Annotated in this window: 56 protein-coding genes, 2 tRNA genes and 1 pseudogene (1 of these 59 running past the window's edge); 28 read left to right on the plus strand and 31 right to left on the minus strand. The window is 66.9% G+C overall.

What is annotated here, in order from left to right; all coding sequences use genetic code 11:
* Together AB4Z46_RS16910 and serA are read right to left on the minus strand one after the other, a co-directional pair.
* Positions 1-1,814 (minus strand): annotated as a pseudogene (locus AB4Z46_RS16910) (hypothetical protein); the annotation flags it as partial.
* 587 nt (positions 1,815-2,401) lie between these two features.
* Positions 2,402-3,631 carry a phosphoglycerate dehydrogenase gene (gene serA, locus AB4Z46_RS16915; RefSeq protein ID WP_442284677.1) on the minus strand — a complete coding sequence of 410 codons (1,230 nt, stop codon included), beginning with the start codon at positions 3,629-3,631 and terminating at the stop codon, positions 2,402-2,404.
* Positions 3,632-3,818: 187 nt separating this feature from the next.
* On the opposite strand from serA, the gene ugpB reads away from it, so the two are divergent.
* The 6 genes from ugpB (at position 3,819) to AB4Z46_RS16945 (ending at position 11,504) form a co-directional block, all read left to right on the plus strand.
* Entirely contained in the window at positions 3,819-5,129 is a 1,311-nt protein-coding gene (ugpB, locus tag AB4Z46_RS16920) for a sn-glycerol-3-phosphate ABC transporter substrate-binding protein UgpB (protein ID WP_442284678.1), read from the plus strand.
* Between the two features lie 220 nt (positions 5,130-5,349).
* Positions 5,350-6,231, plus strand: a complete 882-nt coding sequence (gene ugpA / locus AB4Z46_RS16925; protein ID WP_442284679.1) for a sn-glycerol-3-phosphate ABC transporter permease UgpA — start codon at positions 5,350-5,352, stop codon at positions 6,229-6,231.
* Entirely contained in the window at positions 6,231-7,082 is an 852-nt protein-coding gene (gene ugpE, locus AB4Z46_RS16930; RefSeq protein WP_442284680.1) for a sn-glycerol-3-phosphate ABC transporter permease UgpE, read from the plus strand. The genes ugpA and ugpE overlap by 1 nt, the downstream gene beginning before the upstream one ends.
* A 149-nt stretch (positions 7,083-7,231) precedes the next feature.
* Positions 7,232-8,239 (plus strand): sn-glycerol-3-phosphate ABC transporter ATP-binding protein UgpC, encoded by a 1,008-nt coding sequence (gene ugpC / locus AB4Z46_RS16935; RefSeq protein WP_442284681.1) that lies wholly within the window; start codon positions 7,232-7,234, stop codon positions 8,237-8,239.
* On the plus strand, positions 8,236-8,985 hold the full coding sequence (gene ugpQ / locus AB4Z46_RS16940; protein ID WP_442284682.1) for a glycerophosphodiester phosphodiesterase: 750 nt from the start codon (positions 8,236-8,238) through the stop codon (positions 8,983-8,985). Before ugpC ends, ugpQ begins: the two co-directional genes overlap by 4 nt.
* A gap of 41 nt (positions 8,986-9,026) precedes the next feature.
* Positions 9,027-11,504 carry a DUF3772 domain-containing protein gene (locus AB4Z46_RS16945; RefSeq protein ID WP_442284683.1) on the plus strand — a complete coding sequence of 826 codons (2,478 nt, stop codon included), beginning with the start codon at positions 9,027-9,029 and terminating at the stop codon, positions 11,502-11,504.
* Positions 11,505-11,520: 16 nt separating this feature from the next.
* On the opposite strand, the gene AB4Z46_RS16950 is transcribed toward AB4Z46_RS16945, so the two are convergent.
* On the minus strand, positions 11,521-11,802 hold the full coding sequence (locus AB4Z46_RS16950; protein ID WP_442284684.1) for a hypothetical protein: 282 nt from the start codon (positions 11,800-11,802) through the stop codon (positions 11,521-11,523).
* 81 nt (positions 11,803-11,883) lie between these two features.
* On the opposite strand from AB4Z46_RS16950, the gene hemA reads away from it, so the two are divergent.
* From hemA to AB4Z46_RS16980, 6 genes are all read left to right on the plus strand, one after another.
* Positions 11,884-13,167 carry a glutamyl-tRNA reductase gene (gene hemA / locus AB4Z46_RS16955; protein WP_442284685.1) on the plus strand — a complete coding sequence of 428 codons (1,284 nt, stop codon included), beginning with the start codon at positions 11,884-11,886 and terminating at the stop codon, positions 13,165-13,167.
* Between the two features lie 90 nt (positions 13,168-13,257).
* Entirely contained in the window at positions 13,258-14,346 is a 1,089-nt protein-coding gene (gene prfA / locus AB4Z46_RS16960) for a peptide chain release factor 1 (protein WP_442284686.1), read from the plus strand.
* Positions 14,347-14,384: 38 nt separating this feature from the next.
* Positions 14,385-15,197, plus strand: coding sequence for a peptide chain release factor N(5)-glutamine methyltransferase (prmC, locus tag AB4Z46_RS16965; protein ID WP_442284816.1), 813 nt, complete (start codon positions 14,385-14,387; stop codon positions 15,195-15,197).
* A gap of 29 nt (positions 15,198-15,226) precedes the next feature.
* The gene (gene grxD / locus AB4Z46_RS16970; protein ID WP_286504878.1) at positions 15,227-15,553 is read left to right on the plus strand and encodes a Grx4 family monothiol glutaredoxin; all 327 of its coding nucleotides are present in this window, start codon (positions 15,227-15,229) and stop codon (positions 15,551-15,553) included.
* A 205-nt stretch (positions 15,554-15,758) separates the two neighbouring features.
* Entirely contained in the window at positions 15,759-16,754 is a 996-nt protein-coding gene (locus tag AB4Z46_RS16975) for an AAA family ATPase (protein WP_442284687.1), read from the plus strand.
* 49 nt (positions 16,755-16,803) lie between these two features.
* On the plus strand, positions 16,804-18,090 hold the full coding sequence (locus AB4Z46_RS16980) for a hemolysin family protein (RefSeq protein WP_442284688.1): 1,287 nt from the start codon (positions 16,804-16,806) through the stop codon (positions 18,088-18,090).
* Positions 18,091-18,328: 238 nt separating this feature from the next.
* On the opposite strand, the gene AB4Z46_RS16985 is transcribed toward AB4Z46_RS16980, so the two are convergent.
* On the minus strand, positions 18,329-18,943 hold the full coding sequence (locus AB4Z46_RS16985; RefSeq protein WP_442284817.1) for a lytic transglycosylase domain-containing protein: 615 nt from the start codon (positions 18,941-18,943) through the stop codon (positions 18,329-18,331).
* Between the two features lie 64 nt (positions 18,944-19,007).
* Positions 19,008-20,753: a proline--tRNA ligase gene (locus AB4Z46_RS16990; RefSeq protein WP_442284689.1), complete on the minus strand. Its 1,746-nt coding sequence runs from the start codon at positions 20,751-20,753 to the stop codon at positions 19,008-19,010.
* 125 nt (positions 20,754-20,878) lie between these two features.
* Here AB4Z46_RS16990 and AB4Z46_RS16995 point away from each other — a divergent pair, with 125 nt between their 5' ends.
* A complete protein-coding gene (locus AB4Z46_RS16995) occupies positions 20,879-21,535 on the plus strand; it encodes an RNA pyrophosphohydrolase (RefSeq protein ID WP_442284818.1) in 657 nt (218 codons plus the stop codon).
* The gene (locus tag AB4Z46_RS17000; protein ID WP_442284690.1) at positions 21,522-22,019 is read left to right on the plus strand and encodes a CNP1-like family protein; all 498 of its coding nucleotides are present in this window, start codon (positions 21,522-21,524) and stop codon (positions 22,017-22,019) included. Before AB4Z46_RS16995 ends, AB4Z46_RS17000 begins: the two co-directional genes overlap by 14 nt.
* 22 nt (positions 22,020-22,041) lie before the next feature.
* Here the strand turns inward: AB4Z46_RS17000 and proB are convergent, their stop codons facing one another.
* The 4 genes from proB to rplU all read right to left on the minus strand — a co-directional run bounded on the left by proB (position 22,042) and on the right by rplU (position 24,901).
* Complete coding sequence (gene proB / locus AB4Z46_RS17005; protein ID WP_442284691.1) at positions 22,042-23,181, minus strand: glutamate 5-kinase; 1,140 nt, start codon at positions 23,179-23,181, stop codon at positions 22,042-22,044.
* Positions 23,178-24,245, minus strand: a complete 1,068-nt coding sequence (cgtA, locus tag AB4Z46_RS17010; RefSeq protein ID WP_442284692.1) for an Obg family GTPase CgtA — start codon at positions 24,243-24,245, stop codon at positions 23,178-23,180. Before cgtA ends, proB begins: the two co-directional genes overlap by 4 nt.
* Before the next feature lie 74 nt (positions 24,246-24,319).
* Positions 24,320-24,577, minus strand: a complete 258-nt coding sequence (gene rpmA / locus AB4Z46_RS17015) for a 50S ribosomal protein L27 (protein WP_158722371.1) — start codon at positions 24,575-24,577, stop codon at positions 24,320-24,322.
* A gap of 12 nt (positions 24,578-24,589) precedes the next feature.
* On the minus strand, positions 24,590-24,901 hold the full coding sequence (gene rplU, locus AB4Z46_RS17020; RefSeq protein ID WP_286369298.1) for a 50S ribosomal protein L21: 312 nt from the start codon (positions 24,899-24,901) through the stop codon (positions 24,590-24,592).
* Between the two features lie 197 nt (positions 24,902-25,098).
* Between rplU and AB4Z46_RS17025 the strand changes: the two genes are divergently transcribed.
* From AB4Z46_RS17025 to AB4Z46_RS17070, 10 genes are all read left to right on the plus strand, one after another.
* On the plus strand, positions 25,099-26,091 hold the full coding sequence (locus AB4Z46_RS17025; RefSeq protein ID WP_442284693.1) for a polyprenyl synthetase family protein: 993 nt from the start codon (positions 25,099-25,101) through the stop codon (positions 26,089-26,091).
* A gap of 53 nt (positions 26,092-26,144) precedes the next feature.
* Positions 26,145-26,221 (plus strand) — tRNA-Pro (locus AB4Z46_RS17030).
* Between the two features lie 457 nt (positions 26,222-26,678).
* Positions 26,679-28,412, plus strand: a complete 1,734-nt coding sequence (gene pilB, locus AB4Z46_RS17035; RefSeq protein WP_442284694.1) for a type IV-A pilus assembly ATPase PilB — start codon at positions 26,679-26,681, stop codon at positions 28,410-28,412.
* 42 nt (positions 28,413-28,454) lie between these two features.
* A complete protein-coding gene (locus AB4Z46_RS17040) occupies positions 28,455-29,678 on the plus strand; it encodes a type II secretion system F family protein (protein ID WP_442284695.1) in 1,224 nt (407 codons plus the stop codon).
* The gene (locus tag AB4Z46_RS17045; protein ID WP_442284696.1) at positions 29,678-30,634 is read left to right on the plus strand and encodes a prepilin peptidase; all 957 of its coding nucleotides are present in this window, start codon (positions 29,678-29,680) and stop codon (positions 30,632-30,634) included. The genes AB4Z46_RS17040 and AB4Z46_RS17045 overlap by 1 nt, the downstream gene beginning before the upstream one ends.
* A gap of 8 nt (positions 30,635-30,642) precedes the next feature.
* A complete protein-coding gene (gene coaE / locus AB4Z46_RS17050; RefSeq protein WP_442284697.1) occupies positions 30,643-31,245 on the plus strand; it encodes a dephospho-CoA kinase in 603 nt (200 codons plus the stop codon).
* 79 nt (positions 31,246-31,324) lie between these two features.
* Positions 31,325-32,818 (plus strand): MBOAT family O-acyltransferase, encoded by a 1,494-nt coding sequence (locus AB4Z46_RS17055; protein ID WP_442284698.1) that lies wholly within the window; start codon positions 31,325-31,327, stop codon positions 32,816-32,818.
* Between the two features lie 89 nt (positions 32,819-32,907).
* A complete protein-coding gene (locus AB4Z46_RS17060) occupies positions 32,908-33,921 on the plus strand; it encodes a hypothetical protein (RefSeq protein ID WP_442284699.1) in 1,014 nt (337 codons plus the stop codon).
* A 31-nt stretch (positions 33,922-33,952) separates the two neighbouring features.
* A complete protein-coding gene (gene zapD, locus AB4Z46_RS17065; protein WP_442284700.1) occupies positions 33,953-34,708 on the plus strand; it encodes a cell division protein ZapD in 756 nt (251 codons plus the stop codon).
* On the plus strand, positions 34,705-34,914 hold the full coding sequence (locus AB4Z46_RS17070) for a DNA gyrase inhibitor YacG (RefSeq protein WP_442284701.1): 210 nt from the start codon (positions 34,705-34,707) through the stop codon (positions 34,912-34,914). The genes zapD and AB4Z46_RS17070 overlap by 4 nt, the downstream gene beginning before the upstream one ends.
* 2 nt (positions 34,915-34,916) lie before the next feature.
* On the opposite strand, the gene AB4Z46_RS17075 is transcribed toward AB4Z46_RS17070, so the two are convergent.
* The 4 genes from AB4Z46_RS17075 to secA are packed head-to-tail and all read right to left on the minus strand — an operon-like array spanning position 34,917 to position 40,248.
* On the minus strand, positions 34,917-35,345 hold the full coding sequence (locus AB4Z46_RS17075) for an NUDIX domain-containing protein (RefSeq protein ID WP_442284702.1): 429 nt from the start codon (positions 35,343-35,345) through the stop codon (positions 34,917-34,919).
* A gap of 7 nt (positions 35,346-35,352) precedes the next feature.
* A complete protein-coding gene (locus AB4Z46_RS17080; RefSeq protein WP_442284703.1) occupies positions 35,353-36,222 on the minus strand; it encodes an ATP-binding protein in 870 nt (289 codons plus the stop codon).
* Positions 36,219-37,448, minus strand: coding sequence for a bifunctional glutamate N-acetyltransferase/amino-acid acetyltransferase ArgJ (gene argJ, locus AB4Z46_RS17085; protein WP_442284704.1), 1,230 nt, complete (start codon positions 37,446-37,448; stop codon positions 36,219-36,221). Before argJ ends, AB4Z46_RS17080 begins: the two co-directional genes overlap by 4 nt.
* A gap of 22 nt (positions 37,449-37,470) precedes the next feature.
* The gene (gene secA / locus AB4Z46_RS17090; RefSeq protein ID WP_442284705.1) at positions 37,471-40,248 is read right to left on the minus strand and encodes a preprotein translocase subunit SecA; all 2,778 of its coding nucleotides are present in this window, start codon (positions 40,246-40,248) and stop codon (positions 37,471-37,473) included.
* Between the two features lie 179 nt (positions 40,249-40,427).
* Here secA and AB4Z46_RS17095 point away from each other — a divergent pair, with 179 nt between their 5' ends.
* Complete coding sequence (locus AB4Z46_RS17095; protein WP_442284706.1) at positions 40,428-40,733, plus strand: hypothetical protein; 306 nt, start codon at positions 40,428-40,430, stop codon at positions 40,731-40,733.
* A gap of 15 nt (positions 40,734-40,748) precedes the next feature.
* Here the strand turns inward: AB4Z46_RS17095 and AB4Z46_RS17100 are convergent, their stop codons facing one another.
* From AB4Z46_RS17100 to petA, 7 genes are all read right to left on the minus strand, one after another.
* Positions 40,749-41,429 carry a PepSY-associated TM helix domain-containing protein gene (locus AB4Z46_RS17100; RefSeq protein WP_442284707.1) on the minus strand — a complete coding sequence of 227 codons (681 nt, stop codon included), beginning with the start codon at positions 41,427-41,429 and terminating at the stop codon, positions 40,749-40,751.
* 36 nt (positions 41,430-41,465) lie between these two features.
* A tRNA-Thr gene (locus AB4Z46_RS17105) sits at positions 41,466-41,541 on the minus strand.
* A gap of 44 nt (positions 41,542-41,585) precedes the next feature.
* The gene (locus tag AB4Z46_RS17110) at positions 41,586-42,161 is read right to left on the minus strand and encodes a ClpXP protease specificity-enhancing factor (protein WP_442284708.1); all 576 of its coding nucleotides are present in this window, start codon (positions 42,159-42,161) and stop codon (positions 41,586-41,588) included.
* Positions 42,162-42,180: 19 nt separating this feature from the next.
* Complete coding sequence (locus AB4Z46_RS17115; RefSeq protein WP_442284709.1) at positions 42,181-42,792, minus strand: glutathione S-transferase N-terminal domain-containing protein; 612 nt, start codon at positions 42,790-42,792, stop codon at positions 42,181-42,183.
* Positions 42,793-42,883: 91 nt separating this feature from the next.
* Positions 42,884-43,639, minus strand: a complete 756-nt coding sequence (locus tag AB4Z46_RS17120; RefSeq protein ID WP_442284710.1) for a cytochrome c1 — start codon at positions 43,637-43,639, stop codon at positions 42,884-42,886.
* Between the two features lie 16 nt (positions 43,640-43,655).
* Positions 43,656-45,056: a cytochrome b gene (locus AB4Z46_RS17125; protein ID WP_442284711.1), complete on the minus strand. Its 1,401-nt coding sequence runs from the start codon at positions 45,054-45,056 to the stop codon at positions 43,656-43,658.
* A 10-nt stretch (positions 45,057-45,066) separates the two neighbouring features.
* Positions 45,067-45,690, minus strand: coding sequence for a ubiquinol-cytochrome c reductase iron-sulfur subunit (gene petA, locus AB4Z46_RS17130; RefSeq protein ID WP_442284712.1), 624 nt, complete (start codon positions 45,688-45,690; stop codon positions 45,067-45,069).
* Between the two features lie 177 nt (positions 45,691-45,867).
* Between petA and mscL the strand changes: the two genes are divergently transcribed.
* The gene (gene mscL, locus AB4Z46_RS17135; protein ID WP_442284713.1) at positions 45,868-46,290 is read left to right on the plus strand and encodes a large conductance mechanosensitive channel protein MscL; all 423 of its coding nucleotides are present in this window, start codon (positions 45,868-45,870) and stop codon (positions 46,288-46,290) included.
* 39 nt (positions 46,291-46,329) lie between these two features.
* On the opposite strand, the gene pdxA is transcribed toward mscL, so the two are convergent.
* Complete coding sequence (pdxA, locus tag AB4Z46_RS17140; protein WP_442284714.1) at positions 46,330-47,382, minus strand: 4-hydroxythreonine-4-phosphate dehydrogenase PdxA; 1,053 nt, start codon at positions 47,380-47,382, stop codon at positions 46,330-46,332.
* Positions 47,379-48,152, minus strand: coding sequence for a Nif3-like dinuclear metal center hexameric protein (locus tag AB4Z46_RS17145; RefSeq protein ID WP_442284715.1), 774 nt, complete (start codon positions 48,150-48,152; stop codon positions 47,379-47,381). Before AB4Z46_RS17145 ends, pdxA begins: the two co-directional genes overlap by 4 nt.
* 248 nt (positions 48,153-48,400) lie before the next feature.
* Here AB4Z46_RS17145 and AB4Z46_RS17150 point away from each other — a divergent pair, with 248 nt between their 5' ends.
* Positions 48,401-49,561 carry a trypsin-like peptidase domain-containing protein gene (locus AB4Z46_RS17150; RefSeq protein ID WP_442284716.1) on the plus strand — a complete coding sequence of 387 codons (1,161 nt, stop codon included), beginning with the start codon at positions 48,401-48,403 and terminating at the stop codon, positions 49,559-49,561.
* A gap of 25 nt (positions 49,562-49,586) precedes the next feature.
* Here AB4Z46_RS17150 and tatC read toward each other — a convergent pair whose 3' ends face one another.
* From tatC to AB4Z46_RS17195, 9 genes are all read right to left on the minus strand, one after another.
* Positions 49,587-50,387 (minus strand): twin-arginine translocase subunit TatC, encoded by an 801-nt coding sequence (gene tatC, locus AB4Z46_RS17155; RefSeq protein WP_442284717.1) that lies wholly within the window; start codon positions 50,385-50,387, stop codon positions 49,587-49,589.
* A 63-nt stretch (positions 50,388-50,450) separates the two neighbouring features.
* Entirely contained in the window at positions 50,451-50,909 is a 459-nt protein-coding gene (gene tatB, locus AB4Z46_RS17160; RefSeq protein WP_442284718.1) for a Sec-independent protein translocase protein TatB, read from the minus strand.
* 13 nt (positions 50,910-50,922) lie between these two features.
* Entirely contained in the window at positions 50,923-51,165 is a 243-nt protein-coding gene (tatA, locus tag AB4Z46_RS17165; protein ID WP_442284719.1) for a Sec-independent protein translocase subunit TatA, read from the minus strand.
* 65 nt (positions 51,166-51,230) lie between these two features.
* Positions 51,231-51,590, minus strand: coding sequence for a histidine triad nucleotide-binding protein (locus AB4Z46_RS17170; RefSeq protein WP_442284720.1), 360 nt, complete (start codon positions 51,588-51,590; stop codon positions 51,231-51,233).
* Positions 51,580-51,969, minus strand: a complete 390-nt coding sequence (locus AB4Z46_RS17175) for a DUF4870 family protein (RefSeq protein WP_442284721.1) — start codon at positions 51,967-51,969, stop codon at positions 51,580-51,582. The genes AB4Z46_RS17170 and AB4Z46_RS17175 overlap by 11 nt, the downstream gene beginning before the upstream one ends.
* A 14-nt stretch (positions 51,970-51,983) precedes the next feature.
* The gene (locus tag AB4Z46_RS17180; RefSeq protein WP_442284722.1) at positions 51,984-52,367 is read right to left on the minus strand and encodes a phosphoribosyl-ATP diphosphatase; all 384 of its coding nucleotides are present in this window, start codon (positions 52,365-52,367) and stop codon (positions 51,984-51,986) included.
* The gene (gene hisI / locus AB4Z46_RS17185; protein WP_442284723.1) at positions 52,364-52,765 is read right to left on the minus strand and encodes a phosphoribosyl-AMP cyclohydrolase; all 402 of its coding nucleotides are present in this window, start codon (positions 52,763-52,765) and stop codon (positions 52,364-52,366) included. Before hisI ends, AB4Z46_RS17180 begins: the two co-directional genes overlap by 4 nt.
* Positions 52,766-52,781: 16 nt before the next feature.
* Positions 52,782-53,561, minus strand: a complete 780-nt coding sequence (gene hisF / locus AB4Z46_RS17190; protein WP_442284724.1) for an imidazole glycerol phosphate synthase subunit HisF — start codon at positions 53,559-53,561, stop codon at positions 52,782-52,784.
* 21 nt (positions 53,562-53,582) lie between these two features.
* Positions 53,583-54,425, minus strand: coding sequence for a D-hexose-6-phosphate mutarotase (locus AB4Z46_RS17195; protein ID WP_442284725.1), 843 nt, complete (start codon positions 54,423-54,425; stop codon positions 53,583-53,585).
* 163 nt (positions 54,426-54,588) lie between these two features.
* On the opposite strand from AB4Z46_RS17195, the gene AB4Z46_RS17200 reads away from it, so the two are divergent.
* Positions 54,589-55,250: the 5' portion of a dicarboxylate/amino acid:cation symporter gene (locus tag AB4Z46_RS17200; protein ID WP_442284726.1), read on the plus strand. 646 nt of this gene lie beyond the right edge of the window; the window shows 662 of its 1,308 coding nt (coding positions 1-662); it begins with the start codon at positions 54,589-54,591; the stop codon falls past the right edge of the window.

Here is a 55,250-nt window from a genome sequence, read left to right on the forward strand (position 1 = left end):
CCCTTGAGGGCGGTCGTGTCCCAGACCGTGACCAGCGCGAATTCGCTGTTGTTGGTCACCGCGATGCCGGTCGGCACCTTGTTGGCCGGCAGTTTCACCGTGGTCTGGGTGCTCGAGGTGTTGGAGCCGGTGGTACCGATCAAACCGTTCTGGTAGACCACCAGGCTCTGGTTGCAGAAGCCCGAACGCCCGCTGCACCGACCGACCGCCACCGGATCCCCGTTGACGAGGCCGGCGGCCTTGTAGGCCTGCGCATTGATGCTGTCGATGTGGCCGCCCGCCGCCCCGCCGATCGTCCAGCTGATCTGGGGCGTCTGCGCGAAGACGTTGTACTGGTAGCCCGACACCTGGATGTCGGTGGCCCCCATGCGTTGCGTCGAATCGTCGGCGACGTACGCCAGGTTGGCCCAGTTCGTCGAATAGAGGCCGGCATCGGCTTGCGGCGGACCGGCGACCTGCCAGGTGCCCGCCAAAGCGCCGCGACCCGGGATGTTGAGCGGATTGGCCGCGTCTTTCGCGAACAGCGTCGGAATGCCCGAGTTGCCCACCCCGTAGGACGCGGCATCCGGACCGTAGCGATAGGCGAGACCGGCGTCCTTGCTCATTTGGGCCGCCATCGACCTGTAGGCGCTCGGGATCACTGTCAGCGAGCCGTCGACGATGTCGCCGCCCACAGGAGTGCCACCGCCACCGCCGGTGGGCGGCGGGGTTGTCGAGCCGCCACCGGTGTCGGCGCCGAGCGAATAGCAGGCCTTGGCGAAGTTCGGCAAGGGATCCGAGCCGAAGAACGCCACGCTGCAACTCGCCGAGCCATTCACGGATTTCTGCACCCAGCTGGAGTTGGCGCCGAACTGGACGATGGTCGGGCTAGCGACCGTGAAGCTCTCGAATTCGGCCGCAAGCTTGGTGCCGCTGGGCGGCGCCGTCGGCGTCGTGGGCGGCGTCGTGCTGCCGCCGTCCACGTAGCAGGCCTTCGCGACATTGGGCGCGGGATCCGAGCCGAAGTACACGTTATTGCAGGTCGCAGTACCGGTGACGGTCTTCTGCACCCAGCCCGTGCCGGCGCCGTACTTCACGACGGTCGGGCTCGTGACCGTGAAGCTCTCGAATTCGGCCGCAAGCTTGGTGCCGACGGCCGGCGTCGTCGGTGGCGTCGTTGTGCCGCCGCCGTCCACATAGCAGGCCTTCGCGACATTGGGCGCGGGATCCGAGCCGAAGTACACGTTGTTGCAGGCCGCCGTGCCGGTCACGGTTTTTTGCACCCAGCTCGTGCCGGCACCGTACTTCACCATGGTCGGACTCGTGACCGTGAAGCTCTCGAATTCGGCCGCAAGCTTGGTGCCGGAGGGCGGCGTCGTGGACGTCGTGTCGACCGAATAGCAGGCCTTCGCGACACTGGGCGCGGGATCCGAGCCGAAGTAGGCGTTGTTGCAGGCCGCGGTGCCGGTGACGGTCTTCTGCACCCAGTTGGCGCCGGCGCCGTACTTGACGACGGTGGCTGTGGCGACCGTGAACGAACCGCCTTCATTGGCCAGCAGCGTCCCGCCGGTCGTCGTGCCGGATTGGGCGTAGCAGCCCTTCACCACGTCGGGGGTGGGGTCACTGCCGAAGAAGGCGGTGCTGCACACGCCCGACCCGCTGACGGTCTTCTGGACGAATGTCGAACCTGAGCCGTACTGGACGACCGTGCCGCTGGGCACGTTGAACGACTGGTTTTCGGTCGCGATGCTGATCCAGCTCGCGTCCAGCTTCTGCGTCCCGGCGGCGTCCTTGCCGGTGCCCGAAAGCGCGACGAGCGCAGCGTCGGATGTCACTTCAGCGGATTTCGCGGTCGAGGTGCCGGCAGCGCCTGCACTTCCCAAACCACCGCCGGAACTCCCGCCGCCGCAACCTGCCACGATGGCTAGCGCCACGAGACAGGACAACTTTGATATTACTTTCACACTTGACTCCTTCAGTTGACATGATTTTTCCTACATATGCATGGCAACGCAATCAAGTGACAAAGGACTTTTCCTACATTTTGTTTTCCCGTATTCGCCAACTATTCGGCGACTTCTTCGCTCATTTCTCGCGTCAACGTTAGAAAGTTCCTGCAACGAGCCCGGCACGGAGAAGACGTGAAAGACCATGATGGCCTTACACGCATTCACAAAAAGCACGGGGGCGAACTGGAGATGCACCAGACCGGGGCGCACTTCGGAGCACCCGGTACGGCATGGACGGAGGGGTTTGACTGGTCCCGGCGAGCCGCGAAGCCGCCGCGGGGCCAGGGCCGATCAGCGTTGTCGGAGTCGCGAACGCAGCGGCGTCGCCCCCGCTTGCAGGGCCTCAGCCGCGCCGCGCGCGCGCCTTCCAGCCGGCCCCTTTGGCAGGCCTCCGGAAACAGCCCCGACAGTCCCTAGAACAGCACCCGGCTGCGGATCGTTCCCGGCACCCTGGCCAGCTTTTCGAGCGCAAGGTCGGATGAGGCGGCATCGATGTCGGTCACCACGTAGCCCACCTTCTCGTTGGTCTGCAGGAACTGCGAGGCGATGTTGATGCGGTTGTCCGAGAAGATCCTGTTGATCTCCGACAGCACGCCCGGGACATTGCGGTGGATGTGCAGCAGGCGATGCTTGCCCGGGTGCGCCGGCAGGGCCACCTCGGGGAAATTGACCGACGAGGTCGAGGTTCCGTTGTCGCTGTACTTCACCAGCTTCTCGGCCACCTCGAGACCGATGTTGGCCTGCGCCTCCATGGTGGAGCCGCCGATGTGCGGCGTCAGGATCACGTTGTCGAGTCCGCGCAGCGGCGACAGGAACTCGTCCTTGTTGCTGCGCGGCTCGACCGGGAAGACGTCGATCGCGGCGCCCAGCAGCTTCTTCGCCTTCAGCGCCTCGGCCAGCGGCTCGATCTCGACCACCGTGCCGCGCGAGGCGTTGATCAGGATCGCGCCCGGCTTCATGGCCGCGATCTCGGCGCTGCCGATCATCCACTGCGTGGCCTGCGTCTCGGGCACATGCAGGCTCACGATGTCGCTCTGCGCCAGCAGGTCGGGCAGGAGCCGCACCTGACGGGCGTTGCCCAGCGGCAGCTTGGTGACGACGTCGTAGAAGCAGACGTTCATGCCCAGCGCCTCGGCCAGCACCGAGAGCTGGGCGCCGATCGAGCCGTAGCCCACGATGCCGAGCGTCTTGCCGCGGATCTCGAAGGCGTTGTCGGCCGACTTGAGCCAGCCGCCGCGATGCGCGACCGCACTTTTCTCGGGCACGCCGCGCAGCAGCAGGATGGCTTCGGCCAGCACCAGTTCGGCCACCGAGCGGGTATTGGAGAAAGGCGCGTTGAAGACGGCCACGCCGTGCTCGCGCGCCGCATCGAGATCGACCTGATTGGTGCCGATGCAGAAGCAGCCCACGGCCACCAGCTTCTGCGCTTCGGCGAACACCTCGGCCGTGAGCTGCGTGCGCGAACGGATGCCGAGGAAGTGCACGTCGGCGATGCGGGCCCTGAGTTCGGCGTCAGGCAGCGCGCCGGAAAGCGACTCGATGTTCGTGTAGCCGGCCGCCTTCAACACCTCGATCGCCGAAGGATGGATGCCCTCGAGCAGGAGGAACTTGATCTTGCTTTTGTCGAGTGAAGTCTTGCTCATTCCGAGGCCAAAAAAAGCGAAGGACGATGCTAGCATGGTGCGCCGCAGCATGCAGTGCGCGCTGCGGCGCACCAAAAGGGTTTCCCCGATTGGTGGACGCTGCGCCGCGCGCAAAGAATATGTGACGCTGTCGTGTCATACGCGCGACCTAGCATCCGCGCTTTCATTTCCCCCCTCAGGAGTCTTCATGCGATTCAAAACGCTCGCCATGGCATCGGCGCTGGCCGCAACGCTTTCCACTTCCGCGTTGGCACAGACCGAGATCCAATGGTGGCATTCCATGACCGCCGTCAACAACGAATGGGTCAACGATCTGGCCAGGCAGTTCAACGAGAGCCAGAAGGACTACAAGATCGTGCCGACCTACAAGGGCCAGTACGACGAATCGATGACCGCCGCCATCGCCGCGTTCCGGGCCGGCAATGCACCGCACATCCTGCAGGTGTTCGAGGTGGGCACCGCGACGATGATGGCCAGCAAGGGCGCCATCGTGCCGGTCGGCCAGGTCATGAAGGACGCCGGCGAGAAGTTCGACCCCAGCGCCTACATCCCCGCCGTCGCCGGCTACTACACGGCGCCGAACGGCCAGATGCTGAGCTTCCCGTTCAACAGCTCGACGACCATCTTCTATTTCAACAAGGACGCCTTCAAGGCGGCCGGCCTGCCCACCGACAAGGCGCCGGCGACCTGGCCCGAAGTGGTCGCCGCCGCGGCCAAGCTCAAGGCCAGCGGCCACAAGTGCCCGTTCACGACCGCCTGGCAGAACTGGACCCAGCTCGAGAGCTTCTCGGCCTGGCACAACGTCGAGTTCGCCACCAAGAACAACGGCCTCTCGGGCCTGGACACCCGGCTGAAGGTCAATTCGCCGCTGCACGAGCGCCACATCGACAACCTCGCAAGCATGGCCAAGCAGGGCCTGTTCATCTACAAGGGCCGCTCCAATGTGCCCGAGGCTTCGTTCGTCTCGGGCGAGTGCGCCATGATCGCCACCTCGTCGGGCTTCTACGGCAACGTGGCGAAGAATGCCAAGTTCGCCTACGGCCTGACCGCACTGCCCTACTACCCCGACGTGCCGGGCGCGCCCCAGAACACGGTCATCGGCGGCGCGAGCCTGTGGGTGATGGCGGGCAAGAAGTCCGAGGAATACAAGGGCATCGCCAAGTTCTTCAGCTTCATCTCCACGCCTGAAGTGCAGTCCGCCAGCCACAAGCGCACGGGCTACCTGCCGGTCACCACGGCCGCCTACCAGCTCACCGACAAGTCCGGCTTCTACAAGCAGAACCCGGGCACCGACGTCGCCGTGACGCAGATGATCCGCAAGGTGACCGACAAGAGCCGCGGCATCCGCCTGGGCAACTACGTGCAGATCCGGGCGATCGAGGACGAAGAACTCGAGCAGGTCTGGAGCGGCAAGAAGACCGCCAAGGAAGCGCTCGATGCGATCGTGACGCGCGGCAACGAGCAGCTCGAACGCTTCCAGAAAGCTAATAAGGGCTGAAAGCCCTATTTAGCTTCGCTCCAACAGGGCACCCCTCCCTGCCCTCCCCGCCAAGCGGGCCTGACAAGGGCTCACGCCCTTGCAGCCCCTTGGGCACAACATGGCACCCCTCCCTGCCCTCCCCGCCAAGCGGGGAGGGTGCCTGCCACCCAAGCGGACGCAGTTAGACTCGCAGCCCCGTCGGGCCTAAGAACCGGCGGGGTTTCTTTTTGAGGGATTCATGGAAAAACGCGTCGTCTTTCGCTCGGGCTGGCTGCCGTGGGCGCTGCTCGCGCCGCAAATGGTCGTCATCGTCGTGTTCTTCTTCTGGCCGGCCAGCCAGGCGCTGTTGCAGTCGATGCAGATGCAGGACGCCTTCGGCACCTCGACCGAATGGGTGGGCCTCGACAACTTCAAGCAGCTGTTCGCCGACCCGAAGTACATCGAGTCCTTCGAGACCACGGCGCTGTTCTCGATCCTGGTCGCCTTCTTCGGCCTCACGATCTCGCTCGTGCTCGCCGTCTTCGCGGACCGCATCGTGCGCGGCGCGATGGTCTACAAGACACTCCTGATCCTGCCCTACGCGGTGGCGCCCGCGGTGGCCGCCGTGCTGTGGGTGTTCATGTTCTCGCCGTCGCTGGGCGTGGTCGCCTACGCGCTCGGCAAGGTCGGCATCAACTGGAACCACCTGCTCGATTCGACCCATGCCATGACGCTGATCGTGATGGCCGCGGTCTGGAAGCAGATCTCCTACAACTTCCTGTTCTTCCTGGCCGGCCTGCAGTCGATTCCGAAGTCGCTGATCGAAGCCGCCGCCATCGACGGCGCCAAGCCCTGGCGGCGCTTCTGGACGGTGCAATTCCCGCTGCTGTCGCCGACCACTTTCTTCCTGCTGGTGATCAACGTGGTCTACGCCTTCTTCGACACCTTCGCGATCGTCGATGCCGCGACCCAGGGCGGACCGGGCCGGGCGACCTCGATCCTGGTCTACAAGGTCTACTACGACGGCTTCAAGGCCATGGATCTCGGCGGCTCGGCCGCGCAGTCGGTGGTGCTGATGGCGATCGTGGTGGTGCTCACCGTGGTCCAGTTCCGCTATGTCGAAAAGAAGGTGAACTACTGATGGTCGAACGAAGTCCCTCCCTTGGCATCCTGGCGCATGCCGTGATGATCTTCGGCGTGCTGATCGTCGCCTTCCCGCTCTACCTGGCCTTCGTGGCGTCGACCCACACGGCGCAGGAGATCGTGCAGGCACCGATGCCGCTGCTGCCCGGCGGCCATTTCTGGGAAACCTACAAGTCGGCGCTGTTCGGCCGCACGGCCGGCGCCGGATCGACCGCCCCCGTGGCCCGCATGATGTGGGTCAGCCTGGTGTCGGCGCTGGTCATCACCTTCGGCAAGATCGCGATCTCCCTGCTGTCGGCCTTCGCGGTGGTGTATTTCCGCTTCCCGTTCAAGACCCTGTGCTTCTGGGCCATCTTCATCACGCTGATGCTGCCGGTCGAGGTCCGCATCGGCCCGACCTACCAGGTGGTCTCGGACCTCGGCATGCTCAACAGCTATGCCGGCCTGACGATCCCGCTGATCGCCTCGGCGACCGCGACCTTCCTGTTCCGCCAGTTCTTCCTGACCGTGCCCGACGAGCTGATCGAGGCCGCCCGCATGGACGGCGCCGGCCCGATGCGCTTCTTCTGGGATGTGCTGCTGCCGCTGTCGAAGACCTCGATCGCGGCGCTGTTCGTGATCCAGTTCATCTACGGCTGGAACCAGTACCTGTGGCCGCTGCTCGCGACCACGACCGAGGACATGTATCCGGTGGTGATCGGCATCAAACGCATGATCGCCGGCGGCGACGGCCAGAACGAATGGAACATCGTGATGGCGACCGCACTGCTGGCGATGCTGCCGCCGGCGCTGGTCGTGCTCCTGATGCAGAAATGGTTCGTCAAGGGCCTGGTGGACACCGAAAAATGAACCACCCCCAGGTTGGCTCACTTCGTGTAGCCGCCCACCCCCTGCGAGGGGGCAATACCGGCGGCCCGGCAAAGCCGGTTCCGCGGTATTCCTGGAACGAGATCGGTACGCGCGATGCGTGTGTCGAATTGGAGAACTGAGAAAAACACATGGCAGCACTTTCACTGCGCAACGTCATCAAGCGCTACGGCCACGGGCCGAAGGCGAACCAGGTCATCCACGGCGTCAGCGCCGAGATCCCCGACCATGAATTCGTCGTCATCGTCGGCCCCTCGGGCTGCGGCAAGTCGACGCTGCTGCGCATGGTCGCCGGGCTGGAGGAAATCAGCGCCGGCGAGATCCGCATCGGCGACCGCGTGGTGAACAACCTCGAGCCCTCCGAACGCGACATCGCGATGGTGTTCCAGAACTACGCGCTCTACCCGCACATGACGGTGTTCGACAACATGGCCTACGGCCTGAAGATCGCCAAGGTGCCGGTGCCCGAGATCAAGACGCGGGTCGACAAGGCCGCCGGCATCCTCGAGCTCGGCCACCTGCTCGAGCGCAAGCCGCGCGAGCTCTCCGGCGGCCAGCGCCAGCGCGTGGCGATGGGCCGCGCGATCGTGCGCCAGCCGAAGGTGTTCCTGTTCGACGAACCGCTGTCGAACCTGGACGCCAAGCTGCGCGCCCAGACCCGCCTCGAGATCCAGAAGCTGCACCGCGAGCTCGGCATCACCTCCCTCTTCGTCACCCACGACCAGGTCGAGGCCATGACGCTGGCCGAGCGCATCATCGTCATGAACGGCGGCGTGATGGACCAGTTCGCCACCCCCGAGGAGGTGTACTCGCGCCCCGCCACCACTTTCGTCGCCAGCTTCATCGGCTCGCCGCCGATGAACCTGCTGCGGCACGCGCCGGGCGTGCGGCCCGGCATGATCCTCGGCATCCGTCCCGAGCACCTGAGCCTCGACGCGAGCGGCTGGACGGTGCAGGTCGAGCACGTGGAGCTGCTGGGCGCCGAGCGGCTGATCTACGGCCGCATCGGTGAGGAGCAGCTCATCATGCGTGTCGACGAGGGCCACACGCCACCGGTCGCGGGCGACACGGTCAAGATCGCCGCGCGCCAGGACAAGCTGCACTGGTTCGACGCCGGCTCCGGCAAGCGAAGCGCATGAGTGCCGGCGTGAACTGGCCGTACCCGCGCTGGATCGCCCATCGCGGCGCCGGCAAGCTCGCGCCCGAGAACACCCTGGCGGCCTTCCGGCTGGGCGCCGAACACGGCTATCGCATGTTCGAATGCGATGCCAAGCTCAGCGCCGACGGCGTGCCCTTTCTGCTGCATGACGCCACGCTCGAGCGCACCAGCAACGGCCACGGCATCGCCGGCGAGCAATCCTGGGCAGCCCTGTCGCGGCTCGACGCCGGCGCCTGGCATTCGCGCCGCTACGCCGGCGAGCCGCTGGCGAGCCTCGAGGGCCTGATCCGTTTCTGCCTCGCGAACGGCCACGCGCTCAACATCGAGATCAAGCCGACGCCGGGCCAGGAACAACGGACGGGCGACGTGGTGGCACGGCAAGCCGCGCAGCTCTGGACCGCATCGGAGCTGCCGCCGCCCCTGCTGACCTCGTTTGCACCCGACGCCCTGCGCGCGGCCCGCGCGGCCGAGCCGCAGTTGCCGCGCGGCCTGCTGCTTGACACGCTGCCGAAGGGCTGGCTCGACCTGGCGCTCGAGCTCGGCTGTGTCGCGGTCGTCTGCAACCAAGCGCTGTGGGACGCCGCCACGGTGGCCCGGGTGCACGCCGCAGGCCTGCGCGCGCTGAGCTACACCGTGAACGATGAATGGGCGGCCGAACGGCTGACCGCGATCGGCACCGACGGCATCATCACCGACCGGGTCGACCGCTTCAGCCCGGTGGCCTGACCCGCCGACGGCTTGTTTCAACTCGGCGGCCGGCGGCTTTTATGATGAAGACCATGCGCTGGTTCTCCCCTCTCGCGGTCCTCCTGCTGGCCGTCGCGCTGTGCAGCGGCACCTGGGCCCAGCCAGGCAACGCGCCCGAGGTCGCACCCACGGTGGCGGCACTGCGAAGCCAGCTCGAGAACGTGCCGGTCGAGGTGGAGACCAACGCCGACGTGCGCGGCGTGGTCGAGCAGCTCAACGCCATCAGCGCCGCAACCGACAAGTTCATCGCCGCGCGCACCGGCGACCTCAACGACCTGAACGCCCGGCTGGGCGAACTGGGCAATGCGCCGGCCGCGGGGGCAACCGAGAATCCCGACATCACCCGCCGCCGGGCGGAGCTGATCAAGGRGCGCAACGCGCGCGATGCCGACATCCGGCTCGCGCGACTGGTCTCGGTAGACGCCCAGCAGCGCGCCGGCGAATTGCTGGCCAAACGCCGTGCGCTGTTCGAAGCCCAACTGACCGAGCGCTCGCCTTCCCCGTTGGGACGGGACTTCTGGGACGACGTCAGCGACGCCTGGCCGGGCGACCTGGTCCGGCTCGAGCGGCTCGGCGCCGAGGTGGAGGACGGCATGCGGACCGCTCGCGAACCGGTCCATGCGCCCGCGGTGCTCGGCACCCTGGCATTGGCCTTGCTGGTGGCCCTGCTGGGCAACTGGCTGGCCGAGCGCGCCCTGACCCGGTTCGCCGCCCGCTACCTGCCGTCCGGTCGACTGCGGCGCTCCCTGCTGGTGATCGCGATCGTCACCACCAACGTGCTGCTGGTCGGCCTGGCGGCACAGGGCGTGTTCGCGGTGTTCGACAGCCACGGCCTCTGGGGGCCCCAGACCCGCAAGCTGGGGCAGGCCGTGGTGCAGTCGAGCATCTTCATCGCCTTCGTGGTGGGACTGGGCCGCGCACTGCTGTCCAACGGACGGCCTTCGTGGCGATTGCCGCCGCTCTCGGATGCGATGGCGGCACGGCTGGCACCCTTTCCCTGGGTCATGGCCGGGGTAGCTGCGGTGGTGTGGGCGCCGACCCAGGTCAACGCGGTGGTGGAGGCGAGCTTTGCCGCCGTGGTGGCCACCCACGTCATGACCGCCCTCGTCCTGACGGGCATGATCGGCGCGATGCTGCTGCGCCTGCACAGCGCGCCGGCCGCCGAAGCGCCGGCCGCCGCCGCCGGGATGCAGCCGAAGGAAGCCGGGACCGGCCCGGCGGAGGCGGCACCCTCCGCCGCCGCCGGCGGCCTCGAAAGGCCGATGTGGGTCGGCGTACTGCTGGCCGGGGTGATGCTGATCCTGATCGTGATCTGGGTGCTGGTGGCGATCGGCTACGTCGCGATGGCGAGCTTTCTTGCGAGCCAGCTCACCTGGGCCGGCATCGTGGTGGCCGCCTTCTACGTGCTGTTCAAGTTTGCCGACGACCTGTTCGTGGCGGTGGTTTCCTCGCGCAGCAGCTTCGGCGAGCGCCTGCAGCTGAGCTTCGGCCTGCAGCCGCGCACCCTCGATCAGGCGGCGGTGGTGCTCTCGGGCCTGAGCCGCGTGATCCTGTTCTTCTACATGGTGATCGCGCTGGCGACGCCCCTGGGCACCAGCCCCGGCGAGGTCTACCAGCGCAGCGGCAAGTTCGGCAGCGGCGTCAAGATCGGCGAGATCCAGCTGGTGCCCGGCGCGATCGTCAGCGCAGTCACCGTGCTGGTGATCGGCTTCGTCGCCCTGCGCGTGGTCAAGCGCTGGCTGGAGCAGCGCTATCTGCCGCACACCGGGCTCGAGCCCGGCATGCAGAGCTCGATCACCACCCTGCTCGGCTACGTCGGCGGGATCATGGTGATCGCCTTCGGGCTCTCGGCACTGGGCATCGGCATCGAGCGCATCGCCTGGGTGGCGAGCGCGCTGTCGGTGGGCATCGGCTTCGGCCTGCAGGCGATCGTGCAGAACTTCATCTCCGGCCTGATCCTGCTGGCGGAGCGCCCGGTCAAGGTCGGCGACTGGGTGGTGCTGGGCAATGCCGAGGGCGATGTGCGCCGGATCAACGTGCGCGCCACCGAGATCCAGTTGGGCGACCGCTCCACGATGATCGTGCCGAACTCGGAGTTCATCACCAAGACCGTGCGCAACATGACGCTCGCGAATGCCGAGGGCCGGGTGCTGATCCGCCTGCCGATGCCGCTGACCACCCACGCCAACCGGGCCCGCGAGGTGATGCTGGCGGCTTTCGCCAGTCATCCGGGCGTGCTGGCCACCCCGGCTCCCTCGGTCACGCTGGAGGGCGTGGAGGTGGGTTTCCTGATCTTCCAGGCGGTCGCCTATGTGCAGAGCCCCAGGCTGGCCGGCGGCGTGCGCAGCGACGTGCTGTTCGAGATGCTCGAGGGGCTGCGGGCGGCCGATCTGCCGATGGCCGCCTATCCGGGGGCGCCAGCCTATGCGGGCGCGCCCGGGGCGCCGGCGGCCGTCGCCGCCCCACCACCACCGATATTGCCTGGCCTGGCGGGCTAGGGCCTGTGAACAGGCCCTAGGCGCGGCGCCAGCCGCCGGCCACCAGCCACTGGCTGGTGGCGCAGGCCAGCACCAGGGCCGCATATGTCGCCATCTTGCCGTCGCGGCCGAAGATCACGAGGCCGGCCGAGAGCACCCCGACGCCAACTATGAAATTGATAGCAGCCACGACCCACCAGGCGGGTGCCTTCGCGCTTTTTCGCATGGAGATCCGGCCCAGCAGCGCGCACAGCAAACCGACCGCGAAGGCAGGCGCGACGAAATTGAGCAGGTGATTGAAGAGGTCCAGCGGTGCCATGACAGGGGATTCGCCGCTTTGCCGCGGACTTTTTCGCCGCCGCGGGCGGTCCGGGCGCTGCTGATTTTATAATCAGCAGCTATGTCAGTCTGGGCCCTCGGCTTGAACCACACGACCGCGCCGCTCGACCTGCGCGGTCGTTTCGCGTTCGCCATCGACCAGATCGCCCCCACGCTGCAGAGTCTGCGGCATTCCTTCGGCTCCCAGCGGCACCCCGGCGTCGAGGCCGCGATCATCTCGACCTGCAATCGCACCGAGATCTATTGCGCCGCCGATCAGCTGGCGCTCGACCACACGGTCGACTGGCTGGCCCGCAGCGGCGGCGTCGCCCCCGCCCTGCTGCGCTCGCATGCGTACACCCTGCACGACGACCACGCGGCGCGCCACGCCTTCCGGGTCGCCAGCGGGCTCGATTCCATGGTGCTCGGCGAGGCCCAGATCCTCGGCCAGATGAAGGATGCGGTACGCGCCGCCGAAACAGCCGGCGCGCTGGGCAGCACGTTGAACCAGCTGTTCCAGCGTTCCTTCGCGGTCGCCAAGGAAGTGCGCACCGCGACCGAGATCGGCGCCCATTCGATCAGCATGGCGGCCGCGGCCGTGCGCCTGGCCGGCCAGCTGTTCGAGGACCTGCAGCGCACCCGGGTGCTGTTCGTGGGCGCCGGCGAAATGATCGACCTCGCCGCGACCCATTTCGCGGCCAGGCAGCCCAAATCCATCGTGATCGCCAATCGCACGCTCGAACGCGGCGAGAAGCTGGCCTCGCGCTTCGGCGGCGAAGCGATGCGCCTGGCCGACCTGCCGGCGCGGCTGGCCGAGTTCGACATCGTCGTGAGCTGCACCGCGAGCACGCTGCCGCTGATCGGGCTCGGGGCGGTCGAGCGCGCGCTCAAGCTGCGCAAACACCGCCCGATGTTCATGGTCGACCTCGCCGTGCCGCGCGACATCGAGCCCGAAGTCAAGGCGCTCGAGGACGTCTACCTCTACACCGTCGACGACCTCGCCCAGGTGGTGCAACAAGGCCAGGCCAACCGGCAGGCCGCGGTGGCGCAGGCCGAGGTCATCATCGACGCCGGCGTCCAGAGCTTCATGCATTGGCTGGACCAGCGCGGCACGGTGCCGCTGATCCGGCAGCTCAACGCGCAGACCGACGAATGGCGCGCCGTCGAGCTGGCGCGCGCACGCAAGCTGCTGGCCAAGGGCGAGAGCGTCGACGCGGTGCTGGAGGCGCTGTCGCGCGGACTCACCCAGAAGATGCTGCACGGCGCGCTGGCCGAACTGCATGCCGGCGATGCCGCCGCGCGCGAACAGACGGCACAGACCGTGTCGCGCCTGTTCCTGCGCAGCGAGCTGCGCAAAGAGCGTTAGCGACGCTCGTCGCAGCGGCGCCGCCGGTGCCGCTCCCCGCCGTCGCCGCGCCCCGCTCGCGGTCCGTTCCCTGGCCACCCACCCATTTCCGTGAAACCCTTCCTGCGTCACCAACTCGAGCGCTATGCGCAACGCCTCGGCGAACTCGATTTCCTGCTCTCGCGCGAGGACATCATGTCCGACATGGCGCAGTACCGCACCATCTCGCGTGAACATGCCGAGGTGACGCAGATCGCCGGGCGCTACAGCCGCTACCTGCAGCGCGAGGCCGACCTGGCCAGCGCCCGCGAGATGCTGGGCGAGCCCGAGATGGCGGAGATGGCCCAGGAGGAAATCGCCGCTGCCGAGGCCGAGCTGAGACAGCTCGACGACGAACTCCAGCGCCTGCTGCTGCCCAAGGATCCGGACGACGCCCGCAACGCTTTCCTCGAGATCCGCGCCGGCACCGGCGGCGACGAATCGGCGCTGTTCGCCGGCGACCTGCTGCGCATGTACACGCGCTACGCCGAACGCACCGGCTGGCGCTGCGAGATCGTGAGCGAGAGCGAGAGCGAACTCGGCGGCTACAAGGAAGTGGTGATCCGCATCGTCGGCGACGACGTGTTCGGCAAGCTGCGCTTCGAATCCGGCGGCCACCGGGTGCAGCGCGTGCCGGCCACCGAGACCCAGGGCCGCATCCACACCAGCGCCTGCACGGTCGCCGTGCTGGCCGAACCCGACGAAGCTCAGGCGGTGCAGATCAACCCGGCCGACCTGCGCATCGACACCTACCGCGCCAGCGGAGCCGGCGGCCAGCACATCAACAAGACCGATTCGGCGGTGCGGATCACGCACATCCCGACCGGCATCGTCGCCGAGTGCCAGGACGACCGCAGCCAGCACCGCAACAAGGCCAAGGCGCTGCAGGTGCTGTCGGCGCGCATCCAGGAGAAGGACCGCAGCGAGCGCGCCGCCAAGGACGCGGCCGTGCGCAAGGGCCTGATCGGCACCGGCGATCGCTCGGACCGCATCCGTACCTACAACTTCCCGCAGGGCCGGCTCACCGACCACCGCATCAACCTCACGCTCTACAAGCTGCTGGCGATCATGGAAGGGGACCTGGGCGACGTGCTGGCCGCACTGCAGGCCGCGCGCGAGGCCGAACAGCTGGCCGAGCTCGAAGCCAGCCTGCCCGCGTGACAGCATCGCCCGACCATCAGCCTTCGACCGCGGCGCACATGCTGGCCGCGGCGGCGGCTCTCGGGATCGACCGGCTCGATGCGCAACTGCTGTTGCTGCATGCGCTGGGCCGCCCCGGGAGCGAACGCGCCTGGCTGCTGGCCCATGACACCGACACGCTCCCCGACACCATCCGGGAAGCCTGCGAGCGGCTCTTCATGCGGCGCCTGGCCGGCGAACCGGTGGCTTACCTGGTGGGCGAGAAGGAATTCCACGGCCTCGGCCTCCTGGTCGACGCCCGCGTGCTGGTGCCCCGGCCCGACACCGAGACGCTGGTCGAATGGGCGCTGCACTGCCTGGACGGCCGCGGCACGCCCGCCGTGCTCGACCTCGGCACCGGCAGCGGAGCGATCGCGCTGGCGATCGCGCATGCACGCCCGGACGCCCGCGTCGCGGCCGTCGACGCCAGCGCCGAAGCACTGGCCGTGGCCCGCGCCAACGCCGACCGGCTCGGCCTGACGGTGCGCTTCGCCCAGGCCGACTGGCTGGAAGGCGCCGACGGCGGGCTGGACCTGATCGTCTCGAACCCGCCCTACATCGTGGCCGGCGACCCGCACCTGGCCGCGCTGCGGCATGAACCGCTGCAAGCGCTGGTTTCGGGCGCCGACGGGCTGGACGACATCCGCCGCATCGTCCAGTCGGCCCCGGGACACCTGGCGCCGGACGGCTGGCTGCTGCTGGAGCATGGCTACGACCAGGCCGAGGCGGTACGGCAACTGCTGGCCGGGCGCGGATTCGTCCAGACCCAAAGCCGCGACGACCTCGCCGGCATCGCGCGCTGCTCCGGCGGAATCTGGCCGGGAGTGAAATAATCCGGCCAGTCCAATTTCAGGAGTTCCCCATGTCCGACACCCAGCAACGCATCGACGATCTCGTCAAGAGCAACGATCTCGTGCTCTTCATGAAGGGCAATGCCAGCTTCCCGATGTGCGGCTTCTCGGGCCGAGCGATCCAGATCCTCAAGGCCGTCGGGGTCGACACCCGCACGCTCAAGACCGTCAACGTGCTGGACGACGCCGAAGTGCGCCAGGGCATCAAGGAATACAGCAACTGGCCGACCATCCCCCAGCTCTACGTCAAGGGCGAATTCGTCGGCGGCTCGGACATCCTGATGGAGATGTACGAATCGGGCGAGTTGCAGCAAATGCTCAACGGCAGCCCCGCCTGAAACAGGCTCCCCCAGGGTTGGCTCACGGCATGTAGCCGGCCACGCGGCACGCGTCGCGATCCCGTAGAGCACGACGATCCCCACCGCGGCGTGTGACCGCCGCGCGACAGATCCGCAAAACACCTCGAAGCGAGAAAACGTAGACATCCGTCGAACCCGGGCACGGCTTATGCTGTCCAAAGAGTGTTCGAAACCGGAGGTGTCCATGGATTCCCGCAGTCTCGTCCCCGCCTCGCCGACGTTCCAGTTGCCGGTCGCCCACCTGCGCAGCGTATTCCAGACGCACGACGTCGAGCGCAAGCTCGCCAAGCTCCCCGATCGCGACCACGAGCACCTGCGAACCACCTACGAACGCATGCTCGAGCGCGGCCCGGACCGCTTCCAGGTCAAGCCCAGCGGCGTGCCGGAAATGGCCTCGCTCTACGCCCAGCTGCCCAACTTCACCGAGGTGCTCGACGACGTGCGTCGCCATGTCGCGCTGGCGCAGGACAGCCGCGACGGGCTCGAAGTCACGCCGATGCTGCTGCTCGGTGCGCCCGGCATCGGCAAGACCCATTTCGCCAGGAAGCTCGCCGAGCTGCTGGGCACCGGCATGTCGCTGGTGCCGATGAACTCGATGACCGCCGGCTGGCTGCTCTCCGGTGCCTCCTCGCAATGGAAGGGATCCAAGCCCGGCAAGGTCTTCGAGGCGCTGGTCGAGGGCCAGTACGCCAACCCCGTGATGGTGGTCGACGAGATCGACAAGGCCGGCGCCGACAGCCAGTACGACCCGCTGGGCGCCTTGTACAACCTGCTCGAGCACGACACCGCGCACGCCTTCGTCGACGAGTTCGCCGAAGTGGCCATCGATGCCAGCCAGGTGATCTGGATCACGACGGCCAATGATGCGCGTGGCATTCCCGAGCCCATCCTCAACCGCATGAACGTGTTCGAGATCGACGCGCCCTCGCCCGAGGCGGCACGCCAGATCGCACGCCAGCTCTACGCCTCGATCCGTGGCGACCACGACTGGGGCCGCCGGCTGGTCGACGAGCCTGCGGCCGACGTGCTCGATCACCTGGCCGCTCTGGCGCCGCGCGAGATGCGGCGCGCCCTGATGACCGGCTTCGGCAATGCCCGGCTGGCCGGCCGCGACGAGGTCCGGGTCGAAGATCTGCCGCGCGCCCACGCCGCCAGGAGCCGGATCGGGTTCGTCCAGTAGCGGCTCGTTCGCGGCTCATGGCACCATGGCGGTCTTCATCGACCGACCCATGACCCTGACACAGAGCCTCCTGATCATCGTCGCGCTGATCGCGACCAGCGCCTTCTTCTCCCTGGCCGAGATCTCGCTGGCGGCTTCCCGCCGCCTGCGGCTGCGCCAGATGGCGGACGAGGGCGACGCACGCGCCGAACGCGTGCTGCGCATCCAGGAGCAGCCGGGCCACTACTTCACCGTGGTGCAGATCGGCCTCAACGCGGTCGCGATCCTCGGCGGCGTGGTCGGCGAAGGTGCGCTGAGCCCCTACTTCGCGCGCCTGTTCGAGGTCTGGCTCAGCGTCGACGCATCCCAGACTGCCGCCTTCCTGGCCTCTTTCATCACCATCATCTCGGTCTTCCTGGTCTTCGCCGACCTGTTCCCCAAGCGCCTGGGCATGAGCAGCCCGGAATCGCTCGCGGTGCGCATGGTCGGGCCGATGCAGGTCCTGATCACCGCCTTCAAGCCGCTGGTCTGGCTGTTCACCGTCTCCACCGACCTGCTGTTCAAGCTGCTCGGCATGCCGTTGCAGCGCGATGAAAAGATCACTTCGGCCGACATCCTCGCGATGACCGAGGCCGGGGCCCGCGCCGGCGTGCTCGCCGTGCGCGAGCAGCAGGTGATCGCCAACGTCTTCGAGCTCGACACGCGCGTGGTCAGCAGCGTCATGACCTCGCGCGAGCGCATCGCATGGTTCCTGCGCGACGATCCCGAAGACGTGCTGCGGGCGCGCATCGTGGCCGAGCCTTTCTCTGCCTATCCGGTGTGCGAGGGCGACATCGACCACGTGCTGGGCTACGTGGACGCCAAGGACATGTTCCAGCGCGTGCTGAGCGGCCAGCCCCTCGCCTTCGGCCAGGGCCTGCCGCTGCACAAGGCGCTGGTGATCCCCGACCGGCTGTCGCTGACCGAGGTGCTCGAGCAGTTCCAGCAGGCGCACGAGGACTTCGCCATCATCGTCAACGAATACAGCCTGGTGGTCGGCGTGATCACCCTCAACGACGTGATGAGCACCGTGATGGGCGACCTGGTCGGCGACCAGGACGAGGAACAGCAGATCGTCAAGCGCGACGAGAACTCCTGGCTGATCGACGGCGTGACGCCGATCCAGGACGTCCAGCGGGCACTCGACATCGAAGAGCTCCCGCATGCCGAGGAGTACGAGACGCTGGCGGGTTTCCTGATGGTGATGCTGCGCCGCGTGCCCAAGCGGACCGACAGCGTGACCTGGGCCGGCTACACCTTCGAGGTCATCGACGTCGACAGCCACCGCATCGACCAGGTGATGGTGACGAAAACGTGACTCCCCCCCAGGTTGCCCGGCACTTCGTGTCCGGGCGCCCACCCCCTACCGGGGGCAACACCAGTGGCCCGGCGAAGCCGGTTCCACGGTGTTTCACCAACGGGCCTGGCTGCGCCGGCCGGTGAACACACCCGCGCTGTGCTTGTTCTTCGGCCGCGCGCAGCGCGCCCGTTCATGGGCAGTCGCGGAACCGGCTTCGCCGGGCCGCCGGTGTTGCCCCCCGGAAGGGGGTGGGCGGCTACGCGGAGTGAGCCAACCTGGGGGTGAGCTCATTCCACGGATCCTTGAAGACCCACAGCCGCTGGTTCGCGAACACCGCGTCGGGGTACGGCGACTTGCCGCGGCTGCCGTTGTAGCGGCCCAGCGTCATGAAGAGGTCGCCTCTCTCGCGATCGAGGTAGTGGCGCAGGATCACGCAGCCGAAACGGAGGTTGGTCTGCATGTGGAACAGCTTGGACGGGTCGCTGTCGCCGATGACCCGCGTCCAGAAGGGCATCACCTGCATGTAGCCGCGGGCACCGGCACTCGAGACGGCGAACTTGCGGAAGTTGCTCTCGACCTGCACCAGGCCCAGCACCAGGCTGACGTCGAGCCCGGCGCGGCGCGCCTCGTACCAGACGGTCTGCAGGAACTCCTTGCGCGTCGGCCAGTCGGGCAGCTTCTTCTTGAGCCGCTCGCTCGTGGCGCCGAGCCAGCGCAGGTAGGCCATGCGGGCTTCGGTATCGCCGAATTCCGGGATCGGCGGCGCCTTGTTGTGGATCGCCGAGCTCAGCGCGGTGCGCACCGAGTCGATCAGCGGCTCCTCGATCTGCGCGCCGGCGAGTGCGCGCGTCGGCAAGGCGAGCGAGAGCATCCCGGCGGCGGCGCCACCCAGGCAGGAACGCCGGGAAAGGCCGGGCGTGTTCACCGGCCTGGACTCACGCAGCCAGTCGGCCGGTGATGAAGTCCGCGATGCCCGCGGCCGGCACCTTGGTCGCCGCGCTGTCGCGACGATGCTGGTATTCGAGCTGGCCTTCCTTCAGCCCGCGGTCGGAGATCACGACCCGGTGCGGCACGCCGATCAGCTCCCAATCGGCGAACATCGCGCCCGGGCGCTCGCCGCGGTCGTCGAGCAGCACGTCGACACCGCTGGCCAGCAGCTGCGCATAGAGCGCCTCGGCGGCGGTCTTGACCTCGGCGCTGCGGTCCATCCCGATCGGGCAGACCACCACCGTGAAGGGCGCGATGGCATCGGGCCAGATGATCCCGCGCTCGTCGTGGTTCTGCTCGATCGCCGCCGCCGGCAGTCGCGTGATGCCGATGCCGTAGCAGCCCATCTCGAGGAACTGGGGCTTGCCCGCCTCGTCGAGGAAGGTCGCGTTCATCGGCTTGCTGTACTTGGTGCCGAGCACGAACACGTGGCCGACCTCGATGCCGCGCTCGATCGCCAGCAGCCCGCGGCCGTCGGGCGAGGCGTCGCCTGCCACCACGTTGCGCAGATCCGCCACCGCATCGGGCTCGGGCAGGTCGCGGCCCCAGTTGACGCCGGTCAGGTGGAAGTCGACCTCGTTGGCACCGCAGATCCAGTCGGCCATCACCGCGACCTCGCGGTCGGCGACGATCTTCACCGGCTGCTTGAGGTTCAGCGGGCCCAGGTAGCCGGGCTTGCAGCCGAAGTGATCCTCGATCTCGGTCACGGTCGCGAAGCGGAAGCCCCGGTCGAGCCCCGGCACCTTGCTCACCTTGATCTCGTTCATGTCGTGGTCGCCGCGCAGCAGCAGCAGCCAGACCTTCACGGCCTTGATGTTGCCGGCCTCGTCCAGTTCGTCGGTGGCCAGCACCAGCGACTTCACGGTGGTCGCCAGCGGTACGCCCAGCAGCACGGCGACGTCCTCGCAGGTGCTCTTGCCCGGGGTCGGGGTCTTGGTGAGCGCGCCGGTGGCGGGGCCGCGCGGGCCGGCCGGCGCCAGCGCCTCGGCTTTTTCCATGTTGGCCGCGTAGTCGCTGTCGGGGCAAAAGACGATCGCGTCTTCGCCGGTGGCCGCGATGACCTGGAACTCCTGGCTCATGTCGCCGCCGATCGCGCCGCTGTCGGCCGCCACGGCCCGGTAGCGCAGCCCGAAACGGTCGAAGGCCCGGCGGTAGGCGTCCGACATGGCCTGGTAGCTGGCCTTGGCGCCGTCGAGGTCGCGGTCGAAGCTGTAGGCGTCCTTCATGATGAACTCGCGCCCGCGCATCAGGCCGAAGCGGGGCCGCCGCTCGTCGCGGAACTTGGTCTGGATCTGGTAGAAGTTGCGCGGCAGTTGCTTGTAGCTGCGGATCTCCTGGCGCGCGATGTCGGTCACCACCTCCTCGCTGGTCGGCTGGATCACGAAGTCGCGGTCATGGCGGTCCTTCAGGCGCAGCAGCTCGGGGCCGAAGACCTGGAAGCGGCCGGTCTCGGACCAGATCTCGGCCGGCTGCACCACCGGCATCGACAGCTCGACCGCGCCGGCCCGGTTCATTTCCTCGCGCACGATGGCCTCGACCTTGCGGATCACGCGCAGGCCCATGGGCATGTAGGTGTAGATGCCGGTGCCCAGCTTCTTGATCATGCCGGCACGCATCATCAGACGGTGGCTGGCGACCTCGGCATCGGCGGGCGCTTCCTTGAGGGTGGAGATAAAGAATCGGGAAGCTTTCATCGGTCTCGAAGAGGGCTAGAAGCAGTGGTCGGGAGGGCAGGTCCTGAGCGGTCCTGGAACCGGTCGCTTGCCGTGCGCAACCCGGCATGCATAATCGACTCAGTTCAAAAAATTGGGGTTTGATTATGCTCGACCGGGACGGCTTCAGGCCCAACGTCGGCATCATCCTGCTCAACCAGAGAAACCAGGTTTTCTGGGGCAAACGCATCCGCACCCATTCCTGGCAGTTTCCGCAAGGCGGCATCGATCGCGGCGAAAGTCCCGAGCAGGCCATGTTCCGGGAACTGCATGAGGAAGTCGGTCTCCATCCGGAGCATGTGCGAATCGTCGCCCGTACCCGTGACTGGTTGCGCTACGAGGTGCCGGATCGGTTCATCCGCCGTGACGCACGGGGCCATTACAAGGGCCAGAAGCAGATCTGGTATTTGCTTCAGCTGACCGGTCACGACTGGGATCTGAACCTGCGCGCCACCGACCACCCGGAGTTCGACGCCTGGCGCTGGCACGACTACTGGGTGCCGCTCGACGTCGTGGTCGAGTTCAAGCGCGGCGTCTACGAGATGGCGCTGACCGAACTCGCCCGCTACCTGCCTCGGCAGGATTTCCGCAACCGCTTCCTGCGCAGCAATGTGCGGGCCCGCGAATTCGAGCGCCATCCGCCCGGCGCGGGCCATGAACCGACTTTCGAGCTGCCGCCCGGCGCCAGCTTCGATCCCAACCCGAATGCCCACATTGCCAACGACCCTCTCCCGACGAACGATCCGTCCCATGTTCCGCGCTAGCCGCACGATCCTGCTGGCCTGCGCGCTGGGCGCCGCCGGCCTGGCTCAGGCGCAGGTGTTCGGAGACGCCGACTGGAAGGAGACCGAGGCGCCGCCGGCGCCGGCCTTCGACCCCAACAAGCTGATCCCGGTCGACATGCCGCAGTACATGACCCTGAAGTTCGGCATCGATCCGTCGACCATCAAGGTGACCGGCGACGGCGTGGTGCGCTACGTGGTGGTCGCCAGCCATCGCGAGGGCGGCGGCTTCAACGCCTTCTACGAAGGCCTGCGCTGCGCCACCGACGAGTACAAGACCTATGCGCGCTTCACCAACGGCACCTGGGACGTCACGCCGGCGCCCGAATGGAAACGCCTGAACGATCGCAACTCGGTCTACACCAAGGCCTTAGCACGGCAGGGGCTGTGCCGAGGCAGTGCGCCGCGCGCCTCGGTCGGCGAGATGGTCCGCTTCCTGAAGGCCCCGATCCGCGAAGTCGAATAGGACCCGCTGCGCGCGCAGGCGCTCAGGCTTGCAGCAGCACCATGTTGTCGCGGTGGACCATCTCGGGCTCCGCGGCATAGCCCAGCAGGCGCTCGAACTCGGCCGAGGGCTTGCGGCACAGCATCCGGGCTTCGGCGCTCGAATAGTTGGCGAGGCCGCGCCCGAGTTCGACGCCCTGCTCGTCACGGATCGCGATCACGTCGCCGCGCGAGAACTCGCCCTCGACGCCGGTCATGCCGATCGGCAGCAGGCTCTTGCCCTCGGTGCGCACCTTGGCCGCCGCGCCGGCATCCACCGAGACGGCGCCGCGCAGTTGCAGGTGATCGGCCATCCAGCGCTTGCGCGCCTGGTGCTTGGCGGTCTGCGCCACGAGCAGCGTTCCGATGGCTTCGCCGCGCGTGAGGCGCAGCAGGGCGTCGGGCTCGCGGCCCCAGGCGATCACCGTCGACGCGCCGGAGCCGGCCGCACGCTTGGCCGCCAGGATCTTGGTGATCATGCCGCCGCGGCCGATGCTGCTGCCGGCGCCGCCGGCCATGGCCTCGAGCACCGGATCGCCGGCCGCCGCCTCGTCGACGAAGCGGGCGTCCGGGTCCTTGCGGGGATCGGCGCTGTAGAGGCCTTTCTGGTCGGTCAGGATCACCAGCGCATCGGCTTCCACCAGGTTGGCGACCAGCGCGCCCAGGGTGTCGTTGTCGCCGAACTTGATCTCGTCGTTGACCACCGTGTCGTTCTCGTTGATGACCGGCACCACGCCGAGCGCGAGCAGGGTCACCAGCGTCGAACGTGCGTTGAGATAGCGTTCGCGGTCGGCCAGGTCGGCATGGGTCAGCAGCACCTGGGCGCTGCCGATGCCGTTCGCGCGCAGCTGGGTCTCGTAGACCTGCGCCAGCCCCATCTGACCGACTGCGGCAGCGGCCTGCAATTCATGGATCTCGCGCGGTCGCACGCGCCAGCCCAGCCGCTTCATGCCTTCGGCGATGGCGCCGCTCGACACCATCACGACCTCCCGGCCCTCGCGCACCAGCGTCGCGAGCTGCCGGCACCACTCGCCGACGGCGTTCTCGTCGAGCCCGCGGCCCTCGTTCGTCACGAGGCTGGAGCCCACCTTGACGACGATGCGGCGCGCGTCGCGCAACACGGTGGAGCCTGGGGTCGAACTCATTGTTGAATGTCTGGAAAACGCGGATCGATCTCGGTCGGCGGCTGCTCGGCCACCTGCTGCGCCTTGACGTGCTGGTAGATCGCCTGCACCAGCGGCTCGCAGCCCTCGCGCGTGAGCGCCGAGATCTCGAACACCGGGCCCTTGAAACGCAGCCGCTTGACGAAATCCTTGACCCGGGCCGCGCGCTCGTCGTCCGGCACCATGTCGAGCTTGTTCAGCACCAGCCAGCGCGGCTTCTCGTACAGCGACTTGTCGTACTTCTTGAGCTCGCCCGCGATCGCCTTGGCCTGTGCGACAGGGTCCACGCCCTCGTCGAAGGGCGCCAGGTCGACCACGTGCAGCAGCAACCGGGTGCGCTGCAGGTGGCGCAGGAACAGATGGCCGAGGCCGGCGCCTTCGGAGGCCCCTTCGATCAGACCCGGCAGGTCGGCCACCACGAAGCTCTGCTCCGGACCCACGCGCACCACGCCGAGGTTCGGATGCAGCGTGGTGAACGGATAGTCGGCAATGCGCGGGCGGGCATTGGAAATCGCACTGATCAAGGTCGACTTGCCGGCGTTCGGCATGCCGAGCAGGCCGACGTCGGCCAGCACCTTGAGCTCGAGCTTGAGGTTTTTCTTCTCGCCCGGCCAGCCGGGCGTCTTCTGGCGCGGCGCGCGGTTGATGGCACTCTTGAAGCGCATGTTGCCGAAGCCGCCGTCGCCGCCCTTGGCGATCGTGATCACCTCGCCGGGCGTCAGCAGCTCATACAGCACCTCGCCGGTCTCGGCGTCGGAGATGATGGTGCCGACCGGCATCCGGAGCGTCACGTCGTCGCCGGCGGCGCCGAACATGTCGGAGCCCATGCCGTGCTGGCCGCGCTTGGCATCGTGACGGCGCGAGAAGCGGAAGTCGACCAGCGTGTTGAGGTTCGAGTCCGCAACCGCGAACACGTGGCCGCCGCGACCGCCGTCGCCGCCGTTCGGGCCGCCGAATTCCTTGTACTTCTCATGGCGGAACGACACGCAGCCGTTGCCGCCGTCGCCGGCGGCGACGTCGATGAAGGCTTCGTCCACGAACTTCATGAGATGTCCAATCAGTCTACAAAATGAAAAAGCCCCGGCAAAGCGGGGCTTCGAACAGATCGAAGTGACCTGGCTTACGCCGGCGTCACGTTGACCGTGTGCTTGTTGAGTGCACCCTTGGTGCCGAAGGACACATGGCCCTCGACCAGGGCGAACAGCGTGTGGTCCTTGCCGATGCCGACGTTGACGCCGGGATGGAACTGGGTACCGCGCTGGCGCACGATGATCGAGCCCGCGCTGATCAGTTCGCCGCCGAAGCGCTTCACGCCGAGCATCTTGGGCTTGGAATCGCGCCCGTTTCGCGTTGAGCCGCCGCCTTTTTTCTGTGCCATGGAATCTGCTCCTTAGCCGGCGATCGCGCCGATTTGCAGTTCGGTGAACTGCTGGCGATGGCCCTGACGTTTCTGATAGTGCTTGCGACGGCGCATCTTGAAGATGCGAACCTTGTCGTGCTTGCCGTGCGACAGTACCGTGACTGTCACCGTTGCGCCGGACACCAGGGGCGTACCGACCTTGATTTCGCTGCCGGTTCCGACTGCGAGCACTTGATCGATCACGATTTCCTGGCCCACGTCCGCAGCAATCTGTTCTACTTTAATTTTTTCGCCGGAAGCAACGCGATACTGCTTGCCGCCGGTTTTTATGACCGCGTACATATTGACCTCTTGATTAAGATGGCTCCACGGCGAATTCCGCAGAGCCCATGATTATAGCACTCCGGCCGTTTGCCGCCACTGGGCACGCCCCTGCTGCACTGAGGGCGGTCCGGGCGTCCCTATAATCGAGGGCTTCCGGCCGCTTCGGCCTCCAGCGCCATCGTCGCATTTCCTGCAGCGCGCAAGCGCCCTCGCCTTTGTCAGTCCACGCCGCCGACACCTCCCCCGCTGCCGCCGTTCTCAGCCTGATCGCCGAAGACATGGCCAGCGTCGATCTCGTGATCGCCCGCCGACTCGACACCGGCGTCCCGCTGGTGAGCCAGGTCTCCAAGTACATCATCTCCGCCGGCGGCAAGCGGCTGCGCCCGGCACTGCTGCTGCTGATGGCGGGCGCCCTGGACTATCGCGGCGAACAGCGCTTCAATCTTGCCGCCGTGGTGGAGTTCATCCACACGGCCACGCTGCTGCACGACGACGTCGTGGACGAATCCACGCTGCGCCGCGGCCGGCCCACCGCCAACGAATCCTTCGGAAACCCCGCCAGCGTGCTGGTCGGCGACTTCCTGTACTCGCGGGCGTTCCAGATGATGCTGGACGCCAACGACGTGCGCGTGATGCAGATCCTCGCGGAGGCCACCAACGTGATCGCCGAGGGCGAAGTGCTGCAGTTGATGAACATGCACGACGCCACGCTCGACGAAGAGGCCTACCTGAAGGTGATCCGCTCGAAGACCGCCAAGCTGTTCGAGGCCAGCACCCGGCTGGCCGCCGTGCTGGCCGGCGTGGCGCCCGAGGTCGAGGAAGCCTGCGCCGCTTACGGGCAGGCGCTGGGCACGGCCTTCCAGGTCATCGATGACGTGCTCGACTACGCCGGTGATGCCAACGAAACCGGCAAGAACGTCGGCGACGACCTGCGAGAAGGCAAGACCACGCTGCCGTTGATCCTGGCGATGCAGCGCGGCACGACGGATCAGCGCGCGCTGATCCGCACCGCCATCGAGGCTGGCGACACCACCCAACTGCCGCAAATCGTCGCCATCGTGCGCGAAACCGGCGCCCTGGAGGCCACGCGCGCCGCAGCGGCGGCCGAAGCGCAACGCGCCATCGACGCACTTCGTGGTTTTTCTGCAAATTCGCACTCCGCGGCTTTGCTACAATTGGCGGCTCAGTTGCTTGAGCGACGCGCCTGATCAACTCACGAGAGTGAGTGCCACGGACGATTCTCTTTTCTTGCAACCACCATCGGGGTGTAGCTTAGCCTGGTAGAGCGCTACGTTCGGGACGTAGAGGCCGGAGGTTCGAATCCTCTCACCCCGACCAGATTTCCGCCGAGGAAGTCGATGATTCGCATTGGCGGGCCGCCTTGGCCATCGCCAAAGTCGGTACGGCACAGGCCGCCGTCGCCCAACGTGCTGGGGCGATCGACCGACTCAGCCGCTTCGTGCGCCGGCAGCGTCCGAAAAGATAGCGACCGCACACTTGAGGCGCATTTCCAACGTTTGGGGCGCCCACATCGTTATAAAATCCGCCCCCAGACCGCTTCGCCGACCCTGCAGCTCGAATTCTTCCGGGACAAGCCCACTGGATAGGCTCCTTTCGCCCCCCTAGGGCCTTCGGGACGCACAGGCCGGGGGCTCGGATCCTTTTCACCTCAACCAGCCTTTCAGGGCTGTAATTGCCAAATGCTTCGCGGAACTGTTGCCGCGCGGCGATTTACAGCGCTTGGGCGATCAGCGATGATCGTGAAGCACATTTTCACGTTTCTTACATTCGTTGAATGGCCGCAGCCGAACCCTTAGTCAAAGAAAGCTCGCCGATCGCCCTGCCGGGACTCGCGCGCGCCCTCGTTTCGGCCGGAAAGCTCCCCGCCAAGACCGCGGAGGACATCTATCAGAAATCCCTCAGCGGCCGTACCAGCTTCATTGCCGAGCTGACCGGCTCCGGCGCGGTCTCGGCGGCCGACCTGGCCCATACGCTGTCGAGCGCCTTCGGCGCGCCGCTGCTCGACCTCGACGCCATCGATTCGCAGCGCCTGCCCAAGGACCTGCTCGACCCCAAGCTGTGCCAGGCCTACCGGGTCGTGGTGCTGAGCAAGCGCAACAACCGCCTCATCGTCGCGACCGCCGACCCCTCCGATCAACAGGCGGCCGAGAAGATCAAGTTCGCCTCGCAGATGGGCGTCGACTGGGTCATCGCCGAGTACGACAAGCTCTCCCGCATGATCGAGGCGGCGGCGGTGTCCGCCTCCGAGACCATCGACAGCATCATCGGCGCCGAGTTCGAGTTCGACGAGGTGACGGCCGATACGTCGAGCGAGAGCAACGACCCGGCGGTGGCCGAAGTCGAGGACGCGCCGGTCGTGCGCTTCCTGCACAAGATGCTGCTCGACGCCTTCAGCATGCGCGCCTCGGACATCCACTTCGAGCCCTACGAGCACAACTACCGCGTGCGCTTCCGCATCGACGGCGAGCTGCGCGAGATCGCCAGTCCGCCGACGGTCATCAAGGACAAGCTGGCGTCGCGCATCAAGGTCATCTCCCGGCTCGACATCTCCGAGAAGCGCATTCCGCAGGACGGCCGGATGAAGCTCAAGATCGGTCCCGAGCGCGTGATCGATTTCCGGGTCAGCACCCTGCCCACCCTGTTCGGCGAAAAGATCGTGATCCGGATCCTGGACCCGAGCAGCGCCCGCATGGGCATCGATGCGCTCGGCTACGACGCCGTCGAGAAGGAGCGCCTGCTCGCGGCGATCGGACGTCCCTACGGCATGGTGCTGGTCACCGGGCCGACCGGCTCCGGCAAGACCGTGTCGCTCTACACCTGCCTGAACCTGCTCAACAAGCCCGGCGTGAACATCGCGACCGCCGAGGATCCGTCCGAAATCAATTTGCCGGGCGTGAACCAGGTCAACGTCAACGACAAGGCCGGCCTGACTTTCGCCACCGCGCTCAGGGCCTTCCTGCGGCAGGATCCCGACATCATCATGGTCGGTGAAATCCGCGACATCGAAACCGCCGACATCTCGATCAAGGCGGCGCAGACGGGCCACCTGGTGCTCTCGACGCTGCACACCAACGACGCCCCGACCACACTCACGCGGATGCGCAACATGGGCATCGCGCCCTTCAACATCGCCTCCAGCGTGATCCTGATCACGGCCCAGCGCCTGGCGCGCCGCCTGTGCACGGTGTGCCGCACGCCGGCGGACGTGCCCCGGCAGGCCTTGCTCGATGCCGGCTTCGACGAGTCCGACCTGGACGGCACCTGGAAGCCCTATCACCCGGTCGGCTGCTCGGCCTGCAACGGCGGCTACAAGGGTCGCGTGGGCATCTACCAGGTGATGCCGATCACCGAAGAGATCCAGAAGATCATTCTTCGCGACGGCACCTCGCTCGACATCGCGAAGCAGTCCGAGGCCGAGGGCGTCAGGTCGCTGCGCCAGTCGGGGCTGCGCAAAGTCATGCAGGGACTGACTTCACTCGAAGAAGTGCTGGCAGTCACCAACGAATAACACGCGGCAACACGCGCATCAGCACGCAGAGGCGGATATCCCATGGCAACGGCAGCAGCATCGAACCGGACGCTCAAGGAGTTCATCTTCGAGTGGGAAGGCAAGGACCGCAGCGGCAAGACGGTGCGCGGCGAAGTGCGCGCCGCCGGCGAGAACCAGGTGCAGGCGGCGCTGCGGCGCCAGGGCATTCTCACCACCAAGATCAAGAAGCGCCGCATGCGCTCGGGCAAGGCGATCAAGCCCAAGGACATCGCGATCTTCACGCGCCAGCTGGCCACCATGATGAAGGCCGGCGTGCCCCTGCTGCAGGCCTTCGACATCGTCGGCCGCGGCAATGCCAATTCGAGCGTGGCCAAGCTGCTCAACGACATCCGCAGCGACGTCGAGACCGGCACCTCGCTGTCGGCGGCGTTCCGCAAGTTCCCGAAGTACTTCGACAGCCTCTACTGCAACCTGGTCGAGGCCGGCGAGGCCGCCGGTATCCTGGAGGACCTGCTCGACCGCCTGGCCACCTACATGGAGAAGACCGAGGCGATCAAGTCGAAGATCAAGTCGGCCCTGATGTACCCGACCTCGGTCGTGGTGGTGGCTTTCGTGGTGGTGGCGATCATCATGATCTTCGTGATCCCGGCCTTCAAGCAGGTGTTCTCCTCCTTCGGCGCCGACCTGCCGGCGCCCACGCTGATCGTGATGGCGATCAGCGAGTTCTTCGTCTCCTACTGGTGGCTGATCTTCGGCGTGATCGGCGGCGGCATCTATTTCTTCCTGCAGGCCTGGAAGCGCAACGAGCGCGTGCAGCAGGTCATGGACCGGCTGCTGCTGCGCCTGCCGATCTTCGGTGCCCTGATCGACAAGTCCTGCGTCGCGCGCTGGACCCGCACGCTGGCCACGATGTTCGCCGCCGGCGTGCCGCTGGTCGAAGCGCTCGACTCGGTCGGCGGCGCCTCGGGCAACTCGGTCTATGCGGAAGCAACTACCCGGATCCAGCAGGAAGTCTCGACCGGGACCAGCCTGACGACCGCGATGACCAACGCCAACCTGTTTCCGTCGATGGTGCTGCAGATGACTGCGATCGGCGAGGAGTCCGGCTCGATCGACCACATGCTGGGCAAGGCCGCCGATTTCTACGAGGCGGAGGTCGACGACATGGTGGCCGGCCTTTCGAGCCTGATGGAACCGATCATCATCGTCTTCCTGGGCGTGATCATCGGCGGCATCGTGGTCTCGATGTACCTGCCCATCTTCAAGCTCGGCCAGGTCGTCTGATGCTCGTTTCGCAGGGGGTGGACGCCGCGCTGGCCGGCGTGTTCGGGCTCTTGATCGGCAGCTTCCTCAATGTGGTCGTCTATCGGAAGCCCGTGATGATGTACCGCGACTGGCTGTTCGACGCCGTCGGCCATCTCATGACCCAGGGCGACGGCCGCTCCCTATGGACCCGGGCGCTCGGTCCCGCGTCGGCGGTGGAGTCCCGGCTCACGGCCGCGGCGGACGAGGCTGTGCCGGTCCTCGAGGCGCTGGCGCCGTTCGACCTCGCGCGTCCGGCGTCGCGCTGCGGCCACTGCGGTCAGCCGGTGCGCTGGTACCGCAACATCCCGCTGCTGAGCTATCTGGCGCTGGGCGGACGCTGCGGGGATTGCAAGGCCCGGATCAGCCCGCGCTACCCGATCGTCGAGGCAGTGGTCGGGCTGCTGTTCGCGCTGTGCGGATGGCGCTTCGGCCTCACGCCGATCGGTGCGCTCTGGGCCGCCTGCGCGGCGCTGCTCGTATGCCAGTTCCTGATAGATCTGGACACGCAGTACCTGCCGGACGACTACAACTACCTGCTGCTCTGGCTGGGCCTGATCGGCTCGGCCCTGGGCTGGACCGGGGTCCCGCTCGCCTCCGCCGTCTGGGGTGCGGTGGCCGGCTACCTGAGCCTGTGGCTGATCTACCAGCTCTACCTGCGGATCACCGGCAAGGAAGGCATGGGCTACGGCGACTTCAAGCTGCTCGCCGCGCTGGGGGCATGGTTCGGCGCGGAGTTCCTGCTGGCCGTGGTGCTCGTGTCCTCGCTCGTCGGCGCGGTGGTCGGCGGCATGCTGCTGGTGGCGGGCAAGCTCGCGCACAAGGACGTGCCCATCTCCTTCGGCCCCTTCCTCGCGGGTGCCGGCCTGGTCTGCCTGGTGGCGGGGCCGGCGCAGGTCATGGCCTGGCTGCCGTTCGCGTTCCCCTTCCGCCCCTGAGGCCAGCCATGCGCATCGGCCTCACCGGCGGCATCGGCAGCGGCAAGAGCACCGTCGCGTCGATGCTGGTCGGGCTCGGCGCGAAACTGATCGACACCGATGCGATCGCGCGCGCCATCGCCCAGCCGCATGGAGCGGCCATGCCGGCGCTGCAATTGGAATTCGGCGCCTCGGTGATCGCGGCCGACGGCGGCCTGGACCGGGCCCGCATGCGGGAACTGGTGTTCGCCGATCCGGCGGCGAAACGGCGGCTCGAAGCCATCCTGCACCCGCTGATCGGCGCCGAGTGCGAACGACAGGCGGCCACCGCGGAAGCCGGCCAGACCATCGTCTTCGACGTCCCGCTGCTGGTGGAATCGGGACGCTGGCGCACCAACGTCGACCGCGTGCTGGTGGTCGATGCCTCCGAGGCCACACAGCTCGAACGGGTGGTGGCACGCTCCGGCTGGACGCCCGACGCGGTCCGGTCAGTGATCGCCCAGCAGGCCGAACGCGGCCTGCGACGCGCGGCCGCCGACGCGCTGATCTTCAACGAGAAGCTCACGCTCGCGGAACTCTCCCTCGAAGTCCGGAGTCTTTGGGAACGGTGGACCGACGCGGACACGCGATAATCTCCGGTCCGCCGGCGCGTGCGCCAGATAACAAGAATGCGGCGCGGGAACGCCCTGCGGCACAGCTCTCCCCCCAAAGATGCTTTTCAATTCGTACGCGTTCATCTTTTTCTATTTCCCGATCGTTCTTTTCGGGTTCTTCCTGATCGGCAAGCGAAGCACGCGGGCGGCAGCCGGCTTTCTCGCGCTCGCATCGCTGTTCTTCTACGGTTGGTGGAGCATCCAGGCGCTGCCGCTGTTGGTGGGCTCGATCTGCTTCAACTACTGGGCCGGACTGCGCCTGACACGGGCTCCCGGCCGTACCGACGTCGCGCGAAAGCGCATGCTGGTGTTCTCGCTGGTGGTCAATCTGGGCGTGCTCGCCACCTTCAAGTACGCGAACTTCTTCGTCGGCAACGTGAACGACGGCCTGGCGGCGGCCGGCATCGCGCCGCTGCCGCTGCTGCACGTGGCGCTGCCGATCGGCATCTCGTTCTACACCTTCACGCAGATCGCCTTCCTGGTCGACTGCTGGCAGGACAAGGTGCACGAGCGCAGCTTCGTGCACTACGTGCTGTTCGTCACCTACTTCCCGCACCTGATCGCGGGGCCGGTGCTGCACCACGCGCAGATGATGCCGCAGTTCGCCAATCCGGCGACCTACCGCGTGGACTTCGACAAGATCTCGCTCGGGCTCGCGATCTTCGTCTTCGGCCTGGCCAAGAAGCTGCTGATCGGGGACCCGATGGGACAGTACGCGGACCTGATGTTCACGGGCGTCCACAACGGCGTGCAACCGACGACCGTGAGCGCCTGGTTCGGCGTCATGGCCTACACGCTGCAGATCTACTTCGACTTCTCGGGCTACTCGGACATGGCCGTGGGCCTGTCGCTGTGCCTGGGGGTGCAGTTGCCGCTCAACTTCAACTCGCCCTACAAGTCGACCAGCATCATCGAGTTCTGGCGCCGCTGGCACATCTCGCTGTCGACCTTCCTGCGCGACTACCTCTACGTGCCCCTGGGCGGCAACCGCAAGGGGCCGGCGCGACGCTACCTGAACCTGTTCCTGACCATGCTGCTCGGCGGCCTGTGGCACGGCGCCGCCTGGACCTTCGTCATCTGGGGCGCACTGCACGGCTTCTTCCTGATGGTCAACCATCTCTGGAACGCCAAGGTGCGGCGCCATGCCAAGCCGGGCCTGATCGCGCGCGTGCTGGGCTGGCTGCTGACCTTCGTCTGCGTGATGATCGCCTGGGTGGTGTTCCGCGCCGAGAGCATGACGGCCGCGACCGCGATCTACAAGGGCATGCTGGGGATGAACGGCATGACGCAGTCGATCTTCAGCGAGTTCGGCTCGATCCCCTACCGCAAGCCCGAGTTCTTCCAGACCATGCTGGTGGGTTTCATCATCTGCCTCGCACTGCCGCCGACCATCTCGCTGCAGCGCTGGGTCCCGCAGGCCCAGACACTGGCCGGGCGTCCTCGCCTGGCCTGGGTCTTCACCGCAGCAATGGCCGTGTTCACGGTCATCCTGCTGGGCGTTTGCGTGTCGAAGCTGGGCTCCTACAGCCCCTTCCTGTACTTCCAATTCTGAAACGAAATGCCCCCACGCTCATCGCTTCGCGTATCGCTGCCCCCGAGGGGGCACTCAGTGCCCTTCGGGCGGCCGGGGCAGACACTGACATGACCCCCGCAAAACTCTGGCTGCGGATCTTTCTGGCCGGCTTCGCCCTCATCTGCGGGCTGCTGATCGTGACGCTCAAGACCCCGCCCTTCTACGGCGACATGACCCGCATCGGCCTGCTGTCCGAAAACGCCTTCGGCTGGACCATCGAGCCGCCTCAGGTGCCGACCGAATACCTGCAGGCCTCCCCGGTCGCGCAGGCCGACGTCCTGGTCATCGGCGACAGCTTCTCGATGTCCAACCGCTGGCAGTCCGAACTCACGCGCGCCGGCTATCGGGTCACGACGATCTTCTGGGGCCAGATCGACGAAGCGCTGTGCAGCGACCTGAACGCCTGGCTCGACCAGGCCGGCTTCCGCGGCAAGCTCGTGATCGTCGAAAGCGTCGAGCGCCTGCTGGCCGATCGGCTCGCCAACACGCAGAAATGCGCCAAGATGCAGAAGCCCTTTTCGGCCGGCCTCAAGCCCTTCTTCGCCCCGCTCGACCATGTGCCGGCGCCCGCGATCAACTGGGACGGCAAGCTGACGTCGGGCCTCAACATCTATCGCAACACCGAAAGAGCACGCAAGGCCGACGGCGACTTCCTGTCCAACAAGCGCATCCTGGTGCGTCCGGTGGCCGACGGCTGCTCGATGTTCAGCAGCCGGCTGTGCGACCGGGCCCCGTTCTGGCCGGCCGACGACGAGAACGGCGAACTCACCGTGCAGCATGCCGCCCAGATGCGCGCCTTCGGCGAGTCCCAGCGCCCGCGCTCGATCCTCTGGATGGTGATTCCCAACAAGACCACGGTGTATGTCAAGCCGGAACATTCGAAAGATTTCGTGACTGCCTTCGACGAGGCCGGGCTCGGCCCCGACCTGTTCAGCCTCTCGCAAGAGAAGAAGAAGACGGTACTCGACTACTATTTCCCCAACGACACGCACCTGTCGATGCACGGACAGCTGGTCGTCGGCCAGCGCATGCTCGAGGCGGTTCGCAAGATCCTGCCTGTTGCGCCCTCGAAGGCCTCTTGACGCTATCATCTGCAACCGGAAGCCACCACGCGTGATCCTCTACGAGTACCCCTTCAACGAGCGCATCCGGACCTACCTGCGGCTGGAACACCTGTTTCGCCGTCTTGGTGAACTGGTGCCGGCCGACTCGCCGCTGCTGCATCACTACGCGCTCGTCACGATCTTCGAGATCATGGACGTGGCCGCCCGCGCCGACCTCAAGGCCGATGTGCTGCGCGATCTGGACAAGCACAAGAACGTCTTCAACAGCTACCGCGGCAATCCCGCGATCGCCGAGTCGGTGCTGGACCAGGTGGTGGGCAAGCTCGAGAGCAACTTCGCGACCCTCAACACGGTGCCGGGCAAGGCCGGCCAGGCCCTGACCGAGAACGAGTGGCTCATGAGCATCCGCAGCCGCGCCGGCATCCCGGGCGGCACCTGCGAATTCGACCTGCCGGCCTACTACACCTGGCAGAACCGCCGCGCCACCGAGCGCCGCGCCGACCTCGAACGCTGGTCGTCCACGCTCGCGCCGCTGGCCGAATCGATCTATCTGCTGCTCAAGCTGCTGCGCGACGCCGACGTGCCCTACAAGGTGATCGCGGCCCACGGCCAGTTCCAGCAAACCTTGCCGCAGGGACGCAGCTTCCAGTTGCTGCGCCTGCGCATCGATCCAAAGCTCGGGCTCATTCCCGAAATCAGCGGCAACCGGTTGATGGTGTCGGTGCGCCTGATGCGGCACGAGGCCGACGACCGGTTGCACCAGAGCACGGACGACGCGCCTTTCGAACTCACCCTCTGCGCATGAGTGTCGTGAATGCCCTCGGCGAGCGGATCGTCAGGTGCCCGGCGTGCGGGCAGGACAGTGTCTACGCGGCCAGCAACCCCTACCGGCCGTTCTGCAGCGCGCGCTGCAAGGGCATCGATCTCGGCGCCTGGGCCAGCGAGGAGTTCAGGATGCCCGCCGATGCGCCGCCGGACGACGATCCGTTCGGCGATCCCAAGCGGCAGTAGGCCTAGGCCGCAGGCGGCTCGAAGGCCAGGCCGCGCTCCTCGGCCAGCCAGCCCAGCACCGGGAGCGCGCCCGGCAGCACCGGTGCGACATCCAGCGGCAGTTGCTGCCAGCACATCGCCTGACCCTCGCGCATCTCGAACTCGCCCGCCCATCGCGTGACCTTGCACCAGTGCAGCCGCACCAGCGCGTGCGGGTAGTCGTGCTCGGTCACCTTCCAGACCTCTGCGCCGCCGATCGTGATGCCGAGCTCCTCGTGCAACTCGCGGCGCAGGGCCTGTTCGACGGTCTCGCCGGCTTCGAGCTTGCCGCCCGGGAATTCCCAGTAGCCGGCATAGGGCTTGCCCTCGGGCCGGGTCGACAGCAGCAGCGCGTCGTCCTCGCGGATCAGGATGCCGACCGCGACCTCGGTGTGCTTGCGCGAACCCGTCATGGCCACCTCAGGCGCGCCCGGCGTAGTCGCGCGCGAACTGGTAGGCCACGCGACCGCTGCGCGAGCCGCGCTCGAGCGCCCACACCAGCGCCTCCGGCCGAGCGGCCTCGACCGCCTTGGCATCGACGCCGAAAGAGGAGAGCCACTGGGCGACGATCGCCAGATACTCGTTCTGGCTGAACGGATAGAAGCTGACCCAGAGGCCGAAGCGCTCCGACAGCGAGATCTTTTCCTCGATCACCTCGCCCGGATGCACTTCGCCGTCTTCCGTGTGGGTGTAGCTGAGGTTGTCCTTCATGTACTCGGGCAGCAGGTGGCGCCGGTTGCTGGTCGCATAGATCAGCACGTTGGGCGTCGACGCGGCGATCGAGCCGTCGAGGATCGACTTGAGCGCCTTGTAGCCCGGCTCGCCCTCGTCGAAGCTCAGGTCGTCGCTGAAGACGATGAACTTCTCGGGACGACCCGAAACCACCTCGACGATGTCGGGCAGGTCGGTCAACTCGGCCTTGTCGACCTCGATCAGGCGCAGTCCCTGCGGCGCGTAGGCCTGCAGGCAGGCGCGAATCAGGGACGACTTGCCGGTGCCGCGGGCACCGGTCAGCAGCACGTTGTTGGCCGGCTTGCCCTCGACGAACTGGCGCGTGTTGCGCTCGATCTTTTCCTTCTGGACGTCGATTTCCTTCAGCGCGTCGAGCGACATCGCCGCCACGTGGCGCACCGGCTCGAGCGTGCCGTGGCCCGAGCTGCGGCGGCGGTAGCGCCAGGCGATCGAGGCATTCCAGTCGGCGGGTGCCGAAAGCGGCTGCGGGAGGATCGATTCGATGCGGCCGATGAGTTGTTCGGCGCGTTCCAGGAGGCGTTCGAACTTCTCGTTCATGACCGGTAGTCGGCGTTGATGGTGACGTAGTCGTGGCTCAGGTCGCAGGTCCAGACCGTGTCGGCGGCGCTGCCGCGGCCCAGCGCGATGCGCACCGTGATCTCGCTCTGCTTCATCACGCGCTGGCCGTCTTCCTCGCGGTAGCTCGGGTTGCGTCCGCCCTTGATCGCCACATGCACGTCGTCGAGATAGAGGTCGATCCCGGTCTGCTCGAGGTCGGCGATGCCGGCATAGCCGACGGCCGCCAGGATGCGGCCCAGGTTCGGGTCGCTGGCATAGAAGGCGGTCTTGACCAGCGGCGAATGGGCGACCGCATAGGCGACCTGCCGGCACTCGGCCGCATCCTTGCCGCCCTCGACCCGGATCGTGATGAACTTGGTCGCGCCTTCGCCGTCGCGCACGATGGCCTGGGCCAGCTGGCGCGCGACGTTCTGCATCGCTTCCACCAGGGCGCGGCCTTCGGCGGATTCGAGCGAGCTGATGGTGGCGTGCGCCGCCTTCTGCGTCGCGATCACGACGAAGGAATCGTTGGTCGAGGTGTCGCCATCGATCGTCACGCGATTGAAGGAGGCATCGGCCAGCGCCTTGGCCAGCGGCTGGATCAGCGACGGGTCGATCTTCGCATCGGTGGCCATGAAGCCGAGCATGGTCGCCATGTTCGGCCGGATCATGCCGGCGCCCTTGCTGATGCCGGTGATCGTGACGTTCGCGCCGCCGATCTGTACCTGCTGGCTGAAGGCCTTGGGCACCGTGTCGGTGGTCATGATGCCTTCGGCCGCGCGCGCCCAATGGCCGGGCGCGGCATCCGCGAGGGCGGCCGGCAGGCCGGCTTCGATGCGGTCGATCGGCAGCGGCTCCATGATCACGCCGGTCGAGAAAGGCAGGATCTGCTCGGGCGCGAGATTCAGGTGGCGCGCGAGCGCGATGCAGGTCGCCCGCGTGCGCGCCAGGCCGTCCTCGCCGGTGCCGGCATTCGCGTTGCCGGTGTTGATCAGCATCGCGCGAATGCCGAAATCCTTGGCCAAATTCTCGCGGCAGACCTGGACCGGCGCGGCGCAGAAGCGGTTCTGCGTGAACACGCCGCCGACCGCGGCGCCTTCGTCGATCAGCACCACCGTGAGGTCCTTGCGGTTGGCCTTGCGCACGCCCGCTTCGGCCACGCCGATGCGCACGCCGGGCACCGCATGCAGCGCGGCAGGGTCGGGAGCGGAGAGATTCACTGGCATGAGGAAATCCTGGTCGTTGCTGTCAGGTGAGCTTGCCGTGGCACTGCTTGAACTTCTTGCCGCTGCCGCACGGACACGGATCGTTGCGGCCCACGCGCGCGAAGGCTGCGGCACCGGCACTCAGGCCGGCGGCCGCCTGGCGGCGCAGGCTTTCCTCGTCGACCCGGACCTCGACCTCGCCGGTCTCGGTCGGCGCCGTATAGGTGATGTTGGCGAGGTTCTCGCCGCGGCTCTCCATCGCCTCGGCAGCTTCCTCGAGCTGTTCGCCGGACTGCACGCGCACCGTCATGAGCTGGCGCGTGACCTCGTTCTTGACCGAGTCGAGCAACTGGCCGAAGAGCTCGAAGGCCTCGCGCTTGTATTCCTGCTTGGGCTGTTTCTGCGCATAGCCGCGCAGGTGGATGCCCTGGCGCAGGTAGTCCAGCGAAGCCAGATGCTCGCGCCAATGGGTGTCGATGCTCTGCAACAGCACCATGCGCTCGAACTGCGTGAAGTTCTCCTGGCCGATCAGCGCGACCTTGGCGCTGAATGCCTCGTTGCCGGCGGCGACCACCTTCTCGACCACGTCCTCGTCGCCGATCGCGGTCGCGGCTTCGACTTCCTTTTGCAGCGGGATCTGCAGGCCCCACTCATCGGCCAGCGTCTTCTCGAGGCCGGCCAGCTGCCATTGTTCCTCGACCGATTCGGCCGGCACGTACTGACGCACCAGGTCGGTGAAACAGCCTTCGCGCAGCGCCTCGATCTGCGCGCTCATGTCGGTGGCGTCGAGGATGTCGTTGCGCTGCTGGTAGATCACCTTGCGCTGGTCGTTCGAGACGTCGTCGTACTCGAGCAACTGCTTGCGCACGTCGAAGTTGCGCGCCTCGACCTTGCGCTGCGCGCTCTCGATGCTGCGGGTCACGATGCCGGCCTCGATCGCCTCGCCGTCGGGCATCTTGAGGCGGTCCATGATGGCCTTCACGCGGTCGCCCGCGAAGATGCGCATCAGCGGGTCGTCCAGGCTCAGGTAGAAGCGCGAGGACCCCGGGTCGCCCTGGCGGCCCGAGCGGCCGCGCAGCTGGTTGTCGATCCGGCGCGACTCGTGGCGCTCGGTGGCGATGATGCGCAGGCCGCCGAGCGACTTCACGAACTCGTGGTCCTTGTCCCACTCGGCGCGCAGCCGTGCGACTTCTTCGGCCTTGGCGGCGGCGTCGATGGATTCGTCGGCTTCCACCGCCTCGATCGCCTTCTCGACGTTGCCGCCGAGCACGATGTCGGTCCCGCGGCCCGCCATGTTGGTCGCGATCGTGATCATCTTGGTGCGGCCCGCCTGGGCCACGATCTCGGCTTCGCGCGCATGCTGCTTGGCATTCAGCACCTGGTGCGGCAGGCCGGCCTTCTCGAGCAGGCCGTCGATGATCTCGGAGTTCTCGATCGACGAGGTGCCGACCAGTACCGGCTGGCCGCGCTCGTAGCACTCGCGGATGTCCTGGATCGCGGCGTCGTATTTCTCGCGCGTGGTCTTGTAGACGCGGTCCAGCTGGTCCTCGCGCCGGCTCTGCCGGTTCGGCGGAATGATCATGGTCTCCAGACCGTAGATCTCCTGGAATTCGTAGGCCTCAGTGTCGGCCGTGCCGGTCATGCCGGCGAGCTTGGCGTAGAGCCGGAAGTAGTTCTGGAAGGTGATCGAGGCCAGGGTCTGGTTCTCGGCCTGGATCTCGACGCCTTCCTTGGCTTCCACGGCCTGGTGCAGGCCATCGCTCCAGCGGCGGCCGGTCATCAGGCGGCCGGTGAATTCGTCGACGATCACCACCTCGCCCTGCTGCACCACGTAGTGCTGGTCGCGGTGGTAGAGATGCCGCGCCCGCAGCGCCGCATTCAGGTGGTGCATCAGCGTGATGTTGGCCGGGTCGTAGAGCGAAGCGCCCTCGGGCAGCAGCTTGAACTCGGACAGCACCTGCTCGGCCTTCTCGTGGCCGTCCTCGGTCAGGAACACCTGGTGGGTCTTCTCGTCGACCGTGAAGTCGCCGGGCTTGGTCACGCCTTCGCCGGTGCGCGGATCGGCCTCGCCTTCCTGCTTGACCAGCAGCGGCACGACCTTGTTGATCGCCAGGTAGAGCTCGGTGTGGTCCTCGGCCTGGCCGCTGATGATCAGCGGGGTGCGCGCCTCGTCGATCAGGATCGAGTCCACCTCGTCGACGATCGCGTAGTTCAGCCCGCGCTGGACCCGATCGCCCGGCTCGTAGACCATGTTGTCGCGCAGGTAGTCGAAGCCGTACTCGTTGTTGGTGCCGTAGGTGATGTCGCTGCCGTAGGCCTGCTGCTTCTCCTCGCGCGGCATTTGCGGCAGGTTGATGCCGACCGACAGCCCGAGGTAGTTGTAGAGGCGGCCCATCCACTTGGCGTCGCGGCTGGCGAGGTAGTCGTTGACCGTGACCACGTGCACGCCCTTGCCCGTGAGCGCATTGAGGTACACCGGCAGCGTGGCCGTCAGGGTCTTGCCCTCGCCGGTGCGCATTTCGGAGATCTTGCCGTTGTGCAGCGCCATCCCGCCCAGCAGCTGGACGTCGAAATGGCGCATCTTCATGATCCGCTTCGACGCTTCGCGCACCGTGGCGAAAGCCTCGGGCAGCAGGTCGTCGAGCGATTCGCCCTTGGCGACGCGGTCCTTGAACTCCTGCGTCTTGGCGCGCAGCGCCTCGTCGTCGAGCTTCTCGAAGGACGGTTCCAGCGCGTTGATGCGTTCGACCGTCTTGCGATACTGCTTCAGGAGCCGGTCGTTGCGACTGCCGAAAATTTGGGTCAGGAAGTTGGTGGCCATGAATGGAGATCGATGCACACTCGCCGGATGCGGGCGCCTCGACCGAAGTCCCTAAGATAGACGGAGAACGAACTTGGGCGCGCTTTGCCAAAAGACAAGCGGACCGGCCCGCAGGATTGCCGGCAAACCGCTCATTTTAGCCGCCTTGCCCCGACCTTCCCGACCATTGTCCATTGCCCATGAATCGCCGCCATCACGCCATCACCCTGCTCGAGGCCGCCGAGGGTTCTCCCACCCTCGCGAGCCTGGCCGCGCGGGCCCGCGATGCCGGCGACCGGCTGGCCGCGGTGCAGGATCTGATCCCGCCGGAGATGCGTCCCGGCATCCAGGCCGGGCCGGCCGAGGGCGACGTCTGGTGCATGCTGGTCTACGGCAGCGCCGCGGCCGCCAAGCTGCGCCAGTTGGCGCCAATGCTGCAGTCCCGGCTCAAGTCGCGGGGCTGGGAGGTCGCGACCATCCGGATCAAGGTGCAGTCGCGGCGCTGAATGCGCCCTTGGCCTTCAGAGCTGCGCGATCGCCAAGCCCAGCGTGAGCGCCACCGACGTTCCGAAGATGGCCAGACCCACGCTGCGTCGCCGGTGGGTCAGCATCCACAACGCCACGCCCGAGATCGACAGGAAAATCAGGCTGCCCGCCAGTGTGTCGACCAGCAGGATCCACGCCACCGGCATGCCCGTACCCTTGTGCATGTTGGCCAGCGTCGCGACGAAGCCGTTGCGGGTGGTCGTGACCCCGACCGAGCGGTTGCCGCGCCAGTAGTCGGCCTGCACGACGGCGTCGGGCCCGCCGAAGTTGAATACCCAGCGCTCGGGCTGCATCAGCGGGTCGGCATGGCCATTTTCGCTCCAGGCGACCGCCCGGGCGGGCTCGGTGCGCATCGAGTTCGGCGGGCCCTTCTGCTCGAGCGCACCCTGCAGCCAGACCGCCATGTCCTGCGCACTGGCAGGCGCCGGATCGGGGAGCGCCAGTTGGGCGTTGATGCGCTGCTGCGCCATCGGCAGCTTCAGCACGGCACGGTGGTTGAGCCAGATGCCGGCGGTGCCGAAGATCAGCCCGAGGATCGCACCCCAGAGGCCGAACCAGCCATGGGTCTTGCGGATCCATTGAATGACGGTCGCGCGGCGTTGCAGCGCGCGGCCGCGCGTGTCGGCGGCGGCGGAGGCGTTCAGTGAGGAGGCCATGCGTTCAGCGTGCTGGCGCGCTGAGTTCGAAAAAAGTGGTGCCGCTTGTCGGAATCGAACTGACGACCTACCGCTTACAAGGCGGTTGCTCTACCAACTGAGCTAAAGCGGCGGGATTCGGATTTTAGCGGCCCCGGGCAGGCCCGGCCGCGATGCTCACTTGATCCGCTTGAGCGACGGCCGCGCGCCACCACCGGCGGGCGGCCGCGGTGGCTCCTCGGGGTTGGTCGGCGTGCTGTTCGGTTCGACCGGGTCCTCCCCCTCGCCGGACACGAGATGCACCACCTTGCCGGCGTCGCCCTCGGTGCCGCGCGACGCATCGCGCAGCGGCGTCCGGGTCGAGGCCGCGGCCGACGGGGCCGTGGGGGCCGTGGGGGCCGGAGCGGCGCTGCCGTCAGCCCGCGCCGGCGCTGGCGCCGGGAAAGCCATGCCCTGCCCGTTCTCGCGCGCATAGATCGCGATCACGCGCCCGACGGGGACGCTGATCTCGCGCGCCGTGCCTGCGAAACGGGCCTTGAACTCGATGAAGTCGTTGCCGAGCTTGAGCGAGCTGGTGGCGTCGAAGCTGATGTTCAGCACGATCTCGCCGTTCTTGACGTACTCGCGCGGCACCTGGACCGTGTCGTCGACCTGCACCGCGACATACGGCGTGAAGCCGTTGTCGGTGCACCATTCGTACAGCGCCCGGATCAGGTACGGGCGGGTGGAGGACGACTCGAGCGCGTTGATCATGAGCGGCGGCGCCAGCGCATTACTTGCGCATGACCTTTTCGGACGGCGTCAGCGCCTCGATGTAGGCCGGACGCGAGAAGATGCGCTCGGCGTACTTCAGGAGCGGCGCGGCGTTCTTGCTGAGGTCGATGCCGTAGTAGTCGAGACGCCACAGCAGCGGTGCGATCGCGACGTCGAGCATCGAGAAGTTGTCGCCCAGCATGTACTTGTTCTTGAGGAACACGGGCGCCAGCTGCGTCAGGCGATCGCGGATGTGCGCGCGCGCCTTTTCGATCGCCTTCTCGTTGCCCTTGGTCGTGCGGTTCTCGAGCGTGGAGACATGCACGAACAATTCCTTCTCGAAGTTGAGCAGGAACAAGCGCACGCGCGCACGGTCGACCGGATCGCCGGGCATCAGCTGCGGATGCGGGAAGCRCTCGTCGATGTACTCGTTGATGATGTTCGACTCGTACAGGATCAGGTCGCGCTCGACCAGGATCGGCACCTGCCCGTACGGGTTCATCACATTGATGTCTTCAGGCTTGTTGTAGAGGTCGACGTCGCGAATCTCGAAATCCATGCCTTTCTCGAACAGCACGAAGCGGCAGCGATGGGAAAAGGGGCAGGTCGTTCCCGAATACAGGACCATCATGGCGAAAGACTCCTAAAAATCAAAAAGAGTGGGTCGCGTTCGCAACCCACTCTGCGGGACCGGACGCACGAGGCGACCGATCGGCGTGGAATTACTTGACGTCTTTCCAGTACGAGGCATTCAACCGCCACGTGAAGACCACCGCCATGAGCAGGAACAGCAGCACCCAGACGCCGACGCGGATGCGGGTGTTCTGCGCCGGCTCGGCCATCCACTGCAGATAGTTCACGAGGTCGCCCATGGCCTGGTCGAACTGCATCGGCGTCATGGCGCCGGGGCTCACTTGCTCCCAGCCCTTGAACACTTCGGTTTCATGGCCGTTGGCTTCGACTTTCTCGAAGACCGGGCGGCGCTCGCCCTGCAGTTCCCACATCACGTGCGGCATCGCCACGGCCGGGAACGCCAGGTTGTTCCAGCCGGTGGCCTTGGTGTCGTCGCGATAGAAAGTGCGCAGGTAGGTGTAGAGGTAGTCGGCACCGGTGCCGCCATGGCCGGCACGCGAGCGCGCCACCAGGGTCAGGTCGGGCGGAACCGTGCCGAACCATTCCTTGGCCTGGTGCGGATCCATGTTGACCTTCATGGTCTCGCCGATCTTGTCGGTCGTGAACAGGAGGTTGTCCTTGATCTGCTGGTCGGTGATGCCGAGGTCCTGCAGCCGGTTGAAGCGCATGAACGCCGCCGAGTGGCAATTGAGGCAGTAGTTGACGAACAGCTTGGCGCCGTTCTGCAGCGAGGCCAGGTCGGTGGTGCGGTTGGGCGCCTTGTCCCAGGCGATGCCGCCTTCGGCAGCTTGCGCGCCCGTGACGATGCCGAGCGCCGCGATCAACGTGAGGATCAGTTTCTTCATTCTTGTTGTCTCCCGGTCAGTGAGCGTTGAAAACCACGCGCTCGGGGACCGGCTTGAATTCGCCGAGGCGGCTCCACCACGGCATCAGCAGGAAGAAACCGAAATAGAAGAGCGTTCCGATCTGCGACACGCGTTCGCCGATCGGCGACGGCGGCTGCACGCCGAGATAGGCGAGCACCACGAAGTTGACGACGAACACGCCGTAGACATACTTGTGCCAGCTCGGGCGATAGCGGATCGACTTGACGGGGCTGTGATCCAGCCACGGCAGGAAGAACAGGATGATGACCGCGCCACCCATCACCACCACGCCCCAGAACTTGGCGTCGATCGACAGCATCATCGCGACCACGCCGACGGCGACGACCGCGACACCGGCCTTGATGAAGGCGGGGAAGCGGGCCTTCAGGACGCCGTAGGCGGCCGCACCGACCACGCAGGCGATCAGCGCATACATCATCTCGCTGGTGATGGCACGCAGCATCGAATAGAAGGGCGTGAAGTACCAGACCGGCGCGATGTGGTTCGGCGTCTTGAGCGAATCCGCCGGGATGAAGTTGTTGTACTCGAGGAAGTAGCCGCCGGCCTCGGGCGCGAAGAAGATCACGGCCGAGAAGATCGTCAGGAACACCACCACGCCGAAGATGTCGTGCACCGTGTAGTACGGGTGCGACGGGATGCCGTCGACCGGATGGCCGTCGGCGCCGCGGTTGGCCTTGATCTCGATGCCGTCGGGGTTGTTGGACCCCACTTCGTGCAGCGCGATCAGGTGGGCAACCACCAGGCCGAGCAGCACCAGCGGCACGGCGATCACGTGGAAGCTGAAGAAGCGGTTGAGCGTGGCATCGCTCACCACGTAGTCGCCGCGGATCAGCAGCGCGAGGTCAGGGCCGACGAAGGGGATCGCGGCGAACAGGTTGACGATCACCTGGGCACCCCAGTAGCTCATCTGGCCCCAGGGCAGCAGGTAGCCCATGAAGGCCTCGGCCATCAGGCACAGGAAGATCGCGCAGCCGAAGATCCAGATCAGCTCGCGCGGCTTGCGGTAGCTGCCGTACATCAGGCCGCGGAACATGTGCAGGTAGACCACGATGAAGAAGGCCGAGGCCCCCGTCGAGTGCATGTAGCGGATCAGCCAGCCCCAGGGCACGTCGCGCATGATGTACTCGACCGAGCCGAACGCCAGCGCGGCGTCGGGCTTGTAGTGCATCACGAGGAAGATGCCGGTCACGATCTGGATCACGAGGACCAGCATCGCGAGCGAGCCGAAGATGTACCAGAAGTTGAAGTTCTTCGGCGCGTAGTACTTGCCCCACTGGTCGTTCCAGAGCTTGGTCAGCGGGAAGCGGTTGTCGACCCAGTTGAGCAGCTTCTCGCCGGCGGGTGCGTTGGGGGAGATTTCGTTGAATTCAGCCATGTCTTTCTCCTCAAGCCTTCTTGTCGTCGCCGATCAAGATGCGCGTATCGGAGAGATACATGTGCGGCGGCACCGGCAGGTTGTCGGGTGCCGGCTTGTTCTTGAAGACGCGGCCGGCCAGGTCGAAGGTCGAGCCGTGGCAGGGGCACAGGAAGCCGCCTTCCCAGTTGTCGGGCAGCGAGGCCTGCGGGCCAGCCTGGAGCCTGTCGATGGGCGAGCAGCCCAGGTGGGTGCAGATGCCCACGACCACCAGGATCTCGGGCTTGATCGAACGGTGATCGTTGCGCGCGTAGGCCGGCGTGAACTCGTCGGGGTTGCGCTTGGATTGCGGATCGGCCAGCAGCGGGTCGAGCTTGGGCAGCTCGGCGACTTGTGCCGGCGAACGCTTGAGGATCCAGACCGGCTTGCCGCGCCATTCGACGGTCATCTTCTCGCCGACCTGCAGGGCACCGATGTCGGCTTCGACCGGGGCGCCGGCAGCCTTGGCTTTTTCGGACGGCTGGAACGAGCTCACGAACGGCACGGCCACGGCCACACCACCCACTGCGCCTGCGCAGCCTGATGCGATCAACCATGTCCGCTTGCTGGTGTCGATCCGGGGTCGGCCGGCGGTGCTCACGGTACTGTCACTCATGGGGATCCTCAATCTTCTTCGCTAGGGGCTTGGGTCAACCCGCGATTGTAGCGGAGCGTAAGAGGCGTTTTCAACGTCGGCGAGGCGCGTGACGCGAGCCTTCGATCGGACACCGAAACGAAGGCCCGCCCCTATACTGGCCGCCGTTCAAAAACAATCCCGGAAGAGGTGCCCGACATGAGCTTTCTGAAAGAGTTCCGCGAATTTGCCGTCAAGGGCAACGTGATCGACCTGGCGGTCGGCGTGATCATCGGTGCGGCCTTCGGCAAGATCGTCGACTCGCTGGTGAGCGACATCATCATGCCGCTGGTCGGCCTCATCTTCGGCAAGCTCGACTTCTCGAATCTCTACATCGTGCTCGGGCCCAGGCCGGCCGGCGTGGCCGACACGCTGGTGGAACTCAAGAAGGCCGGCGCACCGGTGCTGGCCTACGGCAACTTCATCACCATCGCGGTGAACTTCGTGATCCTGGCCTTCATCATCTTCCTGATGGTCAAGCAGATCAACAAGCTGCGCAAGACCAGCGAGGCGGCGCCGGCGCCCACGCCCGAAGACACCGTGCTGCTGCGCGAGATCCGCGACAGCCTCAAGCGTTCGTGAGGCCTTGCGGGACTGATTGAAAGAAAGCCCCGCGCAGCCTCAACGCCCACGCGACAGCGACCGCGCCATCCGCACGGCCTCGACCAGGCTCGAGGCATCGGCCCTTCCGCTGCCCGCGATGTCGAACGCGGTACCGTGGTCGGGACTGGTGCGCACCAGCGGCAGTCCGAGCGTCACGTTCACGCCTTTCTCCACGCCCAGGTACTTGACCGGGATCAGTCCTTGGTCGTGATACATCGCGATCACCACGTCGAACTCGCCGGCGCGATCGGCCCTGGCACGGGCGCGCATGAAGACGGTGTCGGGCGCGTGAGGCCCGTCGGCGTCGATGCCTTCGGCCCGCGCGGCCGCGATCGCCGGCGCGATGATGTCGCGCTCCTCGGAGCCGAACAGGCCACCCTCCCCCGCGTGCGGATTGAGGCCCGCCACGCCGATCCTCGGCGCCCGCCCGAGCACCGCGCCGAGCGACTGGTGCGCGATGCGCAGCGTCTGCAGCACGCCATCGAAGCTCACGGCTTCGATCGCCTGGCGCAGCGACATGTGGATGCTCACGAGCACCGTGCGCAGCTCGTCATTGGCAAGCATCATGCGCACCGGCACCTCGGACAGCGGCCGACCGAGATGGGCGGCCGACTCGGCCTGCAGCAGTTCGGTGTGGCCCGGATAGGGGAAGCCGGCCGCCGCGAGCGCTTCCTTGTGCAGGGGCGCAGTGACGATCGCGGCGATCTCGCCGCGAAGCGCAGCGCGTGCGGCCCACACCACGCAATCGCCGGCGATGCGTCCGGACGCCGCACTGATCGTGCCGTGCGCGATCGGCGCGTCCGGCGGCGCGACCACCTGCAGCACGGGGATGCAGCCCGGCGGGACGTCGCACGTATCGCGCGCCGACTCGATCAGAACGACCGGCAAGGCCGGGGCACCGGCGGCCGCGATCGCCTGCGCGGCACTGCGCACGATGCCGACGTCGCCGGCCACGAAACATCCGCTCAGGTCGTCGGCCGTATCGCGAAAGGCCTTCGCGATGATCTCGGGCCCGATGCCCGCGGGATCGCCGAGCGTGACAGCAATGGGAGACAAGGATTCGAAGCTCACGCCGGATTGTCGATGTCGATGAATTCGTGCGCGAGCCCCAGTTGCGCCGCCACGTGGGCCGCCACGGCCGGGGCGCCATAGCGCTCGGTGGCGTGATGGCCGCAGGCCAGGAAGGCAACGCCCAGCTCGCGCGCGTAGTGGACCTGGGGCTCCGAGATCTCGCCCGTGATGAAGGCATCGGCGCCGGCGGCGATCGCGGCCTCGAAATAGCTCTGGGCGCCGCCCGTGCACCAGGCGACGTTGCGGATCGGACGCTGCGCGCCCTCCACCAGCGTGACCGGCTTGCCGAGCGCTTTCTCGACATGCGAGGCCAGCGCCTTCGCGCTCGCGAAGCTCTCGCCGTTGTCGCGTGCGCCGAGGAAGCCGAGCTCCTGCTCGCCGAAGCGGCCGGCCGAACCTGCGTGCGCGACCAGGCCGAGCCGGAGCCCGAGCTGCGCGTTGTTGCCGAGCTCGGGATGGGCGTCGAGCGGCAGGTGATAGGCGAACAGGTTGACGTCGTCGCCGAGCAGCAGGCCGAGGCGCTGCCGCATCCAGCCCGTGACGCGGCCGTCCTGGCCGCGCCAGAACAGCCCGTGGTGGACGAAGATCGCGTCCGCTTCGGCGCGGATCGCGGCTTCGATCAGGGCCCGGCTCGCGGTCACGCCGGAGACGATCTTGCGCACCTTGGTGCGGCCTTCGACCTGCAGGCCATTGGGCCCGTAGTCCTTGAAACGCGCGGGCGCAAGCAGCAGGTCGAACGCATGCAGAAGTTCGTGGCGGGTCGTGCTCATCGCGCCATTGTGGCCCGGCCGGACGCCGACCGCATCGCATGGCCGCGTGCCGCGCAGGAGAAGGCCCGGCGGGGGTTCCAATCGCAGGGCCTCGAAAATTAAGGGTTTTCCCTAATTCCACGATGCACGTTGGGACGGGGCAACGGAACCGGACGGCGGAAGCCTTGAGGGACAATCGGAGCTTGCGCGCCGGCGACGGCGCAACGCCCTCCCTCCATGTCTTCCCACCACGTCTCGCCCGCCTCTTCATGAAACGCACCTGGCTGCTGTTCGCCCAAGCCGTGACCATCCTGCTCGCGGCCTATTTCGTCGTCGCAACGCTCAAGCCCGAGTGGCTGAACCGGCGCACCGGCCCGCTCAACGGCCTGGTCTCGGTGATCGAGGCCCCCACCGCGCCCGCCGGCACCCTCACCGCCGGCAGCCTGAGCGCCGCGGCCAAGAAAGCCTCGCCCGCGGTGGTCAGCATCAACACCAGCAAGGCGGCGCAGCGCTCGCCGCGCAACAACGACCCGTGGTTCCGCTTCTTCTTCGGCGACCAGGGCGACCAGCCGCAGGTGGGGCTCGGCAGCGGCGTGATCGTCAGCGCCGACGGCTACATCCTCACCAACAACCATGTCGTCGAAGGCGCGGACGAGATCGACGTCACGCTCAACGACAGCCGCCATGCGCGCGGCAAGGTGATCGGCACCGACCCCGACACCGACCTCGCGGTGCTCAAGATCGAGCTCGACAAGCTGCCGGTGATCGTGCTGGGGAACTCCGACGCGCTGCAGGTCGGCGACCAGGTGCTGGCCATCGGCAACCCCTTCGGCGTCGGCCAGACGGTCACCAGCGGGATCGTCTCGGCGCTCGGGCGCAACCAGCTCGGCATCAACACCTTCGAGAACTTCATCCAGACCGACGCAGCCATCAACCCGGGCAACTCGGGCGGCGCGCTGATCGACGTCAACGGCAACCTCGAGGGCATCAACACCGCGATCTACTCGCGTTCGGGTGGCAGCATGGGCATCGGCTTCGCGATCCCGGTCTCGACCGCCAAGCAGGTGCTCGAGGACATCGTGACGGCCGGCAAGGTCACGCGCGGCTGGATCGGCGTCGAGCCCAACGACCTCTCGCCCGAGCTGGCCGAGACCTTCGGCGTCAAGGCCAGCGCCGGCGTGATCATCACCGGCGTGCTTCAGAACGGCCCGGCGGCCAAGGCCGGCGTGCGCCCCGGCGACGTCATCACCGGCGTGGGCGAGAAGAACATCGGCAACACCCAGGAACTGCTGAGCGCGGTGGCCGGCCTCAAGCCCGGCACGGCGACCCGCTTCGCACTGCAGCGCGGCAGCGACAAGCTGGAGCTGGACGTCACGCCGGGCCTGCGGCCGCGGTCGCCGGTGCGGCGGACGCCGAACGAGACCGAGTGAACCGGAACCCCGGCCGGGCCGGGATTCAGGACTGCGCCGAGTCGGCGCTTTCTTCGGGCGGCTTGTGGCTGTACTTGGTGAAGTAGCGGGCGCCGATGATGCCGACCTCGTACAGCAGGCACATCGGGATCGCGAGCGCAAGCTGCGAGACCACGTCCGGCGGCGTCAGCACCGCGGCGACGACGAAGGCCAGCACGATGAAGTAGCCGCGGAACGAACGCAGCTTCTCGATCGTGACGAGTTCGAAGCGCACCAGCAGCATCACCACGATCGGCACCTGGAAGGCGACGCCGAAGGCGATGTAGAGCGACAGGATCGCCTCCACGTAGGACGAAATGTCGGGCGTGGCATTGACCGACGGCGGCGTGAACTTCTGGATGAAGCCGAACATCTTGTCCAGCACGAAGAACTGCACGAACGCGATGCCGCCATAGGCCAGCAGGCTGCCGAAGAAGATCAGCGGCAGCGCGAACTTCTTCTCGTGACTGTAGAGGCCCGGCGCCACGAACATCCAGCATTGGTACATGAGCCAGGGCAGCGCCAGCAGCACCGCCGTCATGCCCAGCACCTTGAGCGGCACGAAGAAGGGCGAGAAGACGCCGATCGCGATCAGCTTGGCGTCGGGCGGCATGTGGGCGCGGATCGGCACCGCGATCATGTCGATCAGGCCGGCCGGCCCGGGCCAGATGGCCAGCAGGATGCCGGCCACGACCAGGCCGTAGACGCAGTAGAGCAGGCGATCCCGCAGCTCCATCAGGTGCTGGACGAAGGGCTGCTCGGTGCCGGCCAGTTCGTCTTCTTTGTTCTTGTCGGTGGGGTCGGCCATGTGGGGGGACGCTGCGCTCGGGAATCCGGCACGCGCTGCGCGCGGCCGGGTCGCCAGCTTGCGCTAGTTGATCTTGTGGGGGCGGTAACGGGCCACGCGCGCCGCGCCCGACAGCGCCTTGGTGCGCACGCCGTTGCGCGCCTTGTACCACTGCGGCGTGGCGCCCTGCTTCAGGCGCCAGTTCTTGCGTGGATGCTTGTACTCGGGGAAGGAAGGGGCCGTATCGGACAGCGCCGAGAGCGTCTGGCCGCTTTCGGAGAACTGCTTCTCGAAGTCGCTGGCGCCGGACTGGATGCTCTGCTCGACGTCGCGCGCCGCGTCCTGCACCGTGTCCTTCATCTTGCGCAGTTCGTCGAGGTCCATCGAGCGGTTGACCTCGGCCTTGACGTCGTTCACGTAGCGCTGCGCCTTGCCGAGCAGGGTGCCCACGGTGCGCGCCACGCGCGGCAGCTTCTCGGGCCCGATGACGATCAGCGCCACCGCGCCGATGAGGGCCAGCTTCGAGATGCCGAGGTCGATCACGGATCGGTCTGGCTCAGGACTTCTGGCGCGCTTCGACGTCGATCGTCGACTTGTCGGCGGTGGCGTTGCCGGTCACCTGTGCGTTCGGGCCGGTGGCGGTCGGCGCGTCGGCCGAGGCGCCGTCCTTCATGCCGTCCTTGAAGCCCTTCACGGCGCCGCCCAGGTCGGATCCCATGTTGCGGAGCTTCTTGGTGCCGAAGATCATGACGACGACGAGCAGCACGATCAGCCAGTGCCAGATGGAAAGTGAACCCATGGATTACTCCTGAAGAATGAATCGGATTTTAGTCGCCGCAAAATGACCGGCCGAAATGATGGCTATCAGCCCCTGAGCCAGGGCCGCGGCCCGCCCATGACGTGGACATGGAGATGGTGCACCTCCTGCCCGCCCTCGGCGCCCGTATTGACCACGATGCGGAATCCGCCCTGGGGATAGGGCCGGCAGCCCTGCTCGACCGCCAGCTTGGGCGCCAGGGTCATGATCCTGCCCAGCAGCGCCGCGTCGTCGGGCGTCACCTGTGCCATCGACGGGATGTGGCGTTTCGGGACGATCATGAAATGCACCGGCGCCCAGGGCGCGATGTCGTTGAAGACGAACAACTCGTCGTCCTCGAAAACCTTGCGCGACGGGATCTTGCCCTCGATGATTTTGCAGAAGATGCAGTTCGGGTCAGATGACATTGGCTGTTTCCATGGGTCGGCCCGCGTTCATGCGCACCATCCCCTTGACGATGCGATAGAGGAACCAAAGCGAGATCAGTGCCCAGGCGATCCAGCCCGGCACCAGGAAGAGCAGCCACAGCCACGAGGTCAGCACGTACAGCACGCCGGCCCACAGCACCGAACGGATCCGCCAGCTGAAGTGCGAGGCCTGCCAGCTGCCGGCCGCGTCCTCGCGCTTGACCAGGTCGATCACCAGCGCGATCACCAGCAGGCCGATCGAGGCCTGGGCGCCGGGCAGCACGGCGCCGACCGCCACCACCAGATGCAGGATGTAGCTGACCCAGCCCCAGGTCTTGAGGGAGTCGTCGGGCTCGACGGTCACGATGTCGTTGGGCATGGTGTGCGCTCCTTTCAGTCGTTGGAAGCTTCGCGGTCCTGCGCCTTGCGCAAGGCCTTTTCCTCGATGCCGCTGGTGCCTTCGCGGCGCTCGAGCTCGGCCACCACGTCGGCGGGCGAGAAGCCGTAGTGCGCCAGCGCCACCATGCTGTGGAACCACAGATCGGCCACTTCGTTCACCAGTTTCGTGCGGTCGCCGCCGTGGTCGGCGTCCTTGGCGGCCATCACGACCTCGGTGGCTTCCTCGCCGATCTTCTTCAGGAAGGCGTCCGGGCCGCGGTGCAGCAGGCGCGCGACATAGCTCTTGTCGGGGTCGCCGCCGCGCGCCGGCAGTCGGCTCTCGATGACAGCGGCCAGGCGTGCCAGCGCGTCTTCGGCGTTTCGGGATTCGGTGCTCATCTCGGGGAGGATGTGTAGATCGAAGCGGGGTCTTTCAAGACCGGCTCGGTGACGGTCCATCGGCCGTTTTCGTACTTGCTGAAGAAGCAGCTGTGGCGGCCCGTGTGGCAGGCGATGCCCGGCTCGTGGCCCTGCTGCGTGACCTTGAGCAGCACCACGTCGTTGTCGCAGTCGAGCCGGATCTCGTGCACGGTCTGCACATGGCCCGACTCCTCGCCCTTGAACCACAGCTTCTTGCGCGAGCGGCTGAAATACACGGCGCGCTGGGTCTCGGCGGTCTTGGCGAGCGCCTCGCGGTCCATCCAGGCGAACATCAGGACATCGTTGCTGCCCTGCTCCTGCGCGATCACGGGCACCAGGCCGTTCGCGTCCCATTTCACTTCGTCGAGCCAGTTCATAGCCGGGTATTGTCCGTCACAGCCGAACCGGGATCCCGCGCGCCGCCATCTGGTGCTTCGCTTCGCCGACGGTGAACTCGCCGTAGTGGAAGATGCTGGCCGCCAGTACGGCGTCGGCGCCGCCGATCTGGATGCCGTCGGCCAGGTGCTCGAGGCTGCCGACGCCGCCCGAGGCGATCACCGGCACGCTGACCGCGTCGCTCACGGACCGCGTCAATTCGAGGTCGAAGCCGCTCTTGGTGCCGTCGCGGTCCATGCTGGTCAGCAGGATCTCGCCAGCGCCGCGGCGCGCCATCTCGACGGCCCATTGCACGGCGTCGAGGCCGGTGTTCTTGCGCCCGCCATGGCTGTAGACGTCCCAGCCGGGGCCTCGCGTGGCGGCGTCCTCGGGCGTGCGCCGCTTGGCGTCGATCGCCACCACGATGCACTGCGCGCCGTACTTGCGCGAGGCGTCCTCGATCACCTGGGGATTGGCGATCGCGGCCGAATTGAAGCTGGTCTTGTCGGCCCCGGCATTGAGCAGCCGGCGCACGTCCGCCACCGTGCGCACGCCGCCGCCGACGGTCAGCGGAATGAAGACCTGGGAGGCCACCGCCTCGATGATCGGCAGGATCAGGTCGCGGCCGTCGCTGGTGGCGGTGATGTCCAGGAAGGTCAGCTCGTCGGCGCCCTGCGCGTTGTAGCGCGCCGCGATCTCGACCGGGTCGCCGGCGTCGCGCAGTTCGACGAAATTGACGCCCTTGACGACGCGGCCGCCGGTGACGTCGAGGCAGGGAATGATTCGTTTGGCAAGCATGGTGTGGTTGAGGCGATGGGTTCAGGCGACCGTGAGCTGTTGCCAGCCCTGCCACTGGGCGCCGGGCGCCAGCAGCACGGGTTCGTCGATGCGCGCGGCCTCGACGCAGAGCATCTGGCGCCAGCCGTCGTCGGGCAGGTCGTCGAGCTTGGCGCTGAGCAGCGGGCCCGGATTCCAGACCACGGTCTCGGTGCAGCTCGCGCTTTGCGAGATCTCGAGTGTGCCCGAAGGCTGCACCAGCCGAAGCGGCCGGGCAGGCGAAGCGTAGACGCTGTCGAACTCGCTGCCGAAGCGCAGTGCCGGCGCCATGTCGACATGCCGGTCGTCGCGCACCGCGTCCCAGCGATTGGCGCCCTGCAGGCCTTCCAGGCGGGCCACGGTGACGTCGTCGACCCGCAGGTAGCTGTGGAGCGCGGCCGCGAAGGACCAGGGGCCGCTGCCCCTGTTGTCGATCGTGAGCGCGATGCGCAGCGCCCGCGGCGCCAGGGTGACGGCCAGCCGGGCCCGGAACGCATGCGGCCAGAGCGCGCGGGTGGCCGCGCTGTCGCGCAGCGTCAGCACGAAGGTGTCGCGCCGGCCGTCGGCCTCGGGGGCCTCGGCTGCCCAGGGAAGATTGCGGGCGAAGCCGTGCTTGGGCAGCGACCCGCGCTGGTTGAACTGCGGCCAGCAGACCGGCACGCCGCCGCGGATCGCGCTCTGGCCATCGAAACGGGCCGCGGGGCTCAGGTAGAGCCGCTCCACGCCGTCGGCCGTGGTCCAGGACAGCACGTGGGCGCCGTGCAGGGCCACGGTACAGCTGCCGCCGTCCGCCAGCGCGAGGCGCACGGCCGGCTGGCCACGAAAGTCGAGAGGACTGGAGGTCATGGCCCGATTCTAGGTTTGGGGCGGTCCCCGCGATGCGCACCTCCGGAACCCGAGGGGCATTGCGAACGGCGCGGATTTCGCTTGAAATGAGCTCACCCGGCGGCTGCGGCTGCGCGCCCCCGGTGGCGTCAGCGCTTCAGAACAACTCGCACAAGGAGCCTCCATGAGAAGGAAACTGCCGCCGGCAGCCTGGATTCTGATCGCGATGCTGATCGGGATCGTGATCGGCTACATGGTCTTCGTCAATTTCCCGGACAAGAAGACCGCGGTCGAGATCGCGGGCTACATCTCGATMATGTCGGACGTCTTCCTGCGCCTGATCAAGATGCTGATCGGCCCGCTGGTCTTCTCGACGCTGGTGGTCGGGATCGCCCACATGGGCGACGCTGCCGCGGTCGGGCGGGTGTTCGGCAAGGCGCTGGGCTGGTTCATCACGGCCTCCCTGGTCTCGCTGGTGCTGGGCCTGGTCATGGCCAACCTGCTGCAGCCGGGCCACAACCTGGGCCTGCCGCTGCCCGACATCGGGTCTTCCGCCAACCTCGCGACCTCCAAGTTCACGCTGAAGGACTTCGTCAGCCACGTGGTTCCGAAGTCCTTTGTCGAGGCCATGGCCAACAACGAGATCCTGCAGATCGTGGTGTTCTCGATGTTCTTCGGCGTCGCCCTGGCCTCGCTCGGCGAAAAGGCCCGCACGCTGGTCAACGCCATCGACGAACTGTCGCACGCGATGCTCAAGATCACCGGCTACGTGATGAAGCTCGCCCCGCTCGCCGTGATGGCCGCGATGGCCGCCACGGTCGCCACCAACGGCCTGGGCATCCTGCT

Origin of the sequence: Variovorax sp. M-6 (assembly GCF_052114385.1) — a bacterium.
Lineage (GTDB): Bacteria > Pseudomonadota > Gammaproteobacteria > Burkholderiales > Burkholderiaceae_C > Variovorax.

Coding starts and splice junctions, on each gene's coding strand:
- serA (WP_442284677.1), bottom strand. CDS start 3,631: ATGAGCAAGACTTCACTCGACAAAAGCAAGATCAAGTTCCTCCTGCTC.
- ugpB (WP_442284678.1), top strand. CDS start 3,819: ATGCGATTCAAAACGCTCGCCATGGCATCGGCGCTGGCCGCAACGCTT.
- ugpA (WP_442284679.1), top strand. CDS start 5,350: ATGGAAAAACGCGTCGTCTTTCGCTCGGGCTGGCTGCCGTGGGCGCTG.
- ugpE (WP_442284680.1), top strand. CDS start 6,231: ATGGTCGAACGAAGTCCCTCCCTTGGCATCCTGGCGCATGCCGTGATG.
- ugpC (WP_442284681.1), top strand. CDS start 7,232: ATGGCAGCACTTTCACTGCGCAACGTCATCAAGCGCTACGGCCACGGG.
- ugpQ (WP_442284682.1), top strand. CDS start 8,236: ATGAGTGCCGGCGTGAACTGGCCGTACCCGCGCTGGATCGCCCATCGC.
- AB4Z46_RS16950 (WP_442284684.1), bottom strand. CDS start 11,802: ATGGCACCGCTGGACCTCTTCAATCACCTGCTCAATTTCGTCGCGCCT.
- hemA (WP_442284685.1), top strand. CDS start 11,884: ATGTCAGTCTGGGCCCTCGGCTTGAACCACACGACCGCGCCGCTCGAC.
- prmC (WP_442284816.1), top strand. CDS start 14,385: ATGCTGGCCGCGGCGGCGGCTCTCGGGATCGACCGGCTCGATGCGCAA.
- grxD (WP_286504878.1), top strand. CDS start 15,227: ATGTCCGACACCCAGCAACGCATCGACGATCTCGTCAAGAGCAACGAT.
- AB4Z46_RS16975 (WP_442284687.1), top strand. CDS start 15,759: ATGGATTCCCGCAGTCTCGTCCCCGCCTCGCCGACGTTCCAGTTGCCG.
- AB4Z46_RS16980 (WP_442284688.1), top strand. CDS start 16,804: ATGACCCTGACACAGAGCCTCCTGATCATCGTCGCGCTGATCGCGACC.
- AB4Z46_RS16985 (WP_442284817.1), bottom strand. CDS start 18,943: ATGCTCTCGCTCGCCTTGCCGACGCGCGCACTCGCCGGCGCGCAGATC.
- AB4Z46_RS16990 (WP_442284689.1), bottom strand. CDS start 20,753: ATGAAAGCTTCCCGATTCTTTATCTCCACCCTCAAGGAAGCGCCCGCC.
- AB4Z46_RS16995 (WP_442284818.1), top strand. CDS start 20,879: ATGCTCGACCGGGACGGCTTCAGGCCCAACGTCGGCATCATCCTGCTC.
- AB4Z46_RS17000 (WP_442284690.1), top strand. CDS start 21,522: ATGTTCCGCGCTAGCCGCACGATCCTGCTGGCCTGCGCGCTGGGCGCC.
- proB (WP_442284691.1), bottom strand. CDS start 23,181: ATGAGTTCGACCCCAGGCTCCACCGTGTTGCGCGACGCGCGCCGCATC.
- cgtA (WP_442284692.1), bottom strand. CDS start 24,245: ATGAAGTTCGTGGACGAAGCCTTCATCGACGTCGCCGCCGGCGACGGC.
- rpmA (WP_158722371.1), bottom strand. CDS start 24,577: ATGGCACAGAAAAAAGGCGGCGGCTCAACGCGAAACGGGCGCGATTCC.
- rplU (WP_286369298.1), bottom strand. CDS start 24,901: ATGTACGCGGTCATAAAAACCGGCGGCAAGCAGTATCGCGTTGCTTCC.
- pilB (WP_442284694.1), top strand. CDS start 26,679: ATGGCCGCAGCCGAACCCTTAGTCAAAGAAAGCTCGCCGATCGCCCTG.
- AB4Z46_RS17040 (WP_442284695.1), top strand. CDS start 28,455: ATGGCAACGGCAGCAGCATCGAACCGGACGCTCAAGGAGTTCATCTTC.
- AB4Z46_RS17045 (WP_442284696.1), top strand. CDS start 29,678: ATGCTCGTTTCGCAGGGGGTGGACGCCGCGCTGGCCGGCGTGTTCGGG.
- coaE (WP_442284697.1), top strand. CDS start 30,643: ATGCGCATCGGCCTCACCGGCGGCATCGGCAGCGGCAAGAGCACCGTC.
- AB4Z46_RS17055 (WP_442284698.1), top strand. CDS start 31,325: ATGCTTTTCAATTCGTACGCGTTCATCTTTTTCTATTTCCCGATCGTT.
- AB4Z46_RS17060 (WP_442284699.1), top strand. CDS start 32,908: ATGACCCCCGCAAAACTCTGGCTGCGGATCTTTCTGGCCGGCTTCGCC.
- AB4Z46_RS17070 (WP_442284701.1), top strand. CDS start 34,705: ATGAGTGTCGTGAATGCCCTCGGCGAGCGGATCGTCAGGTGCCCGGCG.
- AB4Z46_RS17075 (WP_442284702.1), bottom strand. CDS start 35,345: ATGACGGGTTCGCGCAAGCACACCGAGGTCGCGGTCGGCATCCTGATC.
- AB4Z46_RS17080 (WP_442284703.1), bottom strand. CDS start 36,222: ATGAACGAGAAGTTCGAACGCCTCCTGGAACGCGCCGAACAACTCATC.
- argJ (WP_442284704.1), bottom strand. CDS start 37,448: ATGCCAGTGAATCTCTCCGCTCCCGACCCTGCCGCGCTGCATGCGGTG.
- secA (WP_442284705.1), bottom strand. CDS start 40,248: ATGGCCACCAACTTCCTGACCCAAATTTTCGGCAGTCGCAACGACCGG.
- AB4Z46_RS17095 (WP_442284706.1), top strand. CDS start 40,428: ATGAATCGCCGCCATCACGCCATCACCCTGCTCGAGGCCGCCGAGGGT.
- AB4Z46_RS17100 (WP_442284707.1), bottom strand. CDS start 41,429: ATGGCCTCCTCACTGAACGCCTCCGCCGCCGCCGACACGCGCGGCCGC.
- AB4Z46_RS17110 (WP_442284708.1), bottom strand. CDS start 42,161: ATGATCAACGCGCTCGAGTCGTCCTCCACCCGCCCGTACCTGATCCGG.
- AB4Z46_RS17120 (WP_442284710.1), bottom strand. CDS start 43,639: ATGAAGAAACTGATCCTCACGTTGATCGCGGCGCTCGGCATCGTCACG.
- AB4Z46_RS17125 (WP_442284711.1), bottom strand. CDS start 45,056: ATGGCTGAATTCAACGAAATCTCCCCCAACGCACCCGCCGGCGAGAAG.
- petA (WP_442284712.1), bottom strand. CDS start 45,690: ATGAGTGACAGTACCGTGAGCACCGCCGGCCGACCCCGGATCGACACC.
- mscL (WP_442284713.1), top strand. CDS start 45,868: ATGAGCTTTCTGAAAGAGTTCCGCGAATTTGCCGTCAAGGGCAACGTG.
- AB4Z46_RS17145 (WP_442284715.1), bottom strand. CDS start 48,152: ATGAGCACGACCCGCCACGAACTTCTGCATGCGTTCGACCTGCTGCTT.
- AB4Z46_RS17150 (WP_442284716.1), top strand. CDS start 48,401: ATGAAACGCACCTGGCTGCTGTTCGCCCAAGCCGTGACCATCCTGCTC.
- tatC (WP_442284717.1), bottom strand. CDS start 50,387: ATGGCCGACCCCACCGACAAGAACAAAGAAGACGAACTGGCCGGCACC.
- tatA (WP_442284719.1), bottom strand. CDS start 51,165: ATGGGTTCACTTTCCATCTGGCACTGGCTGATCGTGCTGCTCGTCGTC.
- AB4Z46_RS17170 (WP_442284720.1), bottom strand. CDS start 51,590: ATGTCATCTGACCCGAACTGCATCTTCTGCAAAATCATCGAGGGCAAG.
- AB4Z46_RS17175 (WP_442284721.1), bottom strand. CDS start 51,969: ATGCCCAACGACATCGTGACCGTCGAGCCCGACGACTCCCTCAAGACC.
- AB4Z46_RS17180 (WP_442284722.1), bottom strand. CDS start 52,367: ATGAGCACCGAATCCCGAAACGCCGAAGACGCGCTGGCACGCCTGGCC.
- hisI (WP_442284723.1), bottom strand. CDS start 52,765: ATGAACTGGCTCGACGAAGTGAAATGGGACGCGAACGGCCTGGTGCCC.
- hisF (WP_442284724.1), bottom strand. CDS start 53,561: ATGCTTGCCAAACGAATCATTCCCTGCCTCGACGTCACCGGCGGCCGC.
- AB4Z46_RS17195 (WP_442284725.1), bottom strand. CDS start 54,425: ATGACCTCCAGTCCTCTCGACTTTCGTGGCCAGCCGGCCGTGCGCCTC.